A 57,671-nucleotide genomic window follows, 5' to 3' on the forward strand; every position below is an offset into this window, starting at 1 on the left:
CAGACGGCTCATCCCCGCTCACGCGGGGAGCACTAGACAGGCTCATGAAAAGCCCCTCCTCTTCTGGGCTCATCCCCGCTCACGCGGGGAGCACCCCACATCAAGGAAGTTCCCGAAGACAAGCTCCGGCTCATCCCCGCTCACGCGGGGAGCACGTGGGGCGCAGGTCGAGGGCCACACCGGAGCGGGGCTCATCCCCGCTCACGCGGGGAGCACCTTCGAGCCCTTCGAGATTCGATGGGTCATTACGGCTCATCCCCGCTCACGCGGGGAGCACCTGGTAAGGAATTCGCGATACAACGCAACACGGGGCTCATCCCCGCTCACGCGGGGAGCACTTCGTAGTTGGGTTTTGCCGCACTTGGCGCATGGGCTCATCCCCGCTCACGCGGGGAGCACCGTGCGTGATAGGTATGCGCACCCCACCATGAGGGCTCATCCCCGCTCACGCGGGGAGCACCTTGACCCGGTAGAACTCGCCACTAAAGCAGACGGCTCATCCCCGCTCACGCGGGGAGCACTCACAACGATGAGAGCCATAACCACCTCCCTCAGGCTCATCCCCGCTCACGCGGGGAGCACTCAACGCCGAAGATGGTGGTCATAGGTTCCTCCGGCTCATCCCCGCTCACGCGGGGAGCACCGCTTGCTACGGGGCGTACCCCGCCGCCTTTGGGGCTCATCCCCGCTCACGCGGGGAGCACTTGACACCGTTAGCCGCCAACTGCGCGGTCATGGGCTCATCCCCGCTCACGCGGGGAGCACCATGTATCATCGCGGGGACAATTCACTATTGAGGGCTCATCCCCGCTCACGCGGGGAGCACCAATTTGCGCAAGCTCACGCGGTGTCTTATAAGGGCTCATCCCCGCTCACGCGGGGAGCACTCGGGGGCCGTTCCCTCCTGCACCTGCACAAACGGCTCATCCCCGCTCACGCGGGGAGCACCCTACTCAAGACCTCCGCCCGCTTGCCCTGGCGGGCTCATCCCCGCTCACGCGGGGAGCACTCATTGATAGAGAACCGGCGCACGCCATCGGCGGGCTCATCCCCGCTCACGCGGGGAGCACTATTTATGCACACTCTGAGTTGCTCCGTCAGCGGGCTCATCCCCGCTCACGCGGGGAGCACTATGAGCCCGAGCTCGTGGCATCCATGCCCGACGGCTCATCCCCGCTCACGCGGGGAGCACCAGGCGTGCCGGGATTGAGTAGGGCGCAAAAAGGGCTCATCCCCGCTCACGCGGGGAGCACGGTAGTTTCTTTGACGATTCAATAAACCGGTTGGGCTCATCCCCGCTCACGCGGGGAGCACTGCTCGTGCCGGACTATTCCGGTTCTGGTTCCGGGCTCATCCCCGCTCACGCGGGGAGCACCGAACCTCTAGGCCGGGTTATTATCGCGGCGAGGGCTCATCCCCGCTCACGCGGGGAGCACCAGTCATTGGTTCTCCTTGAGGGGCCACATTGTGGCTCATCCCCGCTCACGCGGGGAGCACGCGTAGGCCAGGGCTTCAGCGTGGGTGGAGTAGGGCTCATCCCCGCTCACGCGGGGAGCACGCGCTGAGGGCTGCGGGGCGAATTTACCCGCCGGGCTCATCCCCGCTCACGCGGGGAGCACCAAGTCACCGAATGGAGCACAGACCCAAATCCAGGCTCATCCCCGCTCACGCGGGGAGCACTCCACCCGATTGTTCTCACCCCGCAGGGTGAAGGGCTCATCCCCGCTCACGCGGGGAGCACCTCTACAGCTGTCGAATGCAGACGGATGGGGTGGGCTCATCCCCGCTCACGCGGGGAGCACTTGAGGGTTGTGATTGCGCGCCAGGTGCCGGGGGGCTCATCCCCGCTCACGCGGGGAGCACGTAGACGACTGGCCACCGGTCAGGTTGGTGGTGGGCTCATCCCCGCTCACGCGGGGAGCACATATAAGCCCACGGGGTTCGTGTCGACGATGAGGGCTCATCCCCGCTCACGCGGGGAGCACCGGCCACGGCAGCACCGGACGACACGGCGGTCGGGCTCATCCCCGCTCACGCGGGGAGCACCCATGCCCGGCTACGAAACACCCACCCTCACCCGGCTCATCCCCGCTCACGCGGGGAGCACGCTTACCATGATGTTCTCCTGAATGATGGGGGGGGCTCATCCCCGCTCACGCGGGGAGCACCTGGGCGATAAGGCCGGTAAAGACCTTGGCGAGGGCTCATCCCCGCTCACGCGGGGAGCACTCCGCCCGCCCCAGCGCCTTAATCGCCCGTGCGGGCTCATCCCCGCTCACGCGGGGAGCACGACGCCGCCCAGCGCGACAGCACCGGCGGCGACGGCTCATCCCCGCTCACGCGGGGAGCACTCTTCGCAACCAGCAACAACAGCAGTGCACGGCCTATTCTAGATCCAACTCCGTCGAGAAGCTTCCACCTCAGCGGCGTTGCTTCTTAAAACGAGCTTTAGCCCACTCACTACGTCTACCGTTTCCAAAGCGATCTCGTTTTCCCGCGGACGCAGGACGAATCATCAAAGACAAGCCATCAAAATCTGTCGGCACCCAATCATGCCGATGAGTTTTAAACTCCATTCCCTGTTCACTGTCCGTCGAATAAACAAGCAAAGCTCGACCGTCTTTACACAATTCAACAGTGCGATCCCATAAGATATCACGAATTCTCGCCGTTGGCTGACCAACAAAAACTCCAGGGGAAATTTCCATAACCCATTTCGTTAAGTCGCCGCGCAAGCCAGCAGGACAGGCGGTAATGACCAATACCATCATGCCCAGCTAGCCTCTTTCGAATCCCAATTCACTCCTGCTGCAACTGTTTCGAGCTCGCTCCATAAGAAGAGGTCAGCATCAACGTAAGCTTCAGCCTCTGGAACTTCCATAAGGTACTGGAGGTCACGCACCATGCGTGACATTAAGCGAGATGAAACTATCAAAGAACGGAGATGCGTTCGGGTAGCGCCGTCTACATCCTCAACTCCGCTTGCGACAACATCAAAAGCAGCAGGAATAGCTAATTCCGCCTTATACAAATCAGCAATATCAAACACAAACGAGCGATCGGTGCCCGAATGCACTATTCCGAGAGACGGTATGAAGCCAAGCCCCACAATGACAGCATGTGCTATTCCGTACAACGTTGCAGACGCAACCGTCAAGGCTCTATTAATTGGATTTGCAGCATCAAAATCGTGCGGGTCGTAATGTCGTCCATCCCATTCTAGGCCAACACGCTTTGCTGATTCCGCGTACGCGCGTTTCATCCGTACGCCTTCGCGTCCACGCAGTTGGGCCATGGATAGTCTGCTCACATCCTCACCAGGGAAACGCATGGCGTACATCTTTCGGGCGCATGCAAGCCTTTTCCTCTGATGCGACCAAATCGTAGCTTGTGCCTCAGCCATTCGCGCAGATTTCGCGGGAGGCCGTCCATGCGCGTAATAGCGGGTTCCACGACCGCCAACCCAAACCACGGAGCACCCAGAGTCCCCTAACAAAGCCATAGCAGCGTGCGTGATACGCGTACCCGGCCCTGCCATTACAACTGCAATCTGCGTGGCAGGCACATGGGCGATCCCACGTTCATCCATAATGGTCAACGCGTTATCATCCCGGTTAAGCACCGCGCGCTCAACGTAAAGGAAAGAAATTCTATCTTCCATGCGTGCAAGCGCACGGCGTTCTATCGGCTCAGCGCCCGGGTACTTACTCACTTTCCGAAGACTCCACTGACGCCAAGGTCAACAAACCACACCCATATCCGCGACCACGTCCGATACCGTTGCGCATCGTCTCACGGAATACCTTTACATCAGTGATCTGAAGGATTCCTCTGAACCGCGCGGTCACAATACGGACGCGATTCCGATTGTCCGGCCCCGCTTCATAGTTCCTGTAGAAGTCAAGGCGGCTCCGCTCAACAACCGATGTTGCATCTTCCCGGATAGTAAATCCATGGCGAGATGATTTCCCGACTAACCACTGGAGCTGCTGCTCCGGAGAAACATGGGCTTTCACCTTGCCACGCTTTCCTTGACCGCGGGATTCCGAGTAAGTCGGGTTCGCAACCAACTCAAACATCCACCGCTGCCCGTTCATAAGCTTGTCCAAGAATCGGTCATAATCAGCCAGCTGTGGCGGCCGCGTATCCCACCCGGCTTCTTCCGTAATGTTCAACGGCGTAGGTGCTTCTGGGCCAACGATGTAAAGGATATTCTCGTGTCCCCTCGTATCGACTCGCCACAAGATTCGCCCATTTGATTCATCAAGGTCCGGTGGAAAAGCTGCACGCACCGCCGCATGCAAATCTTGAGGATCTGAAAGGTACCGACGGCCCTTTCGTCGCGCTGGGTTCAGGAGAATTCTTGTCAAAGTGGTCATGCCCTAATCACCGCTTCAAAGAACGGATCTGTATTGGAACCATCATGGTTTTCAATCTCCTTAGAACCTGCGAATACAACTTCACGCCACCCATACTCGCGATGATTTGAAGCGAACGAAATGGGCACATCTTGGCGGCGATCGCCATGCTCGCCGGGTCGAGCATCGCGATAGATGGGAAGCTTCACATCTTTCGCTCGCTCGCGTTTATGAGCCTTACTTGCGAACCATTGCTCAACACCCATCAAAGCTTCCTCTGCAGTCCCTTCAACAATTCCCTGCAAAAGGTTGGCCGGCGCGGGGCAAGAACGCCTACCTAAGAACAACGGATACTTCGGATCTCGCAGCGCAGCTGCGATTGACTCCAAAAACTCTCGGTCGTCATGTTCAACGGCAGCAAGGAACGCAGCGTCTGACAAATAGAAGCGAGTTACCAATTTGGGATTGTCCGTAGGATTCTTTTGCCATGGCCGTGCCGTTTGAAAGTCCTTCATTAGAGAGCCAGCCTGGTCAACACGTACGGCGAAACGCAGTCCAGCAAGGTCCTCAATTGGGTCCATGCGACGACGGCCCTGTGCCGCCGCAAGCAACCCGACAACGCCTGACTTGCTGGGCGTAGATGCAGTTGCTCGCGTGTGATAACGGGATTCATCGCCCCAGGACTGCATGGGCCCTTTTAGGAGTAGAAGTAGCGAATAGCTCATTCTAGTTCTCCTGCAAAAGCGACTTAACTTGTTCACCCAGCCGCGGGAGAGTTGTCGATTCTGCGAGTTCAGAGAAGTTTTCACCGAGATCGCCCAAAGCAACAACGAATGCGCCCGCAGGCTCAAAACCGTAGTTCTCAACGATTTGCTTATGCTCCGCCGCAAGTGCATTTGCGCTCTCACGACGGCGGCCCGCGCCATCAACCGCCGTAATAGGCTCTTCGAAGGCATTCACCAACGACACAGAGCGGCCTTGGCGTACGACAACAAAAACCAGCTCCGGCAACGTGTTATTGGCAAATGTGTTCTGCTTACCGCTGGGCATCGAATTCACGAATGCTTCGATAAAGTGTCCCACGGACTCAATTGCAGCTTCGCGCGATCCAAGATTGTCTTCTAGGCCATCGATGTTGATGGCTGCGAAGCGATACAGCGTCGAAGACATCATCTGAACAGTACCGATCATGCCGGCGCCAATTTCGTGATTGTCCTCAACCACGTCATCGACAGCAGTGAAGTAATCGAATTCGGGCTGTGTCTCGTGAACGCTGAGGGCATGAGCGACCTGAACAGCTGCGTCAACGTTGTAGTTCGGGGCATCGGCAAGCATGCGACCAAACATAGCGATGTCCTCAGAGTGCTGGGTGTCCAGAATATCTTCGGCTTCATTCTTTTTGAAGGCCTCGCCGTCCTTGGCGATGATTTCTCGTGCGGCGCGCTCAATCTGGGGCTTGCTCAGGAAGAGCAAGTAGCCGGTCTCCGGCCACGGGAAGTCGGCCGGATCTGTTTCTTCGTCTTGATCTTTTTCCTTCTTGGGATCCGCCAAGGTGATTTTCGCAGCCTTGAAGAGAGCCTTCAACCCAGCGAGAACCTTTTCATCATCCCAATCAGATTCCGCTTTTACTGCCTTAGCGATTTCAGCGGGAAGCTTCTTCGAGCGCAGACCGATCAGGGAGGAATCCACGTTGTCTTCAACATAGCCACGAATCGCGCGTTTCCAAGACTGGGACGAAACGCGCTGGCGCGGTACACCACCAAAGATGGCGGTCTTCGGTGCACCCGTGTCATCGCGGTTGATGAGGCTCGGCGGAATGGTCTGAAGGGCGTGGATATCAACGATAAGAGACATGATTAGTTCCTTTCGGGTGAGTTGGATGAGGAAGTTGCAGTTTCAGCTGCAGACTTCTGGAAAGAGCCATAGACGAAGTCACGACCCCAGCGGAGCTGAATTCCGCTGCGCTTAGCAGGATTACGTAGTCCGCGAAGATCCTCAGCAAAGCGGCCGTAGTCAAAGGCAATGCCATTAGCTCGTAGCAGTGAGATAAGCGAGCGCAAGTGCACGAGACGTGCGGATTCATCAGTCGCGAGAAGCATGGCATCTACTCGCGGCTTAATGGACCCAGAAAGCTCAAGCGCATAAAGACGCCCACACGCGCGTGCGAATGAGACCTTCGGGTCGTGCATCGGAGCAGTTGCCGATTGCATGTGAATAGCGAAATAGACCAATGCCGCAAAGGCTGCGTACTCGGAGGCCGAGGGGGAATCCGATTTCCCCAGCGCTTCAGGAGCGAGACGAGGTTCCAGAGTCAGGAGAACCTGTTCCAGAGCCAACGGCGATTTCTCCAAGTTTGAGCCTGCAAATTTACGTAGGTTGGCGAGAGTGGCACGAGCAGCGCCATTGGCGGGCCTGTCAGAACTCCCTAGGTACGCACTTTGCAATCGGGCACATGTTTCACGTACCGACTGCTTCAGTGGTGCATATGCGATTTCGGCTGAAGTTGTTGCCGAGTCAGTCATCGATTTCCTCCTTTTGCGTTTCAGTGGTCGGCTTTTGAGTATCAGCTTTGTTCACCGTGGCTGGCAGAGACTTGTTGAGAGCTTGGGTCAGCTGCCCGTACGCAGAGCCGGCAGAAACCAGCCGCCCGCGACTACTCTCATCGTTGCCGGGAACGATTCGACCTGCCAAGGCCCTTGGCCCAGCGCCTCGCAACTGGGCGCGAGCAATCGACTCCGCAGCATTCCGCACTACGGATTGCCACTGCTCAAGCTGCTGGTCCATAGCTTCAAGGGTATCTTGGCTCGGCAGCGAGAGCGTACGAAGCCACTCAATAAATTTGGGTTCCAGATCTGCGAGGAACTTGTCCGTCAGTTCCGCACGGAACTCATATTCACCGCCTGCTGCGAGGAACAGATTTCCTTGGAATATTCCTAGGGCTTTCCCTGCCTCACTAGCCTGCGAAGCCGCGATGCGGACGCGTTCTCGGAGATCGACATTTTCCTCGATCAGCAGCCGCACTGGGACACTCAAGCCCGAGTGAAATGTCGTTGCCACCGACGAAGCTTGTGGACCATACTGAATCGAATAAAGAACGACATCAAGGACTTCGGGAATGACATCATCGTCAAGGCGCTGCGACAAACTTGCCAGAGAATCTAGAGTTCTGGGGCGCTTTGGCCGTTTATCTTTCGCGTCGAATCCTCCGTCCGTCTCGCCGACTATCAAGGCATCAAGGGAGCGCCACATCGTGCGGGTTTGGTCGAAAGGCCGTGGGAAGTAGACATCTAGGCTCCTTTTGGACTTGTTCTTTGACCAGCGGTAAGGAGTCATGGGATCCACCATGACATTTGCACCCGCGTCAGGAATCTTGTCGCCATTACACACGAGAATTTCTACTACCCGCTGTTCTTCGGCGAACAACCTGAGGCGGCGACTCTGCCACGTCGCGATATCCGCAGCACCTTGCGGGAAAGGATTCTTACGTTCTGCCGGTCCGTCGGGCTGACGCTCCCAAACCGGCAGATCCGCAGGAGTAAGCAAAGCCTCTTGCACCGTGTTGAGCATCAAGGTGTGCAGGAGAGTCTCTCCGCGTACAAGGACGCCTCCGGTAAGCCCCGTCCATCCCTGTCCAATTGGATAGCCCTTTCCACCTTTTACTCGTGGATCACCAACTGCGCCCGACTTGATCCCGCTGTAGTCATAGGCCTGCGTGTAGACCAGCCACCGGGCAGCCTCATCTAGGCTCAAATCCTGCTTTTGCTCCCCGGCGCGCATAGTGAAGAAATCATCCTGAATTTCAGGAACCAAACCGATCACCGGACGCGTGGAACCATCCTTCAGCTGCAAATCCGCAACCTGCATAAAAGGAATATTCGGGTCGAGGAGGTCGAAACGCTCTGCATACTTTTCCAAATACATCACACTCAGGGGGTCACTCCCCTGCCCGGATATTTCCTCCCAGGTACGTTCAAACCAGTCTTCAAAAATAAAAGTTGATCCTGGGGTGAGCTCAATCTTTTCGCTGTGGGCTCGCCAAAAGATAGCAAGCAATAGACGCGTGATTGCGTAATCCTGCAAAGGTGAATCACCACGTACGCGCTCGATCTTATGCGAGCCATCAAAGACTTCACGCAGGCTGACCTTGAGTGGTTCTCCCGTGGTATCAACCGCAAGAATCCATGGTTCTTCAATGAGGGAATACACTTTTACTCCTTTCTTCAAATAATCGTTAACTGTGCGATAGAAACAGGCAGCGCACTATGTCATAGCCTCCACCTCCAACCCGAGGCGCTGGCTATATCGGAGCTTGAAGCGTCCAAGCTTTCCTTCTCCGGCATGATCAAGCTGCACCGCGATCAAGCCTTTAAGCAGTGGATGCTTCATCCATGCAGTCGGCGTTTGGTTGACGGCATCCTCGATTACCGCATCGAAATCGCTGTTGCGGCGCGTCATTCGCGCAGGAAGCCGCACGGAATGCGCAGCTAATTCCTTTGCAGACCGATAATCCACATCCCCTAGATCAGAGATGGGTGTCTCGTCGCTTCCGAAGGCTCGATACCCATATTCTGTCCCCTCAAGTACGACGACCTCCACCGTTGATTCGGCATCCCTGACCTGTGCATTGGCTTTCTCTTCTTCGTCCGCGCTGAGCATGACAAATAGGTCCGTGATATGACCAGCCCTACGTGGTTCGGGAACTTGAAAGGTCCGCGAACGAGAGACAGCAGATTGTTGCTTTTCCTCACTCTTGGCTACCGCCGCCAACCAGGCATCTGTCCACTCGAGTGCTACCTCATCAACTGCTTCTTCTTTACGTTCCACCAGCTCATACGTTGTGCGAACAAGAGGCTCAATGTCGATTGGTCGCGCGAAACTTTTCGGGAAACGAGCAAAGGTTGCCAGCAGTACCAGCGGGTCATAAATTGCGGCCGCTCCCCCATCAAATTCAGGTACTGGAGCGCTCCGGAGAACACCACGCACCAAAATCCGCGGGTCTGCCAGCGCGCCTGGCCGATCAGACGCGGGGCGCTGGTGGCGGTGCAGACGCCCGGCTCGTTGGATAAGCGAATCCATGGGAGCAATATCACTAATCAAAAGATCAGCATCGATATCCAGACTTTGCTCTGCGACCTGGGTTGCCACTACAACTTTCAATTCAGGACGTCCTGCACCACGATGCGAAGTCGGACCAAGCTCTCGGCGCAGTGCTTCTTCCCGCACAGCTCGCTCTGCAGCAATAAATGCTGCATGATGAAGCTCCACTGCCTCTGGGAGTAGCTCGTTCAGGAATCCAAAGGCGTCCTGCGCACGCTTGACGGTGTTACAGATGATGAGGATCACTCCGCCATCGCTGACAGCTTCAGAGACCAATTTCCCCAAAACTTCGAAAGAGTCATCGATGACTTCAATAGTGGCGACGAGATCAACCGGCCGTTGCTCGACTTCTACGAACTCCATTCCGTTCGCGTTCGCAACCGTAATGAGCGGATACCCGTGGCTCGCTTCAAGCTCATGCATTTCACCGAGCTCTACAACTTCGCCTGCATAAGCTTCAACCAGTGCTTTTCGCTGAGCTGGCGGAAGAGTCGCCGACATAAGAATGACAGTCACACCGTAACGAGCCAACCACCGCAGCGTTTGCTGCAAATAGCTCGACATATAGATGTCATATGCGTGCGCTTCATCGATGATGACCACCTTGCCGGCTAAGCCAACATGCCGAAGCATGAGATGCCGCATCTGTAACGACATCATCAACACCTGGTCGATGGTACCGACCACAAAGTTCGACAGAACGCCCTTCTTACGCCCGCTAAGCCATTGAGACGCAACGACTGAACCCCCGCCATGCTCAGATTCGATTCCGTGAAATCGGAGTTGATCAAAATTCTCGAGCAGCCGATTCTTCGAGTGGGCCAAGTACAGCGATGCAACCGCCCCGTCTTCAGACGAATTAGCAGCCCACGCGCTGGCTCTATCAAACAATCCGTTACTGGTCGACATCGTCGGTGCAGCCAGGAACGCGCCTTGTGCCCCGATAGCTTTACCAACGATCTCCGCAATTGCGAGTCCTGCTTCTGTTTTGCCCTCTCCCGTCGGGGCCTCAATGACAACAATGCTGGGCAATTGGGAGGCTCCAATCTTGTGAGCAACTTGGGCAGCAGCACGCTGCGCAGGACGCACCGCAAAGTCTTGTGGCCATCCGAAGGCTTCGCGGAAGTATCCGCCCGCATCCTCTGGAAGCTCCCTGAAGCGCCACGGTGCCGTGAGATCAAGAGACTGAATACCTTGCTGCAAGCGTATCGACAGACCAGCTTCTACGGCGTACCCGAACGCATCTGCGTTGGAGGCAATCCAGTCAGCCATAACGATCAATCCTGCCAGCAGCACCTGCGGTGGACCTGTCAGTGGTCCAACAGCAGCCAGCTTAGGCAGTACGTCTGACACCTCAGCGACGTCTGCGAATGCATCTAGTAGTTCTTGATGGAAGCTATGCCACTGTGCTGAATGGCGCTTCAGTCGTTGACGCGCGGGTTTAAAGAGCTGGGGGTCGCTAGAGCGTCCGTGATGTGCATCGACAATGTCGCCCAATGCGGCTGCCCTACTGCTGAGTAGGCCACGGGATTTCGACCATGCGCGCAGGATCTCTCCCGAAAGTATTCCATGCACAAAACGCTGCTCTTGGACTCGCGGCAATAACTCATCGATTTCAATACCAGCTTCACGGAGGTTATCAACCAGGTATGAAAATTGCGGACGATCTAACACCAAAGTCTGGAAGTCGACCGTTGCTTTGCCAATGTCATGTACAGAAGCAAGAAATACGTAAAGCTTCCCTACCTCTGAACTGTTCAAACCAGTTAAGCGACTGAGATTGCACTTCAAGGCATCCGCCACCCATGTGTCCCACAGCCAAGCCGCAACCACAGCAGAATCAGCCATGTGTTGGACAAGGCTTAGCGACCCCATCTCATCACCAGACTTGGCCCACAACATTCGAACATCTTTCGAAAAATTCTCCAACTTCATGTCTGCACGTGATGCAATGATGTTGGTCAGTGATTCAGGGTGTTCGGTCACAAAAATTAGATTACCGAAACATTACCTACCATGCAAGCTTTACAAATAAGTAGTTAAGATGATTGCCACGTTGGCTCGAATATGTCTCGGCGGTACAGTCACCACTAGGCTTTGCATCTCCCCGCTAAGGCAGGGATGAACCCTACTTTTTTGTGAAGCTCAACCCTTCCCCGCGTAAGCGGGGCTTTTCTCCCCTTCAGGTGAAACGGCTCCAAGAAGTCCACAGTTCAGGACTTGCTAACGCTCAACCTCACCAACAAGAAAGCCAAGGAAGTCGGCAGCAACGACCGTATCGAGGTGAATGCGCTATGCACGCTTATCGAGGGCCGCGACTCGCAGCTGGACAACCCGTTTAGCAAGGAAGCGCAGGTCAACTACATCCGCATCGCGCGCGGATTCTTTGGTGACAAGGTCATGCACACCGCCCCGCCGCACCGGCTGCTCAACGCCTCCAAGGGCCCACTTATCGCCGTGCCTCTCAAGGTGCTCACGCGCAAGACGCTGGGCGGCATCGGCTTCTGGGCTAGTCGCCCGAAATAGCGCTCGCTTCCTCCGGCGAGGAACGCTTTACCGCAATGGTGAGCAGCACGATGCCACACAGGAGGAAGGCGAGGGCGCGGATGAGGCCGTTGATGGCCGCCATGTCGTAGAAGACGAGCTTGACCACCGAGCCAATGGCGAGCGCAGCGCCGAGGCCTGTGAGTCCCAGGTGCTTGGCGAGCAGGAACCACGCGGCAAGAACCATCCAACCGATGGACACCACGGCATGGCCGAGACGGAAGGCCACCTCGGTTCCGCCGGTGACGACGCCCAGCTGCAGCGCGATGCCCACGACAGCGAGCATGCTCAGGTACAGGGCGAGGAGCAACGCAACCACCTTTACTCCCCCGTCCTCGACCCGCGGAAGGCGCTGTGGCAGCACGGTGAGCACCACGAGCGTCACAGCGAGCAACGCCGCCTGAATGAACAACTCCGTGGAGATGGGACGCGACCAGAAACCGAGGACGCGCTCGGCGAGCTCCCACGTGAGCCAGAGAGCGCAGAATGCCCAGATAGCAATGGTGAGGTTGTCCCGGATGTAGTTGACAACGAGGACCGCAGCCAGGCAGAACGCCGCGAAGCCCACCAGTCCTAGACTGCGGGATACGGACGGTGCGAGCCCCATGTCGGAGATCTCCGTCGTGGCCACGAGAACGATGGGCAGGGCGCGCAGCATCCACGCGCACAGGTCTGCAGCAGGAGTCATCTTCGTCTCCGTCGCCGCAGAGCCGAAGGGGGCCCGCAGGGCGAGGACGAGGAGTCCAGCCGTAACGACCGCGACCAGCCAGACCGTCCACATGGAGTTTGCCACGATGGCTGCGCCGACGACCAGGATGGCGGGATAGACTCCCCAATGTATTTTAAAATCTGGATATGGCGACGAAATTCGGAATTTGAGACCTAGAACGGCTAGAATAACTGCAGTCACTATAGCCTCTACTGTTACAACATCTAGGGATATCCAAACATCGGGGCGGCCAACACTCAGGTACACCAATATAGAACTGAGTGCACCAATGGCGCTGATGCCGTAGTTTTTATGCGCAATGCCCATACCGACGATGATCAGCGGTATGAGGAATACTAGGGTAGACCCAGCATAATATATATTAAATGCAGAGAATGTGACCGCACCGACCGCGGCGCCGCCCGCGAGCCACGTTCCGGTCGCAGCACGCTGGTTCACGCGCACCGCGTACGCGCCGACGGCGAGATAAATCACCGCCATGATCGGTGGGGCGATCCACGCCGGAATCCATTCGAGTTCCAAAGCCATGAGCCACGTCGTGGCGAGGGCAGTATAGAGTCCCGTCGCGAGCAACGCCGTCACGGAGGCGGCCGGGGCCTTGGCACGGAAGTGGTGCGCGGCTGCGAGCAGAGCCGCCGACACAATGTAGGCGAGGATCACGCGGCCAGCCGGGCCGAGCAAACCAGCCTGGATGGCCACGGCAACGAGGAAGGCGACGCCCGCGAGTGTGATGACGCCGCCGCCGATCGCCACGGCTTTGATGAGCGTCGACTCGCGATCGCGTGGTGTGCGCGCCTGCGGCGAGCCCATGCTGGACCGAAAAGTCGGGATACCAGCAGGTTTTTTCCGGACTCGGGGAATAGGCTTGAGAGGTTCTGAGGGCGGCGAAGGAGTCACGGATGCAGACTCCAGGTAACCCGCAAGCTGTGAGCGGGCATCGCTCAAAGCACGTTCAGCAATATCAAGGCGGCGGACAACGTCGCGCAGCGTCGCGTCATCGGGCGGCCCAGAAGTATATGTCGGTCGCATAATTTATAGGTACCGCACCTTCAACATGCGCGCTATTGAAAGTATGTTTTGTTACCTATTCGACGCGAGCCTATTTAGTCACGTGATGAAATTTCCCCGAACTGCCGCCCGCCCACCCCTCACCCCAGGGGAGGGCGGCTCAGATTTACTTCACAACCAGGTTGACCATGCGGCCCGGGACGTAAATCTGCTTGACGATGTTCTTACCCTCGGTCAGGCTGGCGATCTTGGAGTCGGCGAGGGCGGTGGCAACAACATCGTCCTGGGCGGCATCGGCAGCCACGGTAATGCGTGCCTTGACCTTGCCGTTGATCTGGACGGGGACTTCGACCTCATCGTCAACGAGGTACTTCTCATCGAAGGTGGGGAAGTCCACGTACGTGATGGTGCCCTCGTGTCCGAAGCGCTTCCACAGCTCCTCCGCGATGTGCGGGGCGATGGGGGAGACCAACTGCGCGATCGGTTCAACGGCGGCACGCGGGGCGGACGCCTTGTACGTCTTCGTCAGGTAGTTGACGTACTCGATGAGCTTGGCCACGACGGTGTTGAGACGCAGGTTCTCGTAGTCGTCACGCACGCCCGCGATGGTGCGGTGCAGCTGCTTGAGGTCATCCTTCGTGAGCTCGGTGTCACTAGTGGCGAGCTCGCCGGTTTCTTCGTTCACAGCCAGGCGCCACAGGCGCTGGAGGAAGCGCTGGGAGCCGACGACGTCCTTCGTAGCCCAGGGACGGGACGCGTCGAGCGGGCCCATGGACATCTCGTAAACACGCAGGGTATCCGCACCGAAGTCGCGGCAGATGTCATCCGGAGCCACGGCGTTCTTCAGGGACTTGCCCATCTTGCCGTACTCCTGGTTGACCTCTTCGCCGTTGTAGAAGAACTTGCCATCCTTCTCCTCGACCTCGGCGGCCGGGACGTAGACGCCGCGAGCATCGGTGTAGGCATAAGCCTGGATGTAGCCCTGGTTGTAGAGGCGACGGTACGGCTCCTTGGAGGTGACGTAGCCCAAGTCGTAGAGGACCTTGTGCCAGAAGCGCGCGTAGAGCAGGTGGAGAACCGCGTGCTCAACGCCGCCGACATACAGGTCCACGCCGCCCGGATCGTTCGCGCCGTGTTCCGCCGGACGAGGTCCCGTCCAGTAGCGCTCGTTCTCGATGTCGCAGAACGCGTCATCGTTGGTGGGATCGATGTAGCGAAGCTGGTACCAGGAGGAACCGGCCCACTGCGGCATGACGTTGGTGTCTCGATAGTATTTCTTGGGCCCTTGGCCCAAGTCCAGCTCGACCTCGACCCACTCGCGGGCCTTGGCCAGCGGCGGCTGCGGCTCGGAGTCGCGGTCGTCCGGATCGAAGGAGACCGGCTTGTAGTCCTCGACCTCCGGCAGCTCGACGGGGAGCATGGAGTAGGGCAGCGGGTAGGGCTCGCCGGCCTCGTCGTAGACGATGGGGAAGGGCTCGCCCCAGTAACGCTGACGGGCGAACAGCCAGTCACGCAGCTTGTACTGGATCTTCTCTTGGCCGACCTTGTTGTCGACCAGCCACTGGATCATGGTGGCGATGGCCTCGGCCTTTTCCATGCCGTTGATGTCCAGGCCGTCGTTGTTGGCAGAGTTCACGCGCGGACCGTCGCCCACGTAGGCCTCCTCGTCAAGGTTGCCGCCGGCGACGACCTCAACGATGGGCAGGCCGAACTCAGTCGCGAAATCATAGTCGCGCTGGTCGTGGCCCGGGACCGCCATGATGGCACCGGTGCCGTAACCAGTCAGGACGTAGTCACCAATGAAGATCGGGATCTGCTGGCCGTTGACCGGGTTGGTGGCGTAGGTGCCCAGGAAGACACCGGTCTTTTCCTTATTCTCCTGACGCTCGAGGTCGGACTTCGCCGCGATGTCGAGGCGGTACTGCTCAACGGCTTCCTTCGGGTCATCGTTGCCGTACGTCCAACGAGGATCGACGTCGTCGTCATAAGGAATGGGGGAGAGGAGGGCATCGACAAGCTCATGCTCTGGGGCCAGCACCATGTACTGCGCGCCGAAGAGGGTGTCCGGGCGGGTGGTGAAGACCTTGATGTCATGGCCCTCCGCGCGGAAGGTGACCTCGGCGCCGCGGGAGCGGCCAATCCAGTTGCGCTGCATGGACTTGACCTTGTCCGGCCAGTCGAGCAGTTCCAGATCGTCGAGGAGGCGATCCGAGTAGGCCGTGATGCGCATCATCCACTGGCGCAGGTTCTTGCGGAACACCGGGAAGTTGCCACGCTCAGACCTGCCGTCCGCGGTCACCTCCTCGTTCGCGAGCACCGTGCCCAGGCCCGGGCACCAGTTCACGGTGGAGTTAGACAGGTAGACGAGACGGAACTCGTCCACAGCCTCACGCTTTTCTTCCGGCGTGAGATCTGCGTAAAAACGGCCGTCCTTGGTCTTGCGCTTACCGACCTCGAGCTCCTTGATGAGCTCGGCGATGGGGCGGGCCTTCTGGGCCTTGTCATCGAACCACGAGTTATAAATCTGCAGGAAGATCCACTGCGTCCACTTGTAGAACTCCGGATCCGTGGAAGCGACCGAGCGGCGCGGATCGTGGCCGAGACCCAGCATGCCCAACTGGCGGCGCATGTTCTCAATATTGGCCATCGTGGTGGTGCGCGGGTGCGTACCGGTCTGGATGGCGTACTGCTCAGCCGGCAGGCCGAAGGCGTCATAACCCAGCGTGTGCAGGACGTTCTTGCCCAGCATGCGGTTAAAGCGAGCGTACGTATCCGTCGCGATGTAGCCCAGCGGGTGGCCGACGTGCAGGCCCACGCCGGAGGGGTACGGGAACATGTCCTGGATGTTGAGCTTGTCCTTGGGCAGCTCACCCTCACCAGCTAGCGGACCGGTGGGGTTCGGTGCGTTAAAGGTGCCGTGATCCTTCCAGTACTGCTGCCAGGTCTTTTCAATCTGGTTCGCCAGCTCCGGGGTATAGCGGTGGGCTGTGCTTTCGCTCGGGTTAGTCATGCTTAGACAGTGTAGTAGCCCTGCGTTATAACGCCACGGTGTGGTGCAGGTAGAGCCCTTACGTTTCCCTCAGCGGATTTTTGGTAGTACTTCCACGGAAATTCACCGGAAGTTTCCACCGCATTTCCTTGACGGTCGCGTGTGTTTCTTAAGGTAGGCGAGTCTCGCTCACGGCAAGTGGCTCGTGAGGTGAACGTCGCTATCAACTCTCGCACTCCCAAGGACATTTTTCATGCGCATTTTCTCCCGCACCGTCGCCACCCTGGCCGCCGCTGCCCTGTGCACCGGCATCGTCGCCCCGGCACAGGCGGCTGAGTCTGCTGGCCCGAAGAACATCATCGTCATGATCGGCGACGGCATGGGCTACGGCCACATCGCCTACAACAACCTCTACGAGACCGGCCAGTCCAAGTACCTCGTCGACGGTGAGTTCAGCGCCGAGGGCCCGAAGGAGCTCGAGGGTGAGTCCGTACAGCGCTACGAGGACTTCAATCGCCTGTCCCAGACCACCTTCTCCCAGGGCGGTTCTTACCACCCGGAGCAGGCGTGGGCTACCCACGACTACGTCTCTGAAGGCGTCATCACCGACTCGGCTGCAGCAGGTACCGCCATGGCCACCGGCATCAAGGTGAAGAACGGCGTGCTGGGCATGTCCAACTACGGCATGGCGGAGGAGAATATCTCCGAGCGCGCCATCAAGCAGGGCAAGTCCGCCGGCGTCGTTTCTTCCGTGCCGTTCTCCCACGCCACTCCGGCGGCCTACGCGGCGCACAACAAGGACCGCAACGCGTACGGCGAGATCGCCCACGACATGCTCAACTCGGATCTCTCCGTTGTCATGGGTGCTGGCCACCCGCTCTACGATGACTCGAACCAGCTGCTGGCCACCCCGTCCTACGACTACATCACCGAAGAGGACTTTGGTGCGCTCTCCGGCGGCAAGACCGACTGGAAGTTCGTGGAGACGAACGAGGGCTTTGACAAACTTGCCGCTGGTGAGGTCGAGGAAGGCGCCAAGTACTGGGGCACCCCGCAGGTCGCCTCGACGCTGCAGCAGGGCCGCGCCGGTGAGGGCGAGACCCCGTACTCCGACCCGCAGAACGACGTGGTGGATCTGCCCACCATGACGAAGGGCGCGCTCAACGTGCTGGGCCAGGATGAGGACGGCTTCTCCATCATGATTGAGGGCGGCGCCATCGACTGGACCGGCCACGCCAACGACTCCGCTCGTGAGATCGAGGAAGTCCAAGACTTCAACAAGTCTGTCGATGCCGCCATCGACTGGGTCGAGGAGAACTCCAACTGGGAGGAGACCCTCCTCATTGTCACCGCTGACCACGAGACGGGCTACCTCTCCGGCGCGGACGAGAAGGAAAAGTGGAACTCCATGGCCGGCGACAAGGACGCGCTGCCAAGCCACGAGTGGTACTCCAAGGAGCACACCAACCAGGTCGTGCCGTTCTTCTTCAAGGGCGCTGGCTCTGAGGACATCAAGGCCGCAGTGAAGGGCACGGACCCGGTCCGTGGCGACTTCATTGACAACACCGACATTGCCAAGCTGGTCTTCAACAATTGGTGGACGGAAGACGACTCCAAGCAGGACGACGACAAGCAGAACGAGCAGCCGAAGCAGGACGGCTCCTCGAAGGATTCTGTCGGTGCGGGCCTGGCGGGCGCCGGCATCATGGCGGCCATCCTCGCTGCCGTGGCGGCTGCGCTGCAGGCCATCGGCATGCTGAAGATTGATATGTCGGCCATCCAGAAGCTCCTCAAGTAGCTTCACTTTTCTTCGGGCCCTTTCCGTACTGCGGTGCGGGGAGAGCCTTCGCTCGCCTACACTTCCAACGGAACACCAAGGAACACAGCCACCTACCTCGGAGAGAATTTAATGCGTACCCCACCCGCCCTTGCCGCAGCCGCACTTGCAGCCACGCTCACCGTGGGGGTGTCGTCTCCCGCGCAGGCCACCGTGGTGGACGATGTCGTGGCGACAGTGATGGCGCAGGTCAACGGCCTGTTCTCCCAGATTAAGCTGCCGTCTTTTGCAGGGCTGTCCTCGCAGGCAGGGTCCTCGACAGCGACGGGGTACCGGGCGACGCGGCCGGATCTGGAGGCCGTGCGCGGGACCGTCATGACCGAGCTCAACGCATATCGCGTGAGCCACGGACGCGCGCCGGTGGCCTTTAACGTCCGGCAGGCGAACGACGCGCAGGGCTGGGCGGACCACCTCAACGCACAGGGCGGGACGCGGATCTGGCATTCCGGCACGGATACGTTTGAAAACATCGCGCTGACTGCGGGGCCGGACGCGCACGCGCCTGTGCGGCAGTGGCAAGCCTCGCCCACCCATAACGCGGTGATGCTCGATCCGGGCCTGCGCGTGGGGGGAGTGGGCGTCGCGCAGAACGCACTAGGCCAATACATCGTTGTCTTGCGCGGCTATTTTTAGGGAGAATGACTAGACTTTCCTCGTGTTCCTGCGGGTTGCGGAAAAGGGCGCCCGCTGTCCTAGGATGGAGCAAATGAGTCAGGACAACCGCCTTAATCAATCGTCCACATTTTCTGCTTCTGCTTCGGCAGATGAAGCCCTCGTCACCGGCATGCCGCACCTGACGTGGAGCAACTCAACCCACAGCCTCGCCATCGACATCCCAGCGATTGCGACAACGGGCTACACCTGGACCGTGGCGGTCACGGACCTGGAGGGGGAGACCACCACGCGCGTCCTGCGCGCCGCGGCGGGCGATGAAGAACCACTGCTCGTGGCGCTGTCACAGCCGTTCGCCCGCATCGATCTCGCGTTGGGGGAGCACTTTAAGGCCACCTTCATCGGCGCGACCGCACAGTCCCCGTACATCGTGCTCGATGACCGCGCCCGCGTCGTGGACGCGCGACAGGGTCTCTTCCCGGCGCACTACGTCCTGCTGGCGCCGGCTGGCACGGTGGTCTCCGGGATCTCCGGGGTCTCCGAGACCCATCACGCGCACGGCGAATGGGACGGCTGGGCGGCCTGGAACCTGGACGTGGAGGGGGCATCGGAAGGCTCGGAGCTGTCCCTCATCACACCGCAGGTCAGCGCGGCGAGCTTCGCTGTGACCGCCCCTGCGGCCTGGGAGTGGGGCACGGACGTCGCGACGCTGCCGAACGCGCGCGGGCTCGACCACCGGCCGGTGTTTAAGGCGTCGCCCACGGTGACCATCACGCAGCCGGGCGAGTGGGTCATTCAGCTCGTCTACGCGCCGCTGGGCGGCGAGCGCGAGCCGATTTCGGACGAGACGGTAGGGGAGGGGACCTTCGAGATTTTCCCCTCTGACCTCTACGAAGACCCCTGGGTCGGCCGCTACGAGGTGGGGCTGCTGCGCGACGGCGAGCAGGTGGATATGCGCGTGTTCTCCATCGCGGAGGCGCTCCACATGCGCGCGAAGAACGAAGGTCCGCGCGGCACCGGCTTCCGGTTTATCGACGCAGCTGGTCAGCTCTCCCCGTTTAGCTACACGCTCGCCTCGGCGCCAGGCAAGGCGATTGTGTTTGACAAGGGCACGCGCGAATTCGAGCCCACGGAAACCTCCCGAATGGAGACGGTCGCGAGCGAGGCCGGCTACGAACTCGATTTCCGAGTGACGCCCGCGACGCTGCGCACGCGCGTGAAGCTCACCGGCACCGAACCCACGGAATCCTTCGATAAGCAGGTCATTTACGCCAGCCTGCTCGATGCGGATGCCGCGCTCACGGTATACTCGCCGCAGCCGCTGCCGCTCGCCAAGTTCGTGGCCATTGATAAGCGCCAGAAGATGAAGTCGCTCGCCTCGACCGCCGGCTCCACGCAGTCACACCGCAACGTTTCCCTGTCCAACCGCGCGCTGCGCCACGCGGTGCGCAAGCAGTCCTCCATGGAGCTCTACCTCCTGTGGTCGACGTTGTCTTACGAGGACTTCCTGGACTCGCTTGACGATGCCGCCCGCTCCCGCCACCTTGCACAAGCCCCCGAGCGCCGCGTGGTGGAATACGAGGCATCTGCCGCCTCGGATCTCATTTACGCCGCCATCGCGACGGTGAAGCGTGCCCCGCTCATCACCGGCGCCACGCTCTCGGAGACCCACGTCGAGCTCTCCTTCAACGAAGAAGAAGAAGAGATTTCGGATCTCCTCGTCTGGGCCTGGCCCTTGAACGACCCGGCTCGTTCCCCGGAGCGCCTCGTTGACCTGGCGCTTCCTTCCTCTTTGCAGGAAGCTGGCCCACTTATCATCGACGCCCGCGCGGAAGAGCCACTCACTGACCTGTCCGCGCCCGCGCACCCGGCGCCAAATGCCGTCATCGCGGAGGCCCCCGGTGAGGTAAGCTTTGCCGACGCTACGGTGGAAGAAGCCTGGGCCGCCTACGCCGCGCTCGAGGCCCTCGCCACCGCGAGCCGCAACGCCCGCATCGAGTCCACCTTCGCCGCCGTCCTCGAGCGCCTGCGCGCGGAGCCCGGCGCCGCCGTGCGCGCACTGCCCGCGTCCGGCCTCTCATTGTCCCGTCAAGCGAAAGCGTTGGCGCAGACCCAACTTGTGGCTCACCCATGGAACGTGGGCGTCCCCGCCGGCGCCGCCTCGGAGCTTTCCCTCGCCTTTAACTCCGGCATCGACTCGCTCACTCGCCCGCTGCTCCTCATGAAGGCCTCCGGCCCCGACGCAACCCCGTCCTCAACAGCCATCAACGACGAGGCCGCCCGCATCGCGGCCCTGCGCGACTGCTTCGCGCACGACGAGGACTTCTACCGCCTCGGCTCCGTGAGCCACCTGCGCGGCGACGCCCAAAAGCTCGCCAGCGTACTGGGCCAACTGGGATTCGACACCTCCGTCTCGCATACCCTCGTCGCGCTCGGCGCCTTCGGTGGTGGCGACACGCCGTTCGTCTCTGCGGCCTGGATGCCGTACATCTCGTACGTCTTCGCACTCGCGTTCCGCGCCGTCGCCGCTGGACTGCTCCCACAGCCCGCCGTCCTCGCCATCCTCCAGGACGACCTGCCCCAGCTTGCCGATGCCGCCGCGCTCGCCCCCGCACTCTTCGCCTACGACCTTCGCACAGCGGAGGGACTCACCCAATATCTATGCAACAATAGATAACCATGCAGGTTGTCTCCACGAATATCGCCGTTCCACACGATCACTCCGTCCGCCGGTATCCCACGACGGGCATAGACAAACACCCAGCCGCGTCCATTGACGTCTCCGCGCCTGGTCCGAACTACGGGGACGGATCCGGCGTGGCCGACGACTTCGTAGGGGACAGCGACTTTCACGGCGGCGCCCACAAGGCGGTCTACGCTTACGCTCGCGAGGAACTCGACTTCTGGGAGACCGAGTTCGGGCGACCGCTTCGCAGCGGCATGTTCGGCGAGAACCTCACCACCTCCGGCGTCGTGCTCCGCGATCTCCTCATCGGTCAGCAGGTTCGCGTCGGCTCCGCTCTCCTCGAGGTTTCCGTACCCCGCACGCCCTGCGGCACCTTTGCCGAGTGGCTGGGGGAGCGCGGCTGGGTCAAGACCTGGGCGGATCGCGGCGACTGCGGTGCCTATTTCCGGGTGCTCGAGCCCGGCCGCATTACACCCGGCGACGCGCTCGAGTTCATCGGGCGCCCCGATCATGACGTCACCATGGGCATGGCCTTTCGCGCCAAGTTGGGCGATTTGGAGCTCGCCCGCCACGTCGTCGAGGTCCACTGCTTGCCGGATATCCATCACCTGCCGATGGCAAAGCGCGTTGAGGTCGCGGACAAGCACGCGAAACTCCGTGTTTCACGTGGAACATCGCATTCCGAGTAATACTCGGTCTGTTTTCTAGTCGTCGAAGCTGATCTCCTCGGAGTCGGGGAGGGGGACGAAGTTGCGTTTAATGGCTTCCCAGATGCCATCTTCAAAGAGCCAGTAGCCGGTTCCGGTTGCGGGCTCGAGGATGTAGTCCCACCGCCGGTCTGTCTTCACGTTGTGGTGATAGTGGCATACGGCGATGAGGTTGTCGGTGCAGGTGTCTGCGCCTTCGCCGGTTTCGACGTGGTGGTCACGCTGTGCGTGCTTGGCGGGCACGGTGCAGTCGGCGCGGCGGCAGGTACCGTCGCGTGCTTCGATAAACGCGCGGATGGCATCTATGGGGACGTTGGCGTCGGGCGGGTGGTTCGGGTTGCCTGGCGGAACAGTGGCCATGAGAGACTACCCCCATCAAGGCGTGAGATTGGGCGTTCGAGAGCTAACGCACCCCGGCAAATCCATCCCCGTTGGTGTCCGTCAACACTCTCGAATCAGCAGATACCAAATTGGAAAACTCCTACTCAGGGGTACCCGCTCACATCGCTGGGAACCTCGTTGCACAATATATTGGGCAATACGTGATAGCCGTATTTTGCATTTTCCCAGGTAGAACGGATGTGCCGACTTTCTTTGTAGTATCGCGGCCATGATTTCTCACATGATTACTCTCACGTCCATCAACTCCTACGAAACTCTGTCCCGCACACTCATCGTCCCGGAAGCCACGACCTTCGACGATCTCCACCACCTCATCTGCGCAGCCTTCAACTTCGACGCCACGGGGTTCCACTATTTCGAGGTCGAACCCACTTCGTTGTCCGATGACCCCTACGACTTCCATCATCCCGAGTCCTATGACTGCGTCATTGAGGCCCTCGAAACGGATGCCGTGATCCGCTACGAAGGCGGACCGGGAGAGGAGTGGACCATCGAGGTCGAGCACCTGCAGTACTCTCACCGCATGCACCGCCGGGCCATGCTCGTCGACGCCTGTGGCGCAACTCCTCCACCGGGCACGTCGTTTGACGATTGGTACACCGTCCAGGGCATCATCAAAGCCGTGCAGAAGAAGGGCACGAAGCTCACCGATGAGCAGCTCAACACCTGTGAGCGAGTCTTGGGCACTCGGTCGATCAAGCAGATTCGTATCTCCGACGCAGACCCCCGGCGCGCTAAGCTCGCGACGCTCACGGACGCTGTGCGCAGCGTCGTCATCACGGGCGAGCTCCAGGCAAGCCCCCAGTTCGAGCTCGCCCGTGCCACGCTGGGACCCGCACTGCCGTTCTGGAAGACGCAGCAGTTCGAAGACGCCGCCATCGCCGCCGCACAGGCCGGAACATCCGTGCCCGCTTTCCTCGCAGATCAGCTCGACATCCCAGGGCTCGATGCACTCGTGGGCGCCTTCGTCTCCACCGAGCAGTTCGGCCTCTCCGACTCCGGTGCGGCTACCGTGGGACGCGCCGTGAAGAAGATTGTGCGCATGGCCCCCACCCTGCGTCTCAACGAGGATCCCCACCCGCCGCTCTCCTTCGACGACGCCGCCCGGATCATTCGCTCCGTCCACCCCGTACCTCTCTGCGAGCATCACACGATCGCCGTGGCCGGCATCATGATTGAGAACCTTGCCAACATGCAGCTTCTCGTCCTCGATCGCGAGAAGGGCGCAGTCCGCGTCACCGCCGAAGCACTGGAACTCACCGAGCTCGCCCCGGCCGAGCTGGGACGTGCCCTGCTCGACTACTATCCCGTCGGCAACCGCGACCGGCTCATTCTCGACAGTCTGCTGTCGTTGTACTTCCTCTACAGCGACCTCGTCTTCCATCCGCTCGCGGATATGCGCGGTGTCCACATCACACAGGTGCAGAACGAATTCCTCGACCATGTTGAGGAAGCGCTCTGGCCGCGCCAGGGCGGCGGCCTCATCCACTCCTACGTGGACCACATTCTAAGCTCCGCGGCCTGCCTCGGTCTGCGCGACCGCGAGGCGCCGCGCGGCTGCATCCACCTGCCGCCGGATGTCATCGGCTTCCTCCAGGAGGCGCTGCGCCGCGCCCTGCCGGAAATGCTGGCGCAGGATCGCTCGTCGAGTTCCACCGTGGACGCGCCACAGGCGCCGCTCAGCGATGTGCTGGCGGTGGCGAACTAGGGTTGCCGAGCCGGCGCCACATCAAGCGAGGTGATACTTGCGGTTACGGCTTGTCAATGGGGCCGTCGCCTCGATTAACCCCACGTCGACCAGTCCGGAAAGGCGCGGGCGAACCCGGCTCAAACTCAGCCCGATTCCTTCTGCCACCTCATGGCTCGACAACGTCCCCTTGTCTGCGAGCAGGGCGAGAATCTTCTCCTGCTCGCTATCCAATCCCAGGCTCGAAGTCGATAACACAAAACGTTCATCGGTCGCAGCATCGAGGACTCCGTCACGTACACCGCGTTCGAGACACGCGCGCGCATCATCGGAGTCGAGTCCCAAGTGCTCACGCAACATGTGCGGGGTCACGGCGCCGAGATCGCGCGCAAAGACCAGCGCAACCTGCAATGCTCGCTCCGCATGTGGCGCCACGGAATCCACCCACCGGGCGATGGCGTCATCCATGAGCCCAAAGCGGGATAACACCACCACGAACTCGCCGCCGCGATCTATGAACTCTGGGCCGGGAAGCCCTGACTTCGTCATTGCCTGGAACATGCGGGGAACGCCGCTGCCTTGGTTTTCTGACACCGTACCGCTGCCGCGTGCTGCTGGCGTCCGACTGAGCAGCGACGACAAACGCCGATTGCGCGACATGGAGCTATTGTCTCGGATATTGTCCACGGTGCGGTCGCCCCATAGCCCGCCCGGGTTCCTGATTTCCACCCGATCGGCAAAAATGTCCACGGCAATCTGACGCCCCTGCACAATCGGCGAATAGTCGCGGTGCATGACGGCGTTGGTAATGGACTCGCGCACGACCATCTCCGGAATTTCCGGCTCCCGGTCGACCTGCGCGTCGCGCTCGACGTAGCGCACCCGCATTTCCTTCATGACGGCATCGACCGCGGATTGGATGGCCAATGGAATAGGACCATCGCACATCTCACGGCTGCGGAAACGCGTTCCATCGTCACTGGCTCCCTTTGCAACTCCTGGGTGGGACGTGACATCGATAAACAACTGCGGGAAGAACTGCTGCGGATAGTGTCCAAACGTCAATACGCCCGCCAGCGTGGGCACGCCACTAGACAGAACGTTGAGCCGCGCCAGCACATCGGTAAGGTCCTCGGCACCCTCCACCACGCGCGAGTTGTGAACACGCAACGTCTCCACCATGGCTGCGGCAGCCTCAAGATCGAGGTCCTCTAACGCCGCGCCATTGACGATAGCGGCGTCAGAGTCATCCGGAATGAAGCGGCTTTGCCACTGATAGATTTCATAAGCGCTCATTCGCTTATCCGCGTCGCCCACACGCTTAAACGTGCCATTCTTTAAGCCCTTAGCCGTTACGTAGCATGGCATGTTGCGCTGATGCTGCGGATGGAATCGCATCGGTTCAATGCCAACCATAATGACCGGATGATCCCGCCAGGTTTCCGTGCTGATTTGATATTCCGGAACCGGTGTAACTTTCGTACCCGCAGAGGACTTTTCATTGAGCCCACTAAGCAATTCATCCCGGATTTTCTGAGGAGAGAAATCCTCTGCAGGTACAAAGCCCTCCGGTGTCTCGTTCACGCCAAGAACGACAACCCCACCGTCAGTATTGGCAAACGCCGAAATGCTATCCCACACCGACTTCCCTAATGACGATGCCGTGCGTTTTACTTCAATCCTCTGGTTATCAGAATCATGATGTTCCAAGACATCAACTACCGCCTCGAAATCCATCGCTTTTCCCCGTCTCGTCGTGACTCGCCCAAAACGCACCCGCGACTGTAGCTGTTGCGTGAGTGATCTCCATAATATCGTCACTCATCGTGAAATACGAGCATTTTTCATGAGTGATCGAAAATTTAGCGTGAGTGATCGTCCGAAGTAGCCGCAAATCGATGAGTGATCTCTGCTTAGGGATGAGTGATCGGGGTTCTGGCGTGAATGATGGCCATTTTCGGCTAAGGGATAGCGTCACTCATCCGAGTGAGAGAATCGGATTCGTAGTGTGTATGATACGGCGAATTTTCTCGGATTTCTGCAGGACACATACATATTTCAAGCCTTGCGGGTGTCCGGATGAGGGGGCCAAGCGGCGCGAGAAAAACGAGAATCCATCACTGACGATGAGTGATCGTCAGTGATGGATGAGTGATCGGGAGTGATGGATGAGTGATCGGGAGTGATCGGTGCGCGGCTAGCCGTTGATGATGTGCGGGTAGGCGAGGCCCTTGAGACCCTCGGTGCCGAACTCGACGCCGTAGCCGGAGGACTTGATGCCGCCGAAGGGGACGCGGGGGTCGACGCCGCCGTGGCCGTTGATCCACGTGGTGCCGGCCTCGAGGCGTGCGGCGACTTCGCGAGCGCGGTCGCGGTCCGAGGACCAGACCGAAGAGCCGAGGCCAACGTCGAGCTTGTTGGCCTGCTCGATGGCCCAGTCAAGGTCGGTGTACTTGATGATCGGCAGGGCTGGGCCGAACTGCTCCTCGATCACGAGCGGGTTGTCCGGGTCGATATCTGCGACGAGCGTAGTGGGGTAGAAGTAGCCCGGCGCGTCGTAGTCCGGGTCGCCGCCCAACAGAACGCGGGCGCCGGAGTCCTGGGCGGACTTCACGAGTCGGTCGACGATGTCGAACTGCTGTTGGTTTTGCAGCGGGCCGAGGACGTTCTCTTCCTCAAGGCCAACGCCCATGGGGGAGGCCTTAGCGACTTCGACGAGGGCATCGCAGACGGCGTCGTAGAGGGACTCGGGCACGTAGAGACGCTTCATGGCGGCACAGGTCTGGCCGGTGTTGATGAACGCACCCCAGAAAAGGTCGCCCGCGATGGCGGCTGGGTCCGCGTCGTCGAGAACGATGCCGGCGTCGTTGCCGCCGAGCTCGAGGGTGAGGCGCTGGAGGTTCGCGGCGGAAGACTCGACGATCTTCTTACCGGTCGCCGTCGAACCGGTGAACATGATCTTGTCGATGTCCGGGTGGGAGGTCACGGCGGCGCCTACGGAGCCGTCGCCTGTAACGACCTGGAGGAGGTTCGCCGGCAGGACGTCGTTAATCACGGCCGCGAGGGCGAGGACGGAGAGCGGGGTGTACTCAGAGGGCTTGATGACGACGGCGTTGCCCATGCGCAGAGCCGGGGCGAACTGCCACGTGGTGATCATCATGGGCCAGTTCCACGGACCGATGGCACCTACAACGCCGAGGGGACGGTAGTGGACCGTCGCGGTGATGTCGTCATCGACGGCGGTGTAGTCGGGGGACTCGAAGGAGGCGGTGGCACGCAGCCACGCGGCGCAGGCACCTACCTCAAAGCGGGCGTTAGGACCGTTGAGCGGCTTGCCCTGCTCACGGGAGAGGAGCTCGGCGAGGGGCTCGGCGGCGGCCTCGACGGCATCGGCAGCTTTGAGCAGGAGCTCGCACCGCTCCTCATCCTTGAGGGCAGCGAAGTCTTTCTGGGCAACGCGCGCGGTCGCAACGGCGTGGTCGAGGTCCGCGACGGTGCCGACGGTGTAGGTGCCGATAAGCTCGCCGGTCGCCGGGTCGTGGACCGGTGACCCGCCGTCAGTGGTGACGGCAGCGAGCAGATCCGCGTAGGTGCTGAACTGAGACATAAAACCTCCTGGAGAAAGCGTGAGTCAAAATGTGACTCACGATACTACATCTCCAGGAGGTGATAGATCGTTACGCGGCGCTTAGGCGTTGGCGTAGGGGTTGCGGACGCCGATGTACTGCAGCGAGGTGTACTCGGCGATGCCCTCGGCGCCGCCTTCGCGGCCCATGCCAGACTGCTTCACGCCACCGAACGGGGCAGCGGCGTTGGAGATGACACCCGCGTTGTAGCCCATGAGGCCGAACTCCAGGCCGTCAGCGAGGCGCCACATGCGGTCAGAGTTCTCCGTGTAGACGTAGGACGCCAGGCCGAACTCCGTGTCGTTGGCGATCTCGATAGCCTCGGCCTCCGTGGAGAACGTGAGGATCGGCGCGACGGGGCCGAAGATCTCCTCCTGCGCCACGCGGGCGTCGCGGGAGACGTTGATGAGGACGGTCGGGGTGTAGAAGTAACCCACGCCCTCACCGGGCTTGCCGCCGATAAGCGCGGTGGCGCCCTTCTCAACGGCGTCGTCCACGAGCGAGGTGACATTGTCGAGAGCCTTCTTTTCGATGAGCGGGCCACAGGTAACACCCTCGTCGAGGCCGTTGCCGAGTTTGAGTTCGCCGATCTTCGCGGCGAACTTCTTCGCGAACTCGTCGGCGACGGACTCGTGGACGATGAAGCGGTTGGCCGCGGTGCAGGCCTCGCCGATGTTGCGCATCTTGGCACCCATCGCGCCTTCGACCGCCTGGTCCAGGTCGGCGTCCTCGAAGACGATGAACGGCGCGTTACCGCCCAGCTCCATGGAGGTGCGCAGCACGTTGTCCGCGGCAGCCTTGAGCAGAGTCTTGCCCACCGGAGTCGAGCCAGTGAAGGAGACCTTGCGCAGGCGAGAATCTGCCATGAGCGGCTCGGAGATGGCGGACGCAGACTTGCCGGAGACGACGTTGAGGACGCCAGCCGGAAGGCCTGCCTCAATCATGGTCTGGGCGAAGTACTGGGACGTGAGCGGCGTGAGCTTCGCCGGCTTGAGCACCATGGTGCAGCCAGCAGCCACGGCCGGGCCTACCTTGCGGGTCGCCATGGCAAGCGGGAAGTTCCACGGGGTAATGAGCAGGCACGGGCCCACCGGCTTGCGGCGAGTGACCATCTGAATGGTGCCCTCCGGCGCCGGCAGGGTAGCGCCATAGTCGCGGACGGCCTCCTCACTGAACCAGCGCAGGTACTCGGCGCCGTAGGCCACCTCGCCGTAGGCCTCGGCGAGCGGCTTGCCCATCTCCAGAGTCATGAGAGCAGCGAACTCGTCCTTGCGCTCCGTCACGAGATCGAAGGCGCGACGCAGGATGTTGGAACGCTCGCGCGGGGAGGTGCGCGCCCACTCGTCCTTGACGGCACAGGCGGCATCGAGGGCAGCCATCGCGTCATCCGAACCTGCGGACGCAAGCGTCGCAAGAGTCTCGCCAGTGGCGGGGTTCTCCACCTCGAAGGTCTCACCCGAGGCGGCGTCGCGCCATTCACCATTAATAAGGAGACCCGTAGGCACCTTTGCGAGCAGTTCGGAGACTTTTACTCCCATTGTCAGATCCTTTCTTGTGGAGAGTTATGCAGGCCACGCTACGCGGGTTTTGGGTGCCCGGATCGCATTTCCTTCGCATGGGGGCACCTGATGAGTTTCACGTGAAACATTGGATGTGAAGGGCAAGCTTAGTAAGGTAACCCTCATGCTTCGACCACTCCTGCTAGCCGCCGGCTGCGTGTCCCTTACGATGGGCGCCGTGGGCGTCGTCCTGCCCCTCATACCGACGACACCATTCCTGCTTGTCGCGGGCTTCTGTTTCGCGCGCAGCTCGGACCGCTTCCATTCGTGGCTCATGAGTCACCCTATTTTCGGCCCCTACATCCACAACTTCCGCTCGGGACAGATGTCCCGCAAAGACAAGGCACGGACAATTCCACTGCTGTGGGCGAGCATCTTGTTGTCTGCATTCCTCATCGGGAAGATGTTCGCGTGGATTCTGTTGCCCACCATTGCGGTGTGCGTGAGCATCTATATCCTCCGAATGAAAGAACCCGACTAATCGCCGTGGCTTCTCATGCCCGGCCGCCTCGTCACAGCTCCAGCCAGAACCTGGATGCTCGCGGCGGGCGGGGAGTTATGCTCCTGCAGGACGGTGCCGGAGGTTAACGCAATGAGAGCCTGGCGCAGGGGGCCGTCCGTGACGAGGCACAACGCCGGGGTAGGGGGCATCGGAAAGCTAGTGCAACAGGGTGTGGTCAGAGACGCCCTTGATTTTTGCGGACTCCGCCATGAGGTCTTCCACGGTGAGCTGCGCCTTGGTCACGGCGTCGGCGGAGTAGATGATGCGCCCCTCGTGCATCATGATGAGGCGGTTGCCAACGCTGAGGGCCTGGGCCATGTTGTGGGTTACCATGAGCGTCGTGAGGTTGCCTTCAGCGACGATGCGGCGGGCGACATCCGTGCCAGAGACGGTGATAGTGCCCGTGTCGACGGACAGGTGTCGACTTCCTATCGGAAGAAATACTTGTGTGAAGCGTAATTTGCTGTTGCTCGGTGGGTTTTCAGTCACATGAAAATATGTGCCCCACTAGAGGTGCTCCTCCGCTAGCTCCGTAAGCTCGGCCTCAAGCTCCGCCGAGCTTTCCGATGCCCCCTGCACCGACTCCAGCGCCTCCTTCACCGTCGCCTCGGGATGTGCAATGAGGTAGTAGAACGCCTCCACGAGGTGGCGGTAATGGTCCGCCCATTCCTCCTCGTTCTCTTCCGGAAACGTGAAGTCCTCGGTCCAGTGCAGTCCGAAGTAGCGGTATTGGGTGCCATTCACGACCTCGCGCGCGTATGTCCCCGGCAGGTGCGCGAAGCGACGGCCGGGCGCGTAGGCGCCAAAGACTGGCCTGCCGTCATCGTCGCCCACCACAAGCCAATCACTGTCGTAGTACTTCACGAGGGCCTGGCCGAGCACGAGCTCGACGTCCTCGACGCTCATTTCTGGGGCGACGGCGCGAGCGAACGCGTCGACATAGGGTGCGCGCCACGGCTTAAGTCCGTCGAAGCGCGGGTCGGCGGCATGGGCCGCCTCGAAGTGGGCAAAGGCTTCCTCCGCGTCGGCACGGCGGTTGGCGAGTTCGGTAGAAAACTGGTCCTGGAGCGGGGCTAACTTTTCTGCGAGGGTGTCCATGTGGCCGAGGTTACAGAGATCATCCCTTCAACGCCATGACACGGCAGAATGCAACTGTCCTTAATTCACGACCTCATGGCAAAACCTGACGCCTCATAGTAAAAATCTGACGGTTCATAGTGAAACTTTCGAAAGACTTTTACTATGAGAGCGACCTCGCCAACAGAGGAGGGAGCGCCGCCGCGTGAATGAATTATGGGAAAAACCTCCCGCCCGGTGGAAGCGCGTGCTAACGTGTGTCTCATGCAACTTCTGACCAACAACACCCAGAACTGGTGGTGGCACGCGTAACGGCGGGCCGGTTGAAAGCAACCCAGAAAGTTAAGGCTCGCGTGTACGCGGGCCTTTCGTGGTTTTCATAGCCACCCGGCGCTCGCGGCGCGAACCTTTAGCTGACAAAATAAAACAAGCTACAGATATTATTTAGCCGCGAAAGGGCACTGAAAATGCCACCACTACTTGCGACAGCCACACGCGAGATTCCCTATGAGCAGGACGCTTCCCTGCTCTTCCACCGGCTGGCGACGGCGCACGACAGCCTGCTGCTCGAGGCGGCGGATATCGAGTCGAAGAAGAACGTCAACTGCATCGCCGTTCTCCAAGCAGCACTTAAGGTCACGTGCCGGGGTCAGCACGTCATTGCTACGCCCCTAACCCCAGTGGGCGACGCAATGCTGGGCCGACTCAAGGAACAACTTGCGGATCACTTCGACGGCGAGGCGTTCGTCTTCGAGCTCTCAGAGAAGGTGGACGAGCGCGAGCGTCTGCGAGACGTATCGACCGCAGCGGTGTTGCGCGCCCTGCAGCTCGATGCGGGATACTCCGACGGCATGCTGCCCTTCATCGGCGGCGGCTTCGCCTATGACTATCTCGAGACCTTCGAGAAGCTGCCGAAGGTAGGGGAGGGGCCAAACGATTACCCAGACTATGAGTTCGTCGTCGCGCAGACTCTCCTCACGGTTGATCACCTCGCGGGCACCGCGGCGCTGCATGCGGTCAACCTGACGGAAGAGGCGGCATCGGCAAGCTTGGCGGCGCTCGCGGAGACTGCGGCGAAGGATCTGGAGCCCGCGCCAAGCCGCGATCGGGTCACCGCGACCGCTTCGATCCCCGACTCAGAGTTCAGGGCAATTGTGTCACAGTTACAAAATAACGTCACAGCGGGCGAAATCTATCAGGTGGTGCCGGCGCGAGCATTTTCGCTCGAGTGCCCGGATGCCTTCGCGGCCTACCGCGCGCTGCGCGAGTCGAACCCGTCGCCGTACATGTTCTACGTCCGCGGCGCGGACTACGAACTCTTCGGCGCCTCGCCAGAGTCCAACCTGAAATTCACGGCGGCGACGCGCGAGGTGCAGCTCTATCCCATCGCCGGCACGCGCCCACGCGGCCTCAACCCAGACGGCACCATCAACGACGAACTCGACATCCGCAACGAGCTTGAGATGCGCACCGACCACAAAGAGGTCGCAGAGCACACCATGCTCGTGGACCTCGCCCGCAATGACTTGGCCCGCGTGGCGGTGCCGCGGACCCGTCGCGTCGCGGACCTGCTCCAGGTGGACCGCTACTCGCGCGTCATGCACTTGGTCTCGCGCGTGACGGCGGAGCTGCACCCGGACTTCGACGCGCTCGACGCGTACCGCGCGTGCATGAACATGGGCACGCTCACCGGCGCGCCCAAGCTGCGCGCGATGGAGCTCATTCGTGAGACGGAGAAGGTACGCCGCGGTTCCTACGGCGGGGCAGTGGGGTACTTGAAGGGCGACGGCTCGATGGACAATTGCATTGTCATACGCTCGGCCTACGTCAAGAACGGGACCGCCGTGGTCCAGGCGGGAGCGGGCGTCGTGCGCGACTCCGTCCCGCAATCCGAGGCTGATGAGACGCTCCACAAGGCCTACGCGGTCTTGAGCGCCATCGCCGCCGCTCATCATGCCACGCTGGAGGTTGTGCGCTAATGACTCCACCCAAGGTCGTATTGATCGATAACCACGACTCCTTCGTCTACAACCTAGTCGACGCACTCGCCGGCTTCGACACCACGGTCTTCCGTAATACTGTCTCCGTGGACGAGATCCTGGGCGCGCGCCCGGACATCATCTGCCTGTCGCCCGGCCCCGGCCACCCGACAGAGGCGGGCTGCATGATGGAACTCATCGACACCGTCCTGGGCACGATACCACTGTTCGGCATCTGCCTCGGCTTCCAGGCACTGCTGCATCACCACGGCGGCACCGTCGAGCCCTGCGGCCCGGTGCACGGCGTCTCGCTCCCGATGACGCTCACGCCAGAGGGTGCGAAACACCCACTCTTCGAGGGGCTCACCACCGACGTGGAGCCTGACAATCCGAACTACGTGGGCACGCAGGTCCCGGTTGCGCGCTATCACTCACTGGGCTGCACGAGCGTGCCCTCCGGCATGCGCGCGCTGGCGACCACTCGGACTGACATCGGCGACGTGGTCATGGCGGGGGAGACTCTCGACGGCATGGCGGGGGGTGTCCAGTTCCACCCCGAATCCGTGCTCACTCCTGAGGGCCCCATCATGTTGGAACGGGCCATTCACCAACTCACTACTCACACGACAAACCGATAGGACACGCATCATGACGAGCCACGACTCACTTAAGACCCTGCAGCGCTTCCTCGATATCAAAGAGCCGACGATGGAGGAGGCCATTGAGGTCTTCACTCCATTGACCGTCGGCGACTACGACGAGGTCCACATCGCGGCGTTGCTCACCTGCATCCGCACGCGCGGCGAGACCTTCGCGGACGTTGCGGGCGCGGCGAAGGCCTTCCTCAAGGCGGGCCGCCCATTCCCGATTACCGGCGAGGGTCTCATGGACACCGCTGGCACGGGCGGCGACGGCGCCAATACGATTAACATCACGACGGCCGGCTCCCTCATCGCTGCCGCCGGCGGCGTGAAGATGATCAAGCACGGCAACCGTTCGGTCTCTTCTAAGTCCGGCTCCGCGGACGTGCTCGAGGCGCTCAACATTCCGCTCGACCTTGACCCTGAGCGCGCCGTTCGCCAGTTCGAAGCCTCCAACTTCACGTTCCTCTTTGCCCCGGCATACAACCCAGCCGTCGCGCACGTGCAGCCGGTGCGCAAGGCACTGGGCGTGTCCACGCTCTTCAACACGATGGGCCCGCTGCTCTCCCCGGGCCGCCCGGAGCATCAGCTCATGGGCATCGCCAACCCGGCACAGGGCCAGCTCCTCGCCGAGGTCTTCCAGGAACTCGGCCGCAGCCGCGCCCTTGTCGCGCACGGCGCCGGCACGGACGAGATCGCCGTCCACGGCACGACGGAGTTCTGGGAGCTGCGTGACGGTGAGATCACGCACTACGCCAAGGAGCCGGAGGACCTCGGCATCGAGCGTCACGAACTCGCGGACCTCGTGGGGGGCGACGGCGAGGAGAATGCGGCGCTCATTCGTGCGGTCTTCGAGGGAACCGGAAGCCCGGCCCACCGTGACGCCATCGCGGCATCGGCAGGCGCAATGTTCTACCTCGACGGCCAGGTCGAGACCCTCAAGGAGGGCACGGAGAAGGCCCTGGGTCTACTCGCGGACGGCACGGTTGCCGCATGGTTGAAGAAGCACGAGGAGGCGAACTATGCCGAATAGTGTGCCGACAGTCCTCGAGGGCATCGTCGCGGCCCGCCGCACGCATCTGCCCGCCATCCGCGAGCGCCTCGCGGGCGTGGACCTCGAGAGCTTGCCGCGTTCCGAGCGCTCGTTCTACGACGCGCTCAATGGAACGAACCGCTTCATCATGGAATGCAAGTCCTCGTCCCCATCGCTGGGCCTTATTCGCGAGCACTACGAGCCGGGTGCCATCGCGCGCGTCTATTCGCGGTACGCGTCCGCCATCTCGGTACTCTGCGAGCCGGAGCGCTTTGGCGGCGACTATGACCACCTGCAGACGGTGGCACTCTCCACACACCTGCCCGTGCTATGCAAGGACTTCATTATCGACCCCATCCAGGTCTACGCGGCCCGCTATTTTGGTGCGGACGCCATCCTGCTCATGATGTCCATCGTGGATGACGAGACCTACGCGGAGCTCAAGGCGCTCGCTGACAAGCTCGGTCTCGACGTCCTCACGGAAGCCATTACGGAGGAGGAGGTCGACCGCGCGGTCGCGTTCGGCGTTGACGTCATCGGCATCAACAACCGCAACCTCCACGACCTCACCATCGATCTGGGCCGCACAGCGCGCCTCGCACAGTACATCCCAGAAGGCAAAGTTGTCGTCTCCGAGTCGGGCATCCGCAACAATCAGACGGTACGCGAGCTCGGCGCCGGCGCCAATGCGTTCCTCGTCGGCTCGCAGTTGACTGGTACGCCGGACATCGACCGCGCTGCGCGGGAGCTCGTCTACGGCAAAAACAAGGTCTGCGGCCTCACCACATGGAGCGCCGCCCAAGCCGCCCGTGCGGCGGGCGCGGTCTACGGCGGACTCATCTTCGAGTCCGCGTCACCGCGTAATGTTTCACGTGAAACCGCGGAAGACATCATTGCGCACGAGCCGGATCTCGCGTACGTCGCCGTCTCGCGACGCACCGAAGGATGGGAGGAACTCGCGCTCGACGGTGTGGAGGTCTTCCAGATTCACGCGCCGCTCCACAATTCGGTGGAGGAGGAGCGTGCCCTCATTGCCGCCGTTCGTGCCGCGGCAGGGGAGCGCGAGGTGTGGCGCGCCCTCGACATGACGGACCCACGCGGGCCGCAGTTCGCGGCCGCACTCATCGAGGACGTAGACATGCTCGTCTTTGACTCCGGCAAGGGCGGCACTGGCACGCCCTTCGACTGGTCGGCGGTCCCGGATGCGGTGAAGGAGAAGGCATTGCTCGCGGGCGGCATCGGTCCAGACAATGCGATTCGCGCCCTCCACGTCCAAACCGCGGGGTTGGACATTAACTCCGGCGTCGAACGCCAGAAGGGCGTCAAGGACACCGGACTCATTGCGCGCACCTTTGCGAAGATTCGAACTTTTAACAACGGAACCACAGAGGATTAAACGAGGATTACACCATGACAGTTTCACGTGAAACACCGACTTTGCTGCCGGCGTACTTCGGCGAGTTCGGCGGACAGTTCGTCCCCGAGTCACTCATTCCGGCGCTTGACCAACTGGAGAAGGCCTTCGTCGACGCGCAGAACGACCCTTCGTTCCGCACTGAATTGAAGGGCTACCTCAAGGATTATCTGGGCCGCCCGACGCCACTCACGGAGGCGACGAAGCTCGGCGGGAAGGCGCGTATTTTCCTCAAGCGCGAGGACCTGGTCCACGGCGGCGCGCATAAGACGAACCAGGTGATTGGCCAGGCGCTGCTCGCCAAGCGCATGGGTAAAACGCGCATCATCGCGGAGACCGGCGCCGGCCAGCATGGCACGGCCACCGCACTCGCGTGCGCGCTGCTCGACCTCGACTGCGTTATCTACATGGGCGCCAAGGACGTCGAGCGCCAGCAGCCCAACGTCTACCGCATGGAGCTCATGGGCGCGAAAGTCGTTCCAGTTGACTCCGGCTCAGGCACACTCAAGGACGCCGTGAATGAGGCACTGCGCGACTGGACGGCAACGTTCCACGAGTCACACTACCTCCTCGGCACCGCGGCGGGTCCGCACCCGTTCCCGACCATTGTGCGCGAGTTCCACCGCGTCATCTCCGAGGAAGCCAAGGCGCAGATGCTCGAGCGCACCGGCGGCCTGCCGGACCTCGTCGTCGCCTGCGTAGGCGGCGGCTCGAACGCCATCGGCATGTTCGCGGACTTCATCGACGAGGAGGGCGTCGAGCTCGTCGGCGCCGAGCCCGGGGGAGAGGGCCTCGACTCCGGCAAGCATGGCGCCACCATCAACAACGGCACGATCGGCATCCTCCACGGCGCACGCAGCTACCTCATGCGCAACGCGGACGGCCAGGTGGAGGAGTCCTACTCAATCTCCGCCGGCCTCGACTACCCGGGTGTCGGCCCGCAGCACGCCTACCTCTCACAGACGGGTCGCGCGACATACGTGGGAATCACGGACGCGGAGGCCCTCGAGGCCTTCCAGATCCTGTCCCGCAAGGAAGGAATCATCCCCGCCCTCGAGTCCTCGCACGCTCTCGCGTACGCGCTCAAGCGCAAGGATGAGGACATCACTATCCTCGTCGCACTCTCTGGCCGCGGCGACAAGGACATCGCCCACGTGCGCCGCACGCTCGAGGCCCACCCGGAATACGTCTACAAGGAGGACTAATCATGGATCGCTACAGCCAACTTTTTGAGACCCTGAAGCAGCGCGGCGAAGGCGCTTTCGTCCCCTTCATCATGCTCGGCGATCCGACACCGGACGCCACTCTCGCCGTCGTCCGTGCAGCGGTGGCAGGCGGTGCCGATGCCCTCGAGCTCGGCGTGCCCTTCTCCGACCCGGTCGCAGACGGCCCTACCATCCAGGCCTCCCATATCCGCGCGCTCGCCAATGGCGCGACCGTCGATGCCGCCATCGCACAGATCACGCAGATCCGCGCGGAGTTCCCCGAGCTTCCCCTCGGCATGCTCATTTACGGCAACGTGCCGTTTACGCGCGGCCTCGACCGCTTCTACACGGAGTTCAAGGACGCTGGCGCGGATAGCATCTTGCTTCCCGATGTCCCCGTGCGCGAGGGCGCACCCTTCGTTGCCGCCGCAAAGAAAGCGGATATCAATCCGATCTTCATCGCCCCAGCCCGCGCGACGGAGCACACCCTCGAGGGCGTCGCCGCCAGCTCGAAGGGCTATATCTACGCGATCTCCCGCGACGGCGTGACGGGCACGGAGAAGGAGTCCGAGACTCTCGGCCTCGACGAGGTAGTCGCTAACGTCGCCCGATTCGGCGGCGCGCCGGTCCTCCTCGGCTTCGGCATCTCCACCCCGGAGCATGTCGCGGCGGCCATCAAGGCCGGCGCCGCCGGTGCCATCACTGGCTCGGCGCTCACCAAGATCATTGAGAAGCACCTCGTCACCATCGACGAGGAAGCGGGCACGACGCGCGTCGAGGACCTCGACGCGCTCGCCAAGGACGTGACGGAGTTCGTCTCCGCCATGAAGGCGGGGACGCGCTAACGACGCAGGAGGAGGACAATGTCTCCTGCCGAGGAGCTACCCTCCGCGGAGTTGTCCTTAGGGGCATCGGCAGCATTATTCAGCTTCACGGTGTTCTCTTGCGTCCCCTCCTGGGGAGTCGGCGCCAGGATGACGGGAAGCGGAACCTCATTGCTTCTCCCGAAATGTGTAAGAGTTCCGTTTCTCATCTTCTCAAAAGTTTCTTCATAAGAGAAGACGGACGGCGCATGCGTCGCGTCTTTCACGTGGGAACGCGCCTGGATAACACCTCACAGTGTCCAAGAATGACCAAAGGCCCAGCCTTTCGGCTGGGCCTCATTCTTAGTGTTGTTACTCTTCTGTGGCGGCGAGGGCGGCGCGCTCCGCCTCATCGTCGCTGATCTTCTTGCCCGCGAAGCGATCCACGATCATCGCGATGGCGCCGTCACCCGTGACGTTAGCAGCGGTACCCACGGAGTCGATCGCGATGTACGCGGCGATCATGAGCGCGACGAGGGAATCATCGAAGCCCATGTTGGACTGGAGGAGGCCAACGGCAACCATGACGGCACCGCCAGGAACACCCGGGGCAGCGACCATCATGATGCCCAGCAGGAAGATGAATCCGAAGGCGGAAGCAGCGGAGACATCCATGCCCGTAAGGAAGACGATGGCAAACGCGTAGAGCGTCAGCTTCATCATGGAACCCGAGAGGTGGATGGTGGCGCAGAGCGGGATGACGAAGCCGGCGACTGGCTTGCTGATGCCATTCTTCAAGGCCGAATCCAGCGTCACCGGAATGGAGGCAGCCGAAGATGACGTGCCCAATGCCGTAAAATAGGCCGGCGCCATGTTCTTCAGGGCAGTAAACGGGTTCTTGCCCGCGATGGCGCCCGCGACGACGTACTGGAAGATGAGGTACACGATGCTCATCACGACGGCGAGGATAAGCACCTTGGTAAACGCAACGAGGACGTCACCCAGGTTGCCGTTCATGCCCAGGGACAGGAACATGCCAAAGATGTAAATGGGCAGCAACGGGATAACAAAGCCCCAGATGACCTTGATAACAACGTTCTCGGTTTCCTTGATGACGCGGTACAGATTGTCCGACTTCACCGTCGTCATGGCAACACCCACGCAGAAGCTGAGCAGGAGGGCGGTCATGACCTCAAAGGGCGCGGGCATCTCCACCGTGAAGAAGGGCTCTAAGGCGCCCTCGTCGATGTCGGAGACGTTCGTATTGATGGACTGACCTGCCAGCAAGGTGGGGTAGAGGGCCAACGACAGGCCGTAGGCAATCGCACCAGAGAGAATGGTGGAGCCATACGCAATACCCGCGGTAATACCCAGCCACTTACCCGCGCCGCGTCCAAGACCCGCGATGGCGGGCGCGACAAGCGCGAAGATAAGGACAGGAATAAAGAAGTTAAGGAAGTTACCGAAGAGCCCGTTGAAGGTAGCGAAGATGCGGCCGAGCCACACCGGCGCGAAGAAGCTGACGATAACGCCCAGGATGATGGCGACAATAATCTTGAAGAGAAGACTATTCGCAATGCTCTTGAGGTTCATGGCAGTACTTTCACAAAGATAAAGGGAGCCTGTGGTGGGAGGCTACTCCGCATCCCCCAAGCGACCAGCCACAACGCAGCGCGGCCTCCCGAGGGAGTGAAGCAGGTCGGCCGAATTTCTATTGGTCGACATACTCATTGAGGTTACCCCACACCCATGGGAATAATGAATACATATGCGGCGAGTGTGCCCGGTGGGACGATTACGGCCGCGGGGGAGGCACCGTTTAGAATGGAGCCCATGGTTGCACTCGGAGTCATTCTCCTTATTCTCGCTGTAGCGCTCGTCGTCATCGGCGGCCTCGCTGCTGCCCGCAAGCTACCGGGCAATAACGTCATCGGACTCCGTGTCGAGGAAGCTCGCAAGTCGCGCGAGGCATGGGAGTTCGCCCACTCCGTCGCTGGCCCAGTATGGATCCTCGGTGGCGTCGCACTCCTCTTCGGTGGCCTCGTCGCGCTCATCGCCCACGGGTGGATGTGGATCATCCCCGCGCTCGGCTTCATCGTCGCCGTGCTCGCCGTCTCCGTCGGCGCCAACATGGGCGCCCGCGCCGCATTCCTCTTCGACCAGAACGAAAAGGCAAAGGAAGCCGCCGGCCCCGCAGTCGATCTCACGGCCTTGCGCCGGGCCGCCCGCAAAGCGGACAACAAGTAAACGTACACCGCGGTTCTGCCGCGGTTCTTTTTTAATCCTATAGTGGACTAAACCCATTACATCATTTGCCCAACTTTTTAATTCGTTTGCCGTCACAGTGACTAAATAAACAAGAGGCTGAGCCTGTCCACAAAACCTAGTCTTCGTTGGTGTTCGCCAATTATTCGCCGCACGGAATCCCCCTCACGGAGGGGTGAGACATGACAGCATCTTCTATAACAGGCACACTGGAACGCATGAAATCTTTGAGCGCGCTTCCCCTCCTCACTGCCTCTACTCTCGCACTTGCTTCGTGCTCCTCGACCGCAGACACTTCGGACGCACCAAGCTCGGAGCCGGTGACCACCGAGATGACCGCCACCACCGAAACGTCGGCCGCTCCGCACACCTTTTCCGCCGAGACGACCTCACCGTCGGCCATGTCGAAGGGCGTCAACGTACCAGGCTTCCGTTCCAATCTCGAGCAGGCCGGATACACCTGCGATGAGGATGATGACTGTACCCGCACAGCAGACGCTGCAACGTATGAGGTCGACTTCGATTCGGACTCCGTCTCCGCGACAGTGACCGGCGCTCCCAACGATAGAGAGAAGCACATCGACGCCATTCTTTCCGATGTCGGCGTGGCCCTCGGCGAATATGACTTCGGCGAGACCTCATGGACCGAGATTAAGGAATGGACGCTCTCCAACACGGCCGCCGACGCGGCACGCGATGACGCCGAGGCAATACTGGGGAATATTCACCTCGAGGCGGAGAATGACGACGACGGCTACGGCGTGGACATTGACCTCACGGCCTAACTACCCGCTAGGGTAGAGGCATGACCTTTCGATGCTCCCGCCGAGCTTTCCTCCTCGGCACTGCCACCACCTTCGCAGGGGCCTACCTGGCCGCCTGCGGTAAAGAGCCCACCGCCGAGGTAGCCGCCACCGAAATTCCTGTTGGGTCTGGCGTCATCGTCGACGGTGTTATCTTCGCCCAGCCAGAGGAAGGCGTGTTCAAGGCTTACTCCACGACGTGCCCGCACCAGCAGAACCCGATCTCCAAGATCCAGGGCGGCAACGCCATCTGCACGAAGCACATGAGCACGTTCGATCTCGCCACGGGCGAGGTCGTCTCCGGCCCAGCGCCCACCGGTCTCACAGCCTTCGGCGTGGAATCTGACGGCACGACGGTAAAGAATACCGCTGCCGGCTAATCTCCCAACACGTAGTTTCACGTGAAACATCGCGCCGCGGCGCCCGCGTAGACTGCAAGGCATGCTCGCACGCTTGAAAAACACCGACCCACTGATCGTCCTCATCCTCAGCGCGGTCGTTTTAGCCACCATCCTGCCCGCGCGCGGCGCCTTCGCGGACGCGTTCTCCATCGCGACGAATATCGCGATCGCGCTCCTCTTCTACCTCTACGGGGCGCGTCTTTCCACGTCTGAGGCCCTCAATGGCCTCAAGCACTGGAAGCTCCACCTCACAATTCTGGCATTCACGTTCGTCGTGTATCCGCTCGTCGGCCTTGCGCTCCGACCCCTCAGTGGACTCGTCGGCGAGGATATGTATCTAGGCATCCTGTACCTCACACTCGTGCCCTCCACGGTGCAATCCTCCGTCGCGTTCACCTCCATCGCCCGCGGCAACGTGGCGGGCGCCATCGTTTCGGCCTCACTGTCCAACCTGGCAGGCGTCCTCCTCACTCCACTGCTCGTTATGCTGTGCATGGGTGTGGGCTCCGGCATTCACATCGACTCCTCCGTCTTCATTGATCTCGCCGTCCTGCTTCTTCTACCCTTCTTCCTGGGCCAAATCACTCGCCGCTGGGTAGGCACGTTCGCCGCTACCAAGGGCACCAAGATCGTCGACCGTGGGTCTATCGCCATGGTTGTGTACTCCGCATTCTCCGCCGGCATTGTGGGCGGCATCTGGTCCAATATCGGAGTGTGGCAGGTGCTCTTCCTCGTCCTCTTCTCCATCGTCATGGTCGTCTTCATGCTGTGGCTCACACAGCGCGGATCCAAGCTCCTGGGCTTCGACCGCAGCGACACGCGCGCCATCGAATTCTGCGGCACGAAGAAGTCACTCGCGACGGGCCTGCCCATGGCTTCGGTCATTTTCGGCGCAGGCGGCGCGCAGCTCGCCCTCCTCGTCCTGCCCCTCATGATTTTCCACCAAGTACAGCTCATGATCTGTTCATGGCTGGCCGCCCGCTACGCCCGCCAAGAAGAGACGCCGGTAAGATAGTCCACCATGAGCACCTTCCTCCACGTCCGCACCACCATGACCATCCCGCAGGTGGGCGTTGCCATCCACGTCGCCGAGCTCGAGGAGCTGTCGCCCACAACCTGCCGCATGCACCGCCTGGTTGCTCTTGCCCCCAATGACGCCGTGGTGGGCGCCGCGACTCCTCAGGCCGCGCAGGGCGACGCACAAATTCCCCTCGCCGAGGTGCCGCACCCCAACACCTATGATTCCTACGAGGGCATGGAGGCCGAGCGTCTCAGCCTGGAGGACTTTGAGGCGCTGTGGGCCGAAGCCACCGCCCGCTTCCCGGAGCTCTCATACTGATGCTCCAACCTGCGCGGCTAGAACACTAGATTCACCAGCGCCATATACGCGAGCGTGCCTCCGATAATGGAGAGCCCCGAGGTGTGGCGCCACAGGTGCAACCCCACCGTCGCCGCCACGCCGAGGAGCGCCGCGAGCAGCCCGCCGGGTGCCTCACGCTGGCCGAAGACCGTGTACACCACGAGCACCGTCATCACTCCCACGGGCATGAGCAGGCCCAGCAGGCTAATGAACTGGTTATTCTTGAAGGCCTTGACGAAGCCAAACGGCAGCCATCGAATAAGTACCGTCACCACACACACGGGCAGCAGTACGGCGAAGATGGCGCCCAGGGTCACTCCTTCTGGCATTAGTCCACCACCTGTGCAGAGCTTTCCGATGCCCCCCGTTTCCAGGTGAGTGCCGCATCGAGCCGCGGCGAGAAGAAGCGCGCAATGAGCACGAGGAAGTACGCGACAAGCGCGACCATGAGCATCTGGCCGGGAACAAGCAGTGCACAGATGAGTGCAATGATGCCGGAGATGACGGGCAGCGAGTAGTCCGGGTTGTTCTTAAAGGAGTCGAAGGCGAGCACCACGAACAGTGCGACGAGCGCGAACTCCATGCCCTGGACCGAGTCGGGAACAGCCTGGCCGGCCACCGCACCGACGATGCCTGGCAGCACCCAGAGCGCTTGGCAGAAGATCTGAATGGTGAGCACCCGTGGACCGGAGAGCTTTTCACCGCGCGGCAGGGCGGAGACGATCGCGTAGGACTCGTCTGTGAGTGCATACGTCGAGTAGGCACGTCCCAGCACCGAACGAATACTATCGCGGGGGAAGGTCAGGCCGTAGAAGATATGGCGGAAGTTGACCATAAAACCCGTCACGGCCGCCGCAGTCGCCGAGACACCCGAGGTAATCATGGCGACGGCAAGGAATTCCATGGAACCGGCGTAGATCACGAAGGAGAAGATGGGCGCCCACCACCACGCGAAGCCGGTCTGGACCATGAGCAGACCGAAGGCGAGGCCGAGAGGAATAAGTCCCAAGCCCACGGCCCAGGTATCAGCAAGGCCCTTCTTTATCTCTGCACGCGTGTCCACGGAATTCATGGAGCCAGCATACCAATCCCGCTACATGGTATGAACGCCCCGCAGTACGGGAATCTAATTCGCGTCGGCGCTCCGCGGGAACGTCGAGAACAGGGGGAGAGGCATGGGCTGACGCTTCATCACGTCGCCCCACAGATCGGCCGGGCCAGGCGTGAGCACGTCCTGCGCTAGCGCCGGTGCGACGTACCAATCGCCGTCCGCGATTTCCTCTTCAAGCTGACCGGGCGCCCACTCCGCGTAGCCTGCGAAGAGACGCATGCCGGCGAGGCGATCTTCGAGCTCGGAAGGCTCCGCACGCAGATCCACGAGTGCCAGACGCGGCGCGATCTTGGAGAGCACGTCATCCTCGTCGAAGGTGACGCCGGGCTGCGTCATGCCCAGGCCCAGCACGGACTGCTGGTTAAGCGGGCCGCCGATGTAGAGGGCCTGCGGCTTGGTCACGAGCGGCAGCCACTCGGGCAGCACGTTGAAGACGGCGACCTCGGAGCGTTGGGTGAGCACGACGCCGAAGGTCATCTCCGCGTTGTGCTCGAGGATGAGCACGACGGAGCGCGCGAACTCGGAAGAGCGCATGCCGGGCGCGGCGATGAGGAGCTGGCCGCGCGCTGGCTCGTTGCGTTCGAGGGCCTTAAACAGTCGGTCGGCGTACATAGCTATCTAGATTCCCACCACTCGCGCAGCTTCGCAATCGCAACCTCGCGCTCGAGGGGACCTTCCTCGAGGCGTAGCTCCTTCATAAAGTTCCACGCTTTGCCGACCTCGGGACCCGGCTTCAAGTCGAGGATCTCCATAATCTCGTTGCCGTCCAGGTCGGGGCGGACGCGCGCCAAGTCTTCCTTCGCGGCGATCTCCGCGATGCGCTCCTCGAGCAGGTCGTACGTCCGCGCGAGGCGCGCGGCCTTCTTCTTGTTGCGCGTCGTGCAGTCCGCGCGCGTGAGCTTGTGCAGGCGGGGGAGAAGCTCGCCCGCGTCCGTGACGTAGCGGCGCACGGCGGAGTCCGTCCACGAGTCGCCATCGAAGCCGTGGAAGCGCATGTGCAGGTAGATGAGCTGCGCAATGTCCTCGGTCACGTGCTTGGGGTACTTGAGCTTGCGCAGGCGCTTGCGCGCGAGCTTGGCACCCACGACCTCGTGGTGGTGGAAGCTCACCTTGCCGTCCGTCGTATCGCGCGTGGCGGGCTTGCCAATGTCGTGGAGGAGCGCGGCCCAGCGCAGCACGAGGTCCGGGCCATCCTCTTCCTGGTCGATGGCCTGGCGCAACACCTTGAGCGAGTGGGCGTAGACATCCTTGTGCTGCGCGTGCTCGTCCGGCTCCATGGCAATGGCGGGGATTTCCGGGAAGACGTAGTCCGCGATGCCGGAGGAGCAGAGCAAGTCGATACCGCGTTCCGGCAGCGAGCCGAGCATGAGCTTGTCCAACTCCACCTGGACGCGCTCGACGGTGATGCGCTGGATTTCGCCGGCCATGTCCTGCATGGCTGTGAGCACGCGCGGGGCGACGTCGAACTCGAGCTGGGAGGCGAAGCGCGCGGCACGGAGCATGCGCAGCGGATCGTCGTGGAAGGACTGCTCCGGCGCGGCCGGAGTGTCGAGGACGCGTGCGGCCAAGTCACCGAGGCCGCCCATCGGGTCGTGGAACTCCGGCCCGTCGCTGCGCAGCTCAACCGCCATGGCGTTAACTTTGAAGTCCCGGCGCGTGAGGTCGCCCTCGAGCGTGTCACCGTACGCGACCTCGGGGTTGCGCGAGTCCCCGTCATAGACGTCGGAGCGGAAGGTGGTGATTTCGATCTGCTGGCCCTTGTACGCCGCAGACACCGTGCCGTAGTCGATGCCCGTGTCCCACACGGTCTCGGCCCAGTCGTCAAGGATGGCCTGCACCACGTCCGGGCGCGCCGGCGTGGTGAAGTCCAAGTCATGGCCCAGGCGGCCGAGCGCGGCGTCGCGCACGGAGCCGCCCACGAGGTAGAGCGCGTGGCCGGACTCCTCGAAGCGAGCGATGAGCCCCTCGAGCAGCGGGTAGAGCTCGCGTACCGCGGCGTCTGCCCGCGCGAGGACGCCCAGGCGTTCCGGCGAGGCGGGATCCGTACGGTCGGTGCTGTCCTGGGTGTCCTGAAAATTCACGCGGCCAAGTCTACTACGATAAGTGGCGATGACTAACCGAAATGAAGGCACCAAACCCGCACCGCGCAGGCGTCGCCGCCGCCGGCGTACCGACGGGCGTGCCAAGCGCGCGCAACAGCAGCAACGCCAGCAGTCGCGCTCGATGGAAACCCGGGACGAAACGTCCGCGGGCGGCCTCGTTGTCTCCGGATTGCCGGAGGCCGTGCAGGCTGACGGTTCGGTGGATCTCGCCCAGGTCTACGTCGCGCTCATCGGGCGCCTCGACCGCCGCGGCCGCCTCCTGTGGTCCATGCCCAAAGGCCACGTCGAGGCCGACGAGGACAAGCGCGCGACCGCCGAGCGCGAGGTCTGGGAAGAAACCGGTATCCACGGCGAGGTCTTCGCGGACCTCGGCGAGATCGACTACTGGTTCGTCTCAGACGGCGTGCGCATCCATAAGACGGTGCACCATTATCTCTTGCGGTTCCGCGACGGCATCCTCAATGACGAGGATCCGGAGGTCACCGAAGTCTCCTGGATCCCTGTGTCCCAACTCATTGAGCATTTGGCGTACGCGGACGAGCGCAAGCTCGCGCGTATCGCCCACGATCTGCTTCCTGACTTAGCCCGCGCAGACAAGGAAGCAGGGAAGGCCACGCCGCGTTGAGGCGCGCCGCTGTAGTCGCAATCGCCGCCTCCGTCGCGCTCCTCACGGCGCCCGCCCAGGCCGCGCCGACGCTCGATGACGCAGCCTGGGAGAGCGTCCGCACGCCGCAGATCGCCGAGCTCAGCGTCACGGAGATCTCCGCGCCGCGCCGCGGGGAGGATCTCCACGTCACCCTCGAGATCGTCAATACCTCTGACACCACGATGACGGATCTCCAGGTCACCACCCGGCGCGGGGACCGCGTCTCCACCGTCGACGCAGGCCGCTCAGAGCTCGCCACCGGCCAGTTCCCTTACTTCGCGGCCACCGCCGCACCCGCGGACCTGGAACCGGGGGAGCGCACCACGGTCGAGCTCCGCGTGCCCACGGGCCTCAATGATCAGGGCACCCTGGCCCTGGACGAGGACGGCGTCTACCCGCTCATGTTCGCGCTCACCGGCTTCCAGGACGGGGCGGCGCATGCGCTTGCCGATGACCGCCTCCTCCTTCCCGTCGGCGACTCCAAGGCCAAAGATTCCCTCACGGTCCTCTATCCGCTCACCGCGACCGTGGACATCGTGCCGGGCGAGACCGGCGGCGAGTCGCTCATCCTCCAGTCCGAGCAGCTCGCGGGCCAGCTCGGCCCCGAGGGGCGCCTTACCCGACTCGTCGACACGTACCTCGACCACAACCAGCCCGGTTGCGTCGTGCTCGACCCTGCGCTCGTCGACGTTGCGTCGCGTATGGCGGACGGCTACACCGTGGCGAGTAACCGGCCGTCCATCGTGAAGAAGCCACAGCGCCTGCGCGACTCCTGGGGCTCGACCAACGACACCGCGGGCGTCGAAGGCACCGGCTCCGCCGCGGCGCAGGCCTTTCTGGACAAACTGAAGAAGCTCGACTGTATCAGCACCATGCCGTGGGCCAACGCGGACCAGAACGCCGCGGCGAAAACCCGCAACGCGTGGCTCCTCCACGAGGCCGTCGCCCGCGGCAACGAGACCATCGAGGACACCCTGGGCATAACGCCTACCACTATCCTTGTGCCCGGCAACGGCTACGTCACCTCGGATTTCACGACGAATGCCCCCTACGCGGACCTGGGCACGCCCACCGTCCTCGTCGCGGACAATACGACGGTCACGGGCAGTGAGCACTACGCGACGTATAACGCCTCGCTCGCCTCGCTGCTCGCCGCCACCGGCTCGCGCCCGGAGACCACCGCGTACTCCAACCCGGCACTGCACTACGACTTTGCTGCCGATGCCCCCGCCTCCCGCGCGCTCAGCGCCGCCGCCGGCATCCGCCTCGCGCGCACCGAGCACGCCGCCCCAGAAGCCGATAAAGATGCACCCCTCGTGGCCAAGCTGCCCAACCAACTCGATCCGGCCGCCGCTGCGGCGGTCCTCGATGAGCTCGCGCAGGGCGCGGCCGAAAGGGGCATCGGCAAGCTGGGCGCGGCAGAGACAAACGACCAGCCGGGCAGCCCCTACGCGGACCCCGCGGCGCTGAGCGGGCCCGAGATTCTGCTTGCCGAGCAACAAGCGCGGTACGCGGACGAGCTCATGCTCATCATGGTCAATGATCCGAATATTGCGCTCACGCGCTACGGATTTACGCTGCCGCTGCGCCGCGACCTGCTCATGGCGTTGAGTCTCAACGATCGCCAGACGGCCTCCGGCTACCAGGACGCAATCGTGCGCTCGACGCGCCGCTTCGAGGCGAACTCGGAGCAGCTGCAGGAGCTGCGCGCCTCCGTCTCGCTCATTCCGCCGGGCAACGTCTATACGCGATCTTCGCAATCGTCGCCGCTGCTCATCGTCGCGGAGAACTCGCTGCCACTGCCCGTCGAGGCCCACATTAAATATGAAGGCCCTGAGTCCGCGTCCCTCAACACGCCAGAGACGCTGCGGGTGCCCGCCAAGGGTTCTATTACGGTATCGATGACGGCCGACCTGCCGACTGACCGCAGGACAGACCTCCGCCTGTGGCTCGCGACGCCTGACGGCGCGACCATCTCGCAGCCTGTCACCATTGCGGTACAGACCAGGGGCGGTATGTTAAGTGTTTACGGCCTGGGCGGTCTCGTCGCCCTGCTCGCGCTGGGCGCGCTCGCCGTGCGCCTGCGCCGGGCCTCGCATAAGAAGAAGTAGAGCTCTTTATGACATCTCAAGAACCCGCTGGCTTGCGTTCGCGCATTGTCCAACCCACTCCGCCGGCGCCCGTGCCGGTGCCACGCGCCCAACCTGAGCCCGAGCCCACGCCCGCCGAGCCGGACAAGTCGCACCTCCAGGGCGAAAACTACGTGCCGGCATCCGCTGGAGCGTCTGCCGAAAATTCAGAAGGCACCTCTGACGCCGACGTCGTCCGCGCCGGCGGCTCCATGGCCATCGCGACGCTCATCTCGCGCATCACGGGCTTCCTGCGCACCGTGCTCATTTCCTCGACGCTGGGCGCGGCCATCGCATCCGCGTTCCAGACGGCGAACCAGATTCCGAACCTCGTCACCGAGATCGTCCTCGGTGCGGTGCTCACCTCGCTCGTCGTCCCGGTCCTTGTACGCGCGGAGAAGGAAGACCCCGACCGCGGTGAGGAATTCGTGCGACGATTATTCACGCTCGCCGCCTCGCTCCTCGGCGTGGTGACCATCCTCTCCGTCGTGGGCGCGCCGCTACTCACGCGCATGATGATCAAATCGGACGGCATGGTCAACGTCGACCAAGCAACGTCCATGGCGTATCTGCTGCTCCCACAGATCTTCTTCTACGGCCTGTTCGCTCTCTTCCAGGCCATCCTCAATACGAAGAATATCTTTGCGCCCGGCGCGTGGGCCCCGGTCATCAACAACGTCATTTCCATCGCGGTGCTCCTGGCGTACTGGTTCCTGCCTGGCGAGCTCAACCCCGCCGCGCCCTCGCCAGTCACGGACCCGCACATCCTGCTCCTTGGCCTCGGCACCACGGCTGGCGTCGTAATCCAATGCCTCATCCTTGTTCCGTACCTGCACCGCGCGGGCATTAACCTCACACCCCTGTGGGGCATCGACGCCCGCCTCAAGCAGTTCGGCTCCATGGCCATCGCGATTATCGCGTACGTCGCCATCTCCCAGGCTGGCTACGTCGTGACCTCACAGATCGCGTCCATCTCCTCTGAAGCCGCGAACGTCATCTACCAGAACCACTGGCTGCTGCTCCAGGTGCCCTACGGCGTCATCGGCGTCACCCTCCTCACGGCGATTATGCCGCGCCTGTCCCGCAACGCCGCGGACGGCGACTCGGACGCCGTGGTCCGCGACCTCACGCTGGGCACGAAGCTCACCTTCATTGCGCTTATCCCTATCGTCGTCTTCTTTACCGGCTTCGGCGTGCCCATCGCTCAAGGACTCTTCGGCTACGGCCGCTTCACCATGGACGAGGCCGAAATCCTCGGTCTCACGCTGTCCTTCTCCGCGTTCACGCTCATCCCGTACGCCCTCGTCCTACTCCACCTGCGCGTCTTCTATGCCCGCGAGGAAGCCTGGACGCCGACCTTCATCATCGCGGGCATCACCATTAGCAAGGTCGTTCTCTCCCTGCTCGCCGTGCGCGTGGCGAGCTCTCCGGACAACGTGGTCGTCCTCCTCGGTACCGCCAACGGCTTTGGCTTCGTCGCCGGCGCCGTCATCGGCGCGTTCCTTCTCAAGAGACACTTGGGCTCGCTGGGCGGGCGCGAAGTCACGAGTACTACCGTGTGGTCCGCCGGCGCGGGCGTCGTGGGCCTGCTCGTCGCTCTCGCCTTCAACTGGCTCCTGGACTTTGTCATCCCCGAGGTCCCCAGCCTCTTCATCCTCGTGCGCGTGAGCCTGTCCGGCATCGTCTTCCTCATCGTCACCGGCCTCGTCTTGTCCCGCTCCGGCCTGCCGGAGGTCCTCAACCTGGGCCGCGCGCTCCAGCGCGTCCCGGGCATGAGCCGCTTCATCAACATCAAGCCGGACGCCGGTATTCAGGTCGAGCAACCCGAGCAGGCGGAAATCCAGCCGCTCGTCGCCTTCGACGCCTTCAACTCCTCGCCGGTCCCGCCGCCGATGTCCGCCGGTATCGTCCGTGGCCCCGCCCTCGTGCCGGGTGCCCCGGTCTCTGACGGCCGCTTCCGCCTCCTCAAGGAGCACGGCTCCGTGCCGGGCGCGCGCTTCTGGCAGGCTCGCGAACAAGAGACCGGCCGCATGGTCGCGCTCACCTTCGTCGACACCACGAACCGCGCGCCGCTGGCAGCGGCCACCCCGGCCGAGGTGGCCAAACGCTCCGCCGAGGTCGCGCGCTCCACGCGCAAGCTCGCGGAGATGAGCCTGCCCACCGTCGCGGACAATATTGAAATCCTGTCCTACCGCAACGGCGGACTCGTGGTTGCGGACTGGATCGAGGGCACCGAGCTCAAGGCCGTCGCCGAGGCCGGCAACCTCGACTCCCGCGCCGTGGCTCACGCGCTCGCACCCGTGCTTGCCGATGCCGCCGCGGCCCACGCCGCCGGTCTTGCCTACGGCGTGGACAATCGCGCGCGCTTCCGCGTCGCCACGGATGGCGTGGTCCGCCTTGCCTTCCCAGGCGTGCTGAATAACGCGTCGGAGGAATCCGACCACGCGGCGCTCACGTCCGCGATTTCCACTCTCGCGCATGCCGCCAGCCCGGCCCCGCAGGCGCTCATTGATTTGGGCGAGTCTGAGGCACCGCTCGCGCTCATCGCGGACCAGCTCCGCGAATTAGGAGGCGACGCGGAGGATGCTCCGGAGGAAGAGCCGCTGCCCATCTCCGAGCCTGAGATCATCGTCGAAGACGAGGAACCGGGCTTCGGCTCCCGCGGCTACTCACGCTCCGGCGTCTTCCTCCTCGGCACGCTGGCGACCGCCTTCGTGGTGGGCATGGCTGCGCTCACCGTATGGATCATCTCGCTCATCGGCGGCGACGAGCCCGAGACTCCTGTCACGCTCTCTGCACCCACGACGACCGCTGTGTCCGGCCCCGCGCTCGTGCTCACGCCAGCTGGCGCCGTAGACGTGGCCTCTGGCAAGGAGACGACCGCGCTCACCGATGACTCCTCGAAGACGACGTGGACGACGCCCAAGGCCGATACCGGGGTGCTCCTCGAGTTGTCCCAGCCCTCCCAGCTGCGCGACGTGGTCTTCTCCCAGTCCAAGTCCACGGGCGCCGAGTACCGCGTCTTCGGCGTCACGGGCACCCCGGACCCCGCGTCGCTCGATGCTGACTCGAAGGAACTCACCGAGCTCGCCAGCGGCAAGCTCAAGTCCGCCAAGGACCACGTCGATCTGGACGAGCTGCCGGAAAAATTCGACGGCGTCCTCATCTGGTTCGACTCCCTGCCCAAGGCAGACAAGGTGACGCTCACTGACGTCCTCGTCACTGGCCGACCGTAATTCCTCCGGCGGACCCACACATATCCCTTCCGGACATATAGTGGCTCTCCGCCCAGAGCCACGAAAGCCCTATATGTCCGGAACGTACATCCGGGCACATACAAAAGCGCACTCCATGCGGAGTGCGCTTTCTGCGTTTTCTGGGATGTGGTGGCTTAGTTGGTTGCGCGCGGGTGCTTGCGGTGCAGGGCGGTAAAGGCGGTGGCGTCGGCACACTCCCAGATGCGCTGCCAGCGCTCGGAGACCTCACCGGTAAGCAGGGCGCCCGGCTCGAGCCAGTCATAGAGCTCGCCGTAGGACGTCGCATGCGCGGGGTCCACGCGGTGGAAGACATGCTCGGGACCCAAGTCCTGGAAGGAGGACAGGCCCATGGAGGCGAGGATGCGCTTGGCGGAGCGCACCACACCGTTGTGGTAGTTCGCCACGCGCTGGCCCTTGTCGTCCACGTCAACGCCGCGGGCAAGCCACGGATTCTGGGTCGCCACACCGCTCGGGCACATGTTGGTATTGCACTTCTGTGCCTGGACGCAGCCGGTGGCCATCATCATGCCGCGCGCGGAGTTCGTGAAGTCCGCGCCGAGCGCGATGCGGCGCACGACGTCCGCGCCGCCAGCAATCTTGCCGGAGGCACCGATGGCCACCTTGTCGCGCAGGCCCGTACCTACGAGCGCGTTGCGGGTGCCGAAACGCAGCCGCCGCGACGGAAATTTAGGAAATATATTCACCGGATCCTTGCAGGTGGTGATGCGTTTTCGCACATAGTAAAAGAAAATGACTTGAAGCTTGAAGTCATTGGGGTACTATGAGTGATACATCAACAAACGAACTGATTACTTATATCAAAGAGAAACAATCATGACTGTTAACGCAGGCACCTACACCCTGGATCCGGCCCACACCAACATCGGCTTTATCGCTCGCCACGCCATGGTCACCAAGGCCCGCGGCAAGTTCGAAGAGTTCGAGGGCACCATTAACGTTGCCGAGAACATCAACGAGTCCTCTGCAGACGTCACCATCAAGACCGCTTCCATTAGCACCGGCAATGAGGACCGCGACGGCCACGTCAAGGGCGACGACTTCTTCGCCGTTGAGCAGTACCCGGAGCTGACCTTCAAGGCCACCACGTTCAACGTTGACGAGTCCGGCGAGGGCACCGTCGAGGGCGAGCTCACCATCAAGGGCACCACCAAGCCGGTCACCCTCAAGGTTGAGGATGCGGGCGTCGCCGAGGATCCGTTCGGCAACACCCGCTTCGGCTTCGAGGCCACCACGAAGATCAACCGTCTCGACTACGGCATCGACTTCAACGCTCCGCTGAAGACCGGCGGCGTCCTAGTGTCCGAAGAAATCAAGATCGTCCTCGAGGTCTCTGCCATCAAGCAGTAGTTCTTCAGAAATCCGGCGCTGGGGCGCGCCCAATCGCCCCTTTCCTTCCTGACGCCGTATCCCGTGTCCTCGCGAGGCGGGATACGGCGTTTTTCGTATTACCCACACACAACTCCACCCACCCACAACAACTAATAAACAACTTTCAACTACTATATTCTTTCTTTGACCTGCTCTTTTACTGCCGAAGATGCAAAAAGTGTGCACGAGGACCCGAAAAGTTGTTGCAGAGTTGTTTGAAACAACTAGTAGAATAACGGCATGAAGGAAGACGAACTCAACGCCATTATGTAGGCGCTGCGCGCCATCTACGACGGCGCAACAGGCGACTCGCAAGAGTCCCCGACGCTCGACTTCAAGGAAGATCCCGCTGTCCACGCACAAGCACGGAATCCTGATGCACACCTCATCGAGTTCCTCATCGACGAAACCATCTGTTTCTCCAATGCCGACGGCGGAACGGCGTACATCGTGCTCGGTGTTTCGGATAAAAAGTCCGGTCCCTCGGCATTCACAGGAACTCATCGTGACATCACGTGGCTCGAAACCAAGATCTTCGACGGCACTCGTCCCAACATCCGAGTCGAAGGTGAGGCGCTTGATTTCAACGGCGTGCGACTCATCGCACTGCGCGTACCAGCAGGAATTACTCTCTATCACCGACCCAAAGGACAAGCCAGCATCCGCGTGGGTACGTCGTGCGAGCCACTGACTGAGGCGCAACGCCACAAGATCTATCTCGACCGTGCAAACCCTGATTTCAGCGCAGCACCGTCCCTGCGCACCATGAGCGAGCTCGACCCCACAGCCATCGACCAGGCACTTCACCTCCTCGCACAGAAGCGCACCTCACAAGGACGCGAGGAACCGGGACCGCGCACGGCCAGCGAGCTTCTCATCGATCTCGCACTCCTCACTGATGACGGCACCCCCACTTTTGCCGCTGAAATACTCTTCATGAAGCCCCCGCATGGACGAGTCACCGTACGACATCTCCTGCGTACAACTCCGAGCGGCGAGCCAACGACAACGGAACTCTCCGCACCCTTAGTGACCACTTACCTGCGGCTCAAGGACCTGGTAGCTCTCAATGCCGCACGCGAAGTTGCCCGCGTCGATCTCAGCAACGGTCAAGAGGTTGCTATCCCCGCCTTCCCAGAACGCGCAGTAGACGAGCTCATTTCCAATGCGCTCGCACACCGTGACTGGGATGCCGCCGCAGCAGTCGTGGTCGACCAGTCGCCCATCTCTTTCACGGTGTGGTCTCCCGGAGGTTTCCCCGTCGGAGTGACGACCGAGCGCGTCTTAACGACGCAGTCCGTGCCACGCAACCCGCGGCTCATGAACGCACTGCGCATGCTGGGACTGACAGAGGAGTCCTCACGCGGCTTTGACCGCATGTGGATCTCCATGTTGGGAACTGGTCGCCGCGTCCCCACGGTGCATGCAGAGGAGAACTTCGTTGAAATTACGCTCTCTTCAGGTAGCGTCGATGCCGCATTCATCCATGCACTCGTAGCACTCCGCGAGCGCTTCGATGCTGAAGCCTTCACGAACGTCAACGGGCTACTGCTCGCACGACACTTCATGGATAACAAGATTCTGCTCCTTCATACCGCAGCGAAACTCCTGCAGCTGGGCGAGCCCCAAACTCTCGATAACCTCGAGTGGTACGTCGGACTTGGGTTTCTCGAGCCCTTGCGCAACGCACCTGAATGGGTGCTATCTGGCGCGGCACGCGAGGCGATGGGGCTGGAAGACGGTTCACACATCACGTCAACCACCGTTCAGGATTGGATCCAGACACAGCTTCGCGCTGGAGCATCGCTCACCACGCGCGAAGTTGCAGACGAATTAGGAATCGACCGCCGCACCGTCACCGCTATCCTGCGCCACCTGCGCACAGTAGGCGAGGCGCGCGTCGACCCCAGCGGCCCCCAGCGCGGTCCCGCAACCCGCTGGATCCAAGCCAGCTAAGAGCAACAAACAACCCATAAACAACTTTCAACTACTGCATTTTTCCCTTGACCAGCACTTTTACGCCGACTATGACGTACGGTAACGAAAATGGTCGCGATAGTTGTTGGGGAGTTGTTTGAAACAACTCAGACAAGAGACCTTATCTCGGGACGCAGGTCGGTGGCGCTAATAAGATGGCACCATGACTACTGCACGCACCTCCGGCAACCTCTCCCAGGCAGAGGCCGCGGCCCGCACCGCCGCGCTCGACATTCACAGTTACAACCTGCACCTCGACCTCAGCCAGGCCGCGCAGGCCAGCGAGTTTAACGTCCGTTCCACCATCCGGCTCGTGACCAGCGATACGGAGTTCTTCGTGGATTACCTGGGCAACTCCGTCGAGGAGGTCCTCGTCAACGGGAAGGCCGTGGACGGCGGCTTCGATGGTGCGCGCATCTACCTCACCGGCGTGCCGGTAGGGGAGGAGGTCACCGTGGAGATCGCTGGTACCTCCGCGTACTCGCGCACGGGCCAAGGCCTACACCGCATGGAGGACACCGCGGACGGCAACGTCTACCTCTACTCCCACCTCGAGCCTTCCGATGCCCGGCGTATCTTCCCATGCGTTGATCAACCGGACCTCAAGGCCGTCTTCCACACGACGATGGTGGCGCCGGCCGGCTGGGCCGTGCTCTCCAATCAGCCGGAGATGACCCGCGCTGAGCATGATGGCGCGGTCACCATCGACTTCGCGCCCACGCCCAAGCTGTCGACGTACCTCACATCGTTTGCCGCAGGTCCGTACGTATCGAAGCACAAGACGTGGACGTCCCAGGACGGCGCGGTGACCTCGGAGCTCGGTGCCTGGGCACGCGCGTCCATGGCGGAGTACCTCGACGACGAAATCCTCGAGCTCACCGCGCAGGGCATGGACTTCTTCCACAAGAACTACGGCTACCCGTACCCGTGGGGAAAGTACGACTCCATCTTCGTTCCGGAATACAACCTCGGCGCGATGGAGAACCCGGGCCTGGTGACCTTCACGGAACGCTACCTCTTCCGCTCCCACGCCACGCGTCCGCAGCGCACGGGCCGCGCAAACACCATCCTCCACGAGATGAGCCACATGTGGTTCGGCGATCTGGTCACGCCGCGCTGGTGGGACGATCTGTGGCTCAAGGAATCCTTCGCGGAGTTCATGGGCGCCGACGCCTCGATCCACGCCACGGAGTACCAGGAGGCGTGGACGGCATTCGCCGGCACGCGTAAGAACTGGGCGTACACGCAAGACCAGCTGCCCACAACGCACCCCATCAAGGCCGAGATCCCGGACGTCGACGCCGCGCGCCAGAACTTTGACGGCATCACCTATGCCAAGGGTGCGGCAGTCCTCAAGCAGCTCGTCCACTACATCGGCCGCGAGAACTTCTACGCCGGCGCGCGCGACTACTTCCAGAAGCACGCGTTTAGCGCCGCGACCTTCGAGGACTTGCTCGAGGCATTGAAGAAGCACACGGACCGCGACCTCGACGCCTGGGCGGACGCATGGCTGCGCACCTCCGGTCCGGACACGCTCACCCCGGTCATCGAGGACGGCACGCTCTACATCGACGCGGAGGCTGCCGATACCCTCCGCCCGCACCGTCTCACCGTCTCCTTCTACTCGGCAGGACTCGAGCTGGTGGAGTCCCGCGACGTAGACCTGACAGGCGAACCACGCACGGAGGTCGGCACGGCGGCGGGCCCGCTCGTGGTGCTCAACGACGGCGACCAC

Annotated in this window: 44 protein-coding genes, 2 pseudogenes and 1 CRISPR repeat array (1 of these 47 running past the window's edge); of the genes and pseudogenes, 24 read left to right on the top strand and 22 right to left on the bottom strand. The window is 61.8% G+C overall.

The features are described from left to right. The first annotated feature begins 5 nt into the window (after window positions 1-5). Window positions 6-2,351: direct repeats of the CRISPR family, unit length 28 nt; unit sequence GGCTCATCCCCGCTCACGCGGGGAGCAC. Window positions 2,352-2,420: 69 nt separating this feature from the next. The 8 genes from cas2e to cas3 are packed head-to-tail and all read right to left on the bottom strand — an operon-like array spanning window position 2,421 to window position 11,441. Beyond that, window positions 2,421-2,771 (bottom strand): type I-E CRISPR-associated endoribonuclease Cas2e, encoded by a 351-nt coding sequence (cas2e, locus tag HMPREF0307_RS10220; protein ID WP_066492612.1) that lies wholly within the window; start codon window positions 2,769-2,771, stop codon window positions 2,421-2,423. After that, on the bottom strand, window positions 2,768-3,661 hold the full coding sequence (gene cas1e, locus HMPREF0307_RS10225) for a type I-E CRISPR-associated endonuclease Cas1e (protein WP_066492614.1): 894 nt from the start codon (window positions 3,659-3,661) through the stop codon (window positions 2,768-2,770). The genes cas2e and cas1e overlap by 4 nt, the downstream gene beginning before the upstream one ends. Before the next feature lie 43 nt (window positions 3,662-3,704). Further along, window positions 3,705-4,379: a type I-E CRISPR-associated protein Cas6/Cse3/CasE gene (cas6e, locus tag HMPREF0307_RS10230; protein ID WP_066492616.1), complete on the bottom strand. Its 675-nt coding sequence runs from the start codon at window positions 4,377-4,379 to the stop codon at window positions 3,705-3,707. Next, window positions 4,376-5,083, bottom strand: a complete 708-nt coding sequence (cas5e, locus tag HMPREF0307_RS10235) for a type I-E CRISPR-associated protein Cas5/CasD (protein ID WP_066492617.1) — start codon at window positions 5,081-5,083, stop codon at window positions 4,376-4,378. Before cas5e ends, cas6e begins: the two co-directional genes overlap by 4 nt. 1 nt (window position 5,084) lies before the next feature. Further along, entirely contained in the window at window positions 5,085-6,212 is a 1,128-nt protein-coding gene (gene cas7e, locus HMPREF0307_RS10240) for a type I-E CRISPR-associated protein Cas7/Cse4/CasC (protein ID WP_066492621.1), read from the bottom strand. A 2-nt stretch (window positions 6,213-6,214) separates the two neighbouring features. Continuing rightward, window positions 6,215-6,880 (bottom strand): type I-E CRISPR-associated protein Cse2/CasB, encoded by a 666-nt coding sequence (gene casB / locus HMPREF0307_RS12690; protein WP_077210027.1) that lies wholly within the window; start codon window positions 6,878-6,880, stop codon window positions 6,215-6,217. Continuing rightward, window positions 6,873-8,564, bottom strand: a complete 1,692-nt coding sequence (casA, locus tag HMPREF0307_RS10245; RefSeq protein WP_066492626.1) for a type I-E CRISPR-associated protein Cse1/CasA — start codon at window positions 8,562-8,564, stop codon at window positions 6,873-6,875. Before casA ends, casB begins: the two co-directional genes overlap by 8 nt. A 54-nt stretch (window positions 8,565-8,618) precedes the next feature. After that, window positions 8,619-11,441: a CRISPR-associated helicase Cas3' gene (gene cas3 / locus HMPREF0307_RS10250; protein ID WP_231725159.1), complete on the bottom strand. Its 2,823-nt coding sequence runs from the start codon at window positions 11,439-11,441 to the stop codon at window positions 8,619-8,621. Between the two features lie 312 nt (window positions 11,442-11,753). Between cas3 and HMPREF0307_RS10255 the strand changes: the two are divergent. Next, a pseudogene (locus HMPREF0307_RS10255) lies at window positions 11,754-11,954 on the top strand (hypothetical protein); the annotation flags it as partial. Between the two features lie 10 nt (window positions 11,955-11,964). Here the strand turns inward: HMPREF0307_RS10255 and HMPREF0307_RS10260 are convergent. Beyond that, window positions 11,965-13,539 carry a DUF2339 domain-containing protein gene (locus tag HMPREF0307_RS10260; protein ID WP_066492631.1) on the bottom strand — a complete coding sequence of 525 codons (1,575 nt, stop codon included), beginning with the start codon at window positions 13,537-13,539 and terminating at the stop codon, window positions 11,965-11,967. Between the two features lie 364 nt (window positions 13,540-13,903). Continuing rightward, a complete protein-coding gene (leuS, locus tag HMPREF0307_RS10265) occupies window positions 13,904-16,747 on the bottom strand; it encodes a leucine--tRNA ligase (protein ID WP_066492632.1) in 2,844 nt (947 codons plus the stop codon). Window positions 16,748-16,979: 232 nt separating this feature from the next. On the opposite strand from leuS, the gene HMPREF0307_RS10270 reads away from it, so the two are divergent. The 4 genes from HMPREF0307_RS10270 to HMPREF0307_RS10285 all read left to right on the top strand — a co-directional run bounded on the left by HMPREF0307_RS10270 (window position 16,980) and on the right by HMPREF0307_RS10285 (window position 22,550). After that, on the top strand, window positions 16,980-18,524 hold the full coding sequence (locus tag HMPREF0307_RS10270) for an alkaline phosphatase (RefSeq protein WP_066492633.1): 1,545 nt from the start codon (window positions 16,980-16,982) through the stop codon (window positions 18,522-18,524). A 111-nt stretch (window positions 18,525-18,635) separates the two neighbouring features. Further along, complete coding sequence (locus HMPREF0307_RS10275; protein WP_066492634.1) at window positions 18,636-19,196, top strand: CAP domain-containing protein; 561 nt, start codon at window positions 18,636-18,638, stop codon at window positions 19,194-19,196. 73 nt (window positions 19,197-19,269) lie between these two features. Further along, window positions 19,270-21,852, top strand: coding sequence for a hypothetical protein (locus HMPREF0307_RS10280; RefSeq protein ID WP_066492636.1), 2,583 nt, complete (start codon window positions 19,270-19,272; stop codon window positions 21,850-21,852). A gap of 2 nt (window positions 21,853-21,854) precedes the next feature. Beyond that, a complete protein-coding gene (locus tag HMPREF0307_RS10285; RefSeq protein ID WP_066492639.1) occupies window positions 21,855-22,550 on the top strand; it encodes an MOSC domain-containing protein in 696 nt (231 codons plus the stop codon). A 15-nt stretch (window positions 22,551-22,565) separates the two neighbouring features. Here HMPREF0307_RS10285 and HMPREF0307_RS10290 read toward each other — a convergent pair whose 3' ends face one another. Then, window positions 22,566-22,928 (bottom strand): HNH endonuclease signature motif containing protein, encoded by a 363-nt coding sequence (locus HMPREF0307_RS10290; RefSeq protein WP_066492641.1) that lies wholly within the window; start codon window positions 22,926-22,928, stop codon window positions 22,566-22,568. 250 nt (window positions 22,929-23,178) lie between these two features. Here HMPREF0307_RS10290 and HMPREF0307_RS10295 point away from each other — a divergent pair, with 250 nt between their 5' ends. Next, the gene (locus HMPREF0307_RS10295; protein WP_066492643.1) at window positions 23,179-24,678 is read left to right on the top strand and encodes an IS1096 element passenger TnpR family protein; all 1,500 of its coding nucleotides are present in this window, start codon (window positions 23,179-23,181) and stop codon (window positions 24,676-24,678) included. 21 nt (window positions 24,679-24,699) lie between these two features. Here HMPREF0307_RS10295 and HMPREF0307_RS10300 read toward each other — a convergent pair whose 3' ends face one another. The 3 genes from HMPREF0307_RS10300 to HMPREF0307_RS10310 form a co-directional block, all read right to left on the bottom strand. After that, the gene (locus HMPREF0307_RS10300; RefSeq protein ID WP_066492645.1) at window positions 24,700-26,394 is read right to left on the bottom strand and encodes an ATP-binding protein; all 1,695 of its coding nucleotides are present in this window, start codon (window positions 26,392-26,394) and stop codon (window positions 24,700-24,702) included. Window positions 26,395-26,854: 460 nt separating this feature from the next. Next, window positions 26,855-28,264: an aldehyde dehydrogenase family protein gene (locus tag HMPREF0307_RS10305; RefSeq protein WP_066492646.1), complete on the bottom strand. Its 1,410-nt coding sequence runs from the start codon at window positions 28,262-28,264 to the stop codon at window positions 26,855-26,857. Between the two features lie 81 nt (window positions 28,265-28,345). After that, entirely contained in the window at window positions 28,346-29,821 is a 1,476-nt protein-coding gene (locus tag HMPREF0307_RS10310) for an NAD-dependent succinate-semialdehyde dehydrogenase (RefSeq protein WP_066492647.1), read from the bottom strand. A 145-nt stretch (window positions 29,822-29,966) separates the two neighbouring features. Between HMPREF0307_RS10310 and HMPREF0307_RS10315 the strand changes: the two genes are divergently transcribed. Beyond that, window positions 29,967-30,323 (top strand): YbaN family protein, encoded by a 357-nt coding sequence (locus HMPREF0307_RS10315; protein WP_066492649.1) that lies wholly within the window; start codon window positions 29,967-29,969, stop codon window positions 30,321-30,323. 177 nt (window positions 30,324-30,500) lie between these two features. On the opposite strand, the pseudogene HMPREF0307_RS10320 reads toward HMPREF0307_RS10315, so the two are convergent. After that, window positions 30,501-30,725, bottom strand: a pseudogene (locus HMPREF0307_RS10320) (ABC transporter ATP-binding protein); the annotation flags it as partial. A gap of 126 nt (window positions 30,726-30,851) precedes the next feature. Further along, window positions 30,852-31,442, bottom strand: coding sequence for a hypothetical protein (locus tag HMPREF0307_RS10325; protein ID WP_066492656.1), 591 nt, complete (start codon window positions 31,440-31,442; stop codon window positions 30,852-30,854). Window positions 31,443-31,888: 446 nt separating this feature from the next. Between HMPREF0307_RS10325 and HMPREF0307_RS10330 the strand changes: the two genes are divergently transcribed. From HMPREF0307_RS10330 to trpA, 6 genes are read left to right on the top strand one after another with little or no spacing between them, the layout of a single operon-like run. Next, on the top strand, window positions 31,889-33,400 hold the full coding sequence (locus HMPREF0307_RS10330) for an anthranilate synthase component 1 (protein WP_066492658.1): 1,512 nt from the start codon (window positions 31,889-31,891) through the stop codon (window positions 33,398-33,400). Next, window positions 33,400-34,038, top strand: coding sequence for an anthranilate synthase component II (locus HMPREF0307_RS10335; protein ID WP_066492659.1), 639 nt, complete (start codon window positions 33,400-33,402; stop codon window positions 34,036-34,038). Before HMPREF0307_RS10330 ends, HMPREF0307_RS10335 begins: the two co-directional genes overlap by 1 nt. 10 nt (window positions 34,039-34,048) lie before the next feature. Continuing rightward, the gene (trpD, locus tag HMPREF0307_RS10340; RefSeq protein WP_066492663.1) at window positions 34,049-35,074 is read left to right on the top strand and encodes an anthranilate phosphoribosyltransferase; all 1,026 of its coding nucleotides are present in this window, start codon (window positions 34,049-34,051) and stop codon (window positions 35,072-35,074) included. After that, entirely contained in the window at window positions 35,064-36,470 is a 1,407-nt protein-coding gene (trpCF, locus tag HMPREF0307_RS10345) for a bifunctional indole-3-glycerol-phosphate synthase TrpC/phosphoribosylanthranilate isomerase TrpF (RefSeq protein ID WP_066492665.1), read from the top strand. The genes trpD and trpCF overlap by 11 nt, the downstream gene beginning before the upstream one ends. 14 nt (window positions 36,471-36,484) lie before the next feature. Further along, window positions 36,485-37,693, top strand: coding sequence for a tryptophan synthase subunit beta (gene trpB / locus HMPREF0307_RS10350; protein WP_066492667.1), 1,209 nt, complete (start codon window positions 36,485-36,487; stop codon window positions 37,691-37,693). Between the two features lie 2 nt (window positions 37,694-37,695). Next, window positions 37,696-38,538, top strand: a complete 843-nt coding sequence (gene trpA, locus HMPREF0307_RS10355) for a tryptophan synthase subunit alpha (protein WP_066492669.1) — start codon at window positions 37,696-37,698, stop codon at window positions 38,536-38,538. A gap of 330 nt (window positions 38,539-38,868) precedes the next feature. On the opposite strand, the gene HMPREF0307_RS10365 is transcribed toward trpA, so the two are convergent. Then, window positions 38,869-40,089, bottom strand: coding sequence for a dicarboxylate/amino acid:cation symporter (locus tag HMPREF0307_RS10365; RefSeq protein ID WP_066492673.1), 1,221 nt, complete (start codon window positions 40,087-40,089; stop codon window positions 38,869-38,871). 240 nt (window positions 40,090-40,329) lie between these two features. Here HMPREF0307_RS10365 and HMPREF0307_RS10370 point away from each other — a divergent pair, with 240 nt between their 5' ends. From HMPREF0307_RS10370 to HMPREF0307_RS10390, 5 genes are all read left to right on the top strand, one after another. After that, entirely contained in the window at window positions 40,330-40,743 is a 414-nt protein-coding gene (locus HMPREF0307_RS10370) for an SdpI family protein (RefSeq protein ID WP_066492676.1), read from the top strand. A 236-nt stretch (window positions 40,744-40,979) separates the two neighbouring features. After that, window positions 40,980-41,546: a hypothetical protein gene (locus HMPREF0307_RS10375; protein WP_070540677.1), complete on the top strand. Its 567-nt coding sequence runs from the start codon at window positions 40,980-40,982 to the stop codon at window positions 41,544-41,546. A 20-nt stretch (window positions 41,547-41,566) separates the two neighbouring features. Further along, window positions 41,567-41,944, top strand: a complete 378-nt coding sequence (locus HMPREF0307_RS10380) for a Rieske (2Fe-2S) protein (RefSeq protein WP_066492682.1) — start codon at window positions 41,567-41,569, stop codon at window positions 41,942-41,944. Window positions 41,945-42,005: 61 nt separating this feature from the next. Beyond that, window positions 42,006-42,980: a bile acid:sodium symporter family protein gene (locus HMPREF0307_RS10385; RefSeq protein ID WP_066492684.1), complete on the top strand. Its 975-nt coding sequence runs from the start codon at window positions 42,006-42,008 to the stop codon at window positions 42,978-42,980. Between the two features lie 6 nt (window positions 42,981-42,986). Beyond that, complete coding sequence (locus HMPREF0307_RS10390) at window positions 42,987-43,304, top strand: hypothetical protein (RefSeq protein ID WP_066492685.1); 318 nt, start codon at window positions 42,987-42,989, stop codon at window positions 43,302-43,304. A gap of 17 nt (window positions 43,305-43,321) precedes the next feature. On the opposite strand, the gene HMPREF0307_RS10395 is transcribed toward HMPREF0307_RS10390, so the two are convergent. From HMPREF0307_RS10395 to HMPREF0307_RS10410, 4 genes are read right to left on the bottom strand one after another with little or no spacing between them, the layout of a single operon-like run. After that, window positions 43,322-43,654, bottom strand: coding sequence for a branched-chain amino acid transporter permease (locus tag HMPREF0307_RS10395; protein ID WP_066492686.1), 333 nt, complete (start codon window positions 43,652-43,654; stop codon window positions 43,322-43,324). Then, window positions 43,654-44,397 carry an AzlC family ABC transporter permease gene (locus HMPREF0307_RS10400; RefSeq protein WP_066492692.1) on the bottom strand — a complete coding sequence of 248 codons (744 nt, stop codon included), beginning with the start codon at window positions 44,395-44,397 and terminating at the stop codon, window positions 43,654-43,656. Before HMPREF0307_RS10400 ends, HMPREF0307_RS10395 begins: the two co-directional genes overlap by 1 nt. A gap of 54 nt (window positions 44,398-44,451) precedes the next feature. Beyond that, entirely contained in the window at window positions 44,452-45,048 is a 597-nt protein-coding gene (locus tag HMPREF0307_RS10405) for a YqgE/AlgH family protein (protein WP_066492698.1), read from the bottom strand. A 2-nt stretch (window positions 45,049-45,050) separates the two neighbouring features. After that, window positions 45,051-46,517: a CCA tRNA nucleotidyltransferase gene (locus tag HMPREF0307_RS10410; RefSeq protein ID WP_066492700.1), complete on the bottom strand. Its 1,467-nt coding sequence runs from the start codon at window positions 46,515-46,517 to the stop codon at window positions 45,051-45,053. A 28-nt stretch (window positions 46,518-46,545) separates the two neighbouring features. On the opposite strand from HMPREF0307_RS10410, the gene HMPREF0307_RS10415 reads away from it, so the two are divergent. From HMPREF0307_RS10415 to HMPREF0307_RS10425, 3 genes are read left to right on the top strand one after another with little or no spacing between them, the layout of a single operon-like run. Then, window positions 46,546-47,163: an NUDIX hydrolase gene (locus tag HMPREF0307_RS10415; RefSeq protein WP_066492702.1), complete on the top strand. Its 618-nt coding sequence runs from the start codon at window positions 46,546-46,548 to the stop codon at window positions 47,161-47,163. After that, the gene (locus HMPREF0307_RS10420; protein ID WP_066492704.1) at window positions 47,160-49,295 is read left to right on the top strand and encodes a DUF6049 family protein; all 2,136 of its coding nucleotides are present in this window, start codon (window positions 47,160-47,162) and stop codon (window positions 49,293-49,295) included. Before HMPREF0307_RS10415 ends, HMPREF0307_RS10420 begins: the two co-directional genes overlap by 4 nt. Before the next feature lie 8 nt (window positions 49,296-49,303). Then, window positions 49,304-52,549: a murein biosynthesis integral membrane protein MurJ gene (locus HMPREF0307_RS10425; protein ID WP_066492705.1), complete on the top strand. Its 3,246-nt coding sequence runs from the start codon at window positions 49,304-49,306 to the stop codon at window positions 52,547-52,549. Between the two features lie 155 nt (window positions 52,550-52,704). Here HMPREF0307_RS10425 and HMPREF0307_RS10430 read toward each other — a convergent pair whose 3' ends face one another. Next, window positions 52,705-53,274 carry a glutamate synthase-related protein gene (locus HMPREF0307_RS10430; protein WP_066492706.1) on the bottom strand — a complete coding sequence of 190 codons (570 nt, stop codon included), beginning with the start codon at window positions 53,272-53,274 and terminating at the stop codon, window positions 52,705-52,707. A gap of 130 nt (window positions 53,275-53,404) precedes the next feature. Between HMPREF0307_RS10430 and HMPREF0307_RS10435 the strand changes: the two genes are divergently transcribed. From HMPREF0307_RS10435 to pepN, 3 genes are all read left to right on the top strand, one after another. Further along, window positions 53,405-53,938: a YceI family protein gene (locus HMPREF0307_RS10435; protein ID WP_066492710.1), complete on the top strand. Its 534-nt coding sequence runs from the start codon at window positions 53,405-53,407 to the stop codon at window positions 53,936-53,938. Window positions 53,939-54,244: 306 nt separating this feature from the next. Further along, the gene (locus tag HMPREF0307_RS10440; RefSeq protein WP_231725164.1) at window positions 54,245-55,915 is read left to right on the top strand and encodes an RNA-binding domain-containing protein; all 1,671 of its coding nucleotides are present in this window, start codon (window positions 54,245-54,247) and stop codon (window positions 55,913-55,915) included. A 184-nt stretch (window positions 55,916-56,099) separates the two neighbouring features. Next, window positions 56,100-57,671 carry the 5' portion of an aminopeptidase N gene (gene pepN, locus HMPREF0307_RS10445; protein WP_066492714.1) on the top strand. 909 nt of this gene lie beyond the right edge of the window, so only the first 1,572 of its 2,481 coding nucleotides appear in the window; it begins with the start codon at window positions 56,100-56,102; its stop codon lies beyond the right edge, outside the window.

Source organism: Corynebacterium sp. DNF00584 (assembly GCF_001552965.1).
Lineage (GTDB): Bacteria > Actinomycetota > Actinomycetes > Mycobacteriales > Mycobacteriaceae > Corynebacterium > Corynebacterium phoceense.

What these genes read in the sequence shown, in the direction of transcription:
- cas2e (WP_066492612.1), bottom strand. Translation starts at nt 2,771, where the DNA reads ATGATGGTATTGGTCATTACCGCCTGTCCTGCTGGCTTGCGCGGCGAC.
- cas1e (WP_066492614.1), bottom strand. Translation starts at nt 3,661, where the DNA reads ATGGAAGATAGAATTTCTTTCCTTTACGTTGAGCGCGCGGTGCTTAAC.
- cas6e (WP_066492616.1), bottom strand. Translation starts at nt 4,379, where the DNA reads ATGACCACTTTGACAAGAATTCTCCTGAACCCAGCGCGACGAAAGGGC.
- cas5e (WP_066492617.1), bottom strand. Translation starts at nt 5,083, where the DNA reads ATGAGCTATTCGCTACTTCTACTCCTAAAAGGGCCCATGCAGTCCTGG.
- cas7e (WP_066492621.1), bottom strand. Translation starts at nt 6,212, where the DNA reads ATGTCTCTTATCGTTGATATCCACGCCCTTCAGACCATTCCGCCGAGC.
- casB (WP_077210027.1), bottom strand. Translation starts at nt 6,880, where the DNA reads ATGACTGACTCGGCAACAACTTCAGCCGAAATCGCATATGCACCACTG.
- HMPREF0307_RS10260 (WP_066492631.1), bottom strand. Translation starts at nt 13,539, where the DNA reads ATGGGCTCGCCGCAGGCGCGCACACCACGCGATCGCGAGTCGACGCTC.
- leuS (WP_066492632.1), bottom strand. Translation starts at nt 16,747, where the DNA reads ATGACTAACCCGAGCGAAAGCACAGCCCACCGCTATACCCCGGAGCTG.
- HMPREF0307_RS10270 (WP_066492633.1), top strand. Translation starts at nt 16,980, where the DNA reads ATGCGCATTTTCTCCCGCACCGTCGCCACCCTGGCCGCCGCTGCCCTG.
- HMPREF0307_RS10275 (WP_066492634.1), top strand. Translation starts at nt 18,636, where the DNA reads ATGCGTACCCCACCCGCCCTTGCCGCAGCCGCACTTGCAGCCACGCTC.
- HMPREF0307_RS10280 (WP_066492636.1), top strand. Translation starts at nt 19,270, where the DNA reads ATGAGTCAGGACAACCGCCTTAATCAATCGTCCACATTTTCTGCTTCT.
- HMPREF0307_RS10285 (WP_066492639.1), top strand. Translation starts at nt 21,855, where the DNA reads ATGCAGGTTGTCTCCACGAATATCGCCGTTCCACACGATCACTCCGTC.
- HMPREF0307_RS10290 (WP_066492641.1), bottom strand. Translation starts at nt 22,928, where the DNA reads ATGGCCACTGTTCCGCCAGGCAACCCGAACCACCCGCCCGACGCCAAC.
- HMPREF0307_RS10295 (WP_066492643.1), top strand. Translation starts at nt 23,179, where the DNA reads ATGATTTCTCACATGATTACTCTCACGTCCATCAACTCCTACGAAACT.
- HMPREF0307_RS10300 (WP_066492645.1), bottom strand. Translation starts at nt 26,394, where the DNA reads ATGGATTTCGAGGCGGTAGTTGATGTCTTGGAACATCATGATTCTGAT.
- HMPREF0307_RS10305 (WP_066492646.1), bottom strand. Translation starts at nt 28,264, where the DNA reads ATGTCTCAGTTCAGCACCTACGCGGATCTGCTCGCTGCCGTCACCACT.
- HMPREF0307_RS10310 (WP_066492647.1), bottom strand. Translation starts at nt 29,821, where the DNA reads ATGGGAGTAAAAGTCTCCGAACTGCTCGCAAAGGTGCCTACGGGTCTC.
- HMPREF0307_RS10315 (WP_066492649.1), top strand. Translation starts at nt 29,967, where the DNA reads ATGCTTCGACCACTCCTGCTAGCCGCCGGCTGCGTGTCCCTTACGATG.
- HMPREF0307_RS10325 (WP_066492656.1), bottom strand. Translation starts at nt 31,442, where the DNA reads ATGGACACCCTCGCAGAAAAGTTAGCCCCGCTCCAGGACCAGTTTTCT.
- HMPREF0307_RS10330 (WP_066492658.1), top strand. Translation starts at nt 31,889, where the DNA reads ATGCCACCACTACTTGCGACAGCCACACGCGAGATTCCCTATGAGCAG.
- HMPREF0307_RS10335 (WP_066492659.1), top strand. Translation starts at nt 33,400, where the DNA reads ATGACTCCACCCAAGGTCGTATTGATCGATAACCACGACTCCTTCGTC.
- trpD (WP_066492663.1), top strand. Translation starts at nt 34,049, where the DNA reads ATGACGAGCCACGACTCACTTAAGACCCTGCAGCGCTTCCTCGATATC.
- trpCF (WP_066492665.1), top strand. Translation starts at nt 35,064, where the DNA reads ATGCCGAATAGTGTGCCGACAGTCCTCGAGGGCATCGTCGCGGCCCGC.
- trpB (WP_066492667.1), top strand. Translation starts at nt 36,485, where the DNA reads ATGACAGTTTCACGTGAAACACCGACTTTGCTGCCGGCGTACTTCGGC.
- trpA (WP_066492669.1), top strand. Translation starts at nt 37,696, where the DNA reads ATGGATCGCTACAGCCAACTTTTTGAGACCCTGAAGCAGCGCGGCGAA.
- HMPREF0307_RS10365 (WP_066492673.1), bottom strand. Translation starts at nt 40,089, where the DNA reads ATGAACCTCAAGAGCATTGCGAATAGTCTTCTCTTCAAGATTATTGTC.
- HMPREF0307_RS10370 (WP_066492676.1), top strand. Translation starts at nt 40,330, where the DNA reads ATGGTTGCACTCGGAGTCATTCTCCTTATTCTCGCTGTAGCGCTCGTC.
- HMPREF0307_RS10375 (WP_070540677.1), top strand. Translation starts at nt 40,980, where the DNA reads ATGAAATCTTTGAGCGCGCTTCCCCTCCTCACTGCCTCTACTCTCGCA.
- HMPREF0307_RS10380 (WP_066492682.1), top strand. Translation starts at nt 41,567, where the DNA reads ATGACCTTTCGATGCTCCCGCCGAGCTTTCCTCCTCGGCACTGCCACC.
- HMPREF0307_RS10385 (WP_066492684.1), top strand. Translation starts at nt 42,006, where the DNA reads ATGCTCGCACGCTTGAAAAACACCGACCCACTGATCGTCCTCATCCTC.
- HMPREF0307_RS10390 (WP_066492685.1), top strand. Translation starts at nt 42,987, where the DNA reads ATGAGCACCTTCCTCCACGTCCGCACCACCATGACCATCCCGCAGGTG.
- HMPREF0307_RS10395 (WP_066492686.1), bottom strand. Translation starts at nt 43,654, where the DNA reads ATGCCAGAAGGAGTGACCCTGGGCGCCATCTTCGCCGTACTGCTGCCC.
- HMPREF0307_RS10400 (WP_066492692.1), bottom strand. Translation starts at nt 44,397, where the DNA reads ATGAATTCCGTGGACACGCGTGCAGAGATAAAGAAGGGCCTTGCTGAT.
- HMPREF0307_RS10405 (WP_066492698.1), bottom strand. Translation starts at nt 45,048, where the DNA reads ATGTACGCCGACCGACTGTTTAAGGCCCTCGAACGCAACGAGCCAGCG.
- HMPREF0307_RS10415 (WP_066492702.1), top strand. Translation starts at nt 46,546, where the DNA reads ATGACTAACCGAAATGAAGGCACCAAACCCGCACCGCGCAGGCGTCGC.
- HMPREF0307_RS10425 (WP_066492705.1), top strand. Translation starts at nt 49,304, where the DNA reads ATGACATCTCAAGAACCCGCTGGCTTGCGTTCGCGCATTGTCCAACCC.
- HMPREF0307_RS10435 (WP_066492710.1), top strand. Translation starts at nt 53,405, where the DNA reads ATGACTGTTAACGCAGGCACCTACACCCTGGATCCGGCCCACACCAAC.